At 73.7% G+C, this 55,885-nt stretch carries 52 protein-coding genes and 1 pseudogene (2 of these 53 running past the window's edge); 25 read left to right on the plus strand and 28 right to left on the minus strand.

Annotated elements, in window-relative coordinates; translation table 11 throughout:
* On the plus strand, nucleotides 1-226 hold the 3' portion of the coding sequence (locus ABZ452_RS09930) for a helix-turn-helix transcriptional regulator (RefSeq protein ID WP_357940851.1). Its footprint begins 116 nt before the window's first position; 226 of the gene's 342 nt are visible here — the last part of the coding sequence; its start codon lies beyond the left edge, outside the window; it ends in the stop codon at nucleotides 224-226.
* A 120-nt stretch (nucleotides 227-346) separates the two neighbouring features.
* Here ABZ452_RS09930 and ABZ452_RS09935 read toward each other — a convergent pair whose 3' ends face one another.
* The 10 genes and pseudogenes from ABZ452_RS09935 to deoC form a co-directional block, all read right to left on the minus strand.
* Nucleotides 347-1,036, minus strand: coding sequence for a permease prefix domain 1-containing protein (locus ABZ452_RS09935; protein ID WP_357940853.1), 690 nt, complete (start codon nucleotides 1,034-1,036; stop codon nucleotides 347-349).
* A 59-nt stretch (nucleotides 1,037-1,095) separates the two neighbouring features.
* A pseudogene (gene cydC / locus ABZ452_RS09940) lies at nucleotides 1,096-2,811 on the minus strand (thiol reductant ABC exporter subunit CydC); the annotation flags it as partial.
* A gap of 20 nt (nucleotides 2,812-2,831) precedes the next feature.
* Nucleotides 2,832-4,508, minus strand: coding sequence for a thiol reductant ABC exporter subunit CydD (cydD, locus tag ABZ452_RS09945; RefSeq protein WP_357940855.1), 1,677 nt, complete (start codon nucleotides 4,506-4,508; stop codon nucleotides 2,832-2,834).
* Nucleotides 4,505-5,512: a cytochrome d ubiquinol oxidase subunit II gene (locus tag ABZ452_RS09950; RefSeq protein ID WP_357940857.1), complete on the minus strand. Its 1,008-nt coding sequence runs from the start codon at nucleotides 5,510-5,512 to the stop codon at nucleotides 4,505-4,507. The genes cydD and ABZ452_RS09950 overlap by 4 nt, the downstream gene beginning before the upstream one ends.
* 12 nt (nucleotides 5,513-5,524) lie before the next feature.
* Entirely contained in the window at nucleotides 5,525-6,772 is a 1,248-nt protein-coding gene (locus tag ABZ452_RS09955) for a cytochrome ubiquinol oxidase subunit I (RefSeq protein ID WP_357940859.1), read from the minus strand.
* 100 nt (nucleotides 6,773-6,872) lie between these two features.
* Nucleotides 6,873-7,778: a M56 family metallopeptidase gene (locus ABZ452_RS09960; RefSeq protein ID WP_357940861.1), complete on the minus strand. Its 906-nt coding sequence runs from the start codon at nucleotides 7,776-7,778 to the stop codon at nucleotides 6,873-6,875.
* Between the two features lie 10 nt (nucleotides 7,779-7,788).
* The gene (locus tag ABZ452_RS09965; protein ID WP_357940863.1) at nucleotides 7,789-8,217 is read right to left on the minus strand and encodes a BlaI/MecI/CopY family transcriptional regulator; all 429 of its coding nucleotides are present in this window, start codon (nucleotides 8,215-8,217) and stop codon (nucleotides 7,789-7,791) included.
* A gap of 33 nt (nucleotides 8,218-8,250) precedes the next feature.
* Nucleotides 8,251-9,075 carry an aldehyde dehydrogenase family protein gene (locus ABZ452_RS09970; protein ID WP_357940865.1) on the minus strand — a complete coding sequence of 275 codons (825 nt, stop codon included), beginning with the start codon at nucleotides 9,073-9,075 and terminating at the stop codon, nucleotides 8,251-8,253.
* Nucleotides 9,068-10,498 (minus strand): aldehyde dehydrogenase family protein, encoded by a 1,431-nt coding sequence (locus tag ABZ452_RS09975; protein WP_357940867.1) that lies wholly within the window; start codon nucleotides 10,496-10,498, stop codon nucleotides 9,068-9,070. The genes ABZ452_RS09970 and ABZ452_RS09975 overlap by 8 nt, the downstream gene beginning before the upstream one ends.
* A gap of 5 nt (nucleotides 10,499-10,503) precedes the next feature.
* Nucleotides 10,504-11,463: a deoxyribose-phosphate aldolase gene (gene deoC / locus ABZ452_RS09980; RefSeq protein WP_357940869.1), complete on the minus strand. Its 960-nt coding sequence runs from the start codon at nucleotides 11,461-11,463 to the stop codon at nucleotides 10,504-10,506.
* Between the two features lie 136 nt (nucleotides 11,464-11,599).
* On the opposite strand from deoC, the gene upp reads away from it, so the two are divergent.
* The 4 genes from upp to ABZ452_RS10000 all read left to right on the plus strand — a co-directional run bounded on the left by upp (nucleotide 11,600) and on the right by ABZ452_RS10000 (nucleotide 14,780).
* Nucleotides 11,600-12,232 carry a uracil phosphoribosyltransferase gene (gene upp / locus ABZ452_RS09985; protein ID WP_357940871.1) on the plus strand — a complete coding sequence of 211 codons (633 nt, stop codon included), beginning with the start codon at nucleotides 11,600-11,602 and terminating at the stop codon, nucleotides 12,230-12,232.
* Nucleotides 12,233-12,384: 152 nt separating this feature from the next.
* A complete protein-coding gene (locus ABZ452_RS09990; protein WP_357940873.1) occupies nucleotides 12,385-12,924 on the plus strand; it encodes a sigma-70 family RNA polymerase sigma factor in 540 nt (179 codons plus the stop codon).
* A 10-nt stretch (nucleotides 12,925-12,934) separates the two neighbouring features.
* Nucleotides 12,935-13,984, plus strand: coding sequence for a hypothetical protein (locus tag ABZ452_RS09995; protein ID WP_357940875.1), 1,050 nt, complete (start codon nucleotides 12,935-12,937; stop codon nucleotides 13,982-13,984).
* Between the two features lie 118 nt (nucleotides 13,985-14,102).
* Complete coding sequence (locus tag ABZ452_RS10000; protein WP_357940877.1) at nucleotides 14,103-14,780, plus strand: GPP34 family phosphoprotein; 678 nt, start codon at nucleotides 14,103-14,105, stop codon at nucleotides 14,778-14,780.
* A gap of 98 nt (nucleotides 14,781-14,878) precedes the next feature.
* Here the strand turns inward: ABZ452_RS10000 and ABZ452_RS10005 are convergent, their stop codons facing one another.
* Both ABZ452_RS10005 and ABZ452_RS10010 read right to left on the minus strand, forming a co-directional pair.
* Nucleotides 14,879-16,543: a phospho-sugar mutase gene (locus ABZ452_RS10005; protein WP_357940879.1), complete on the minus strand. Its 1,665-nt coding sequence runs from the start codon at nucleotides 16,541-16,543 to the stop codon at nucleotides 14,879-14,881.
* Between the two features lie 49 nt (nucleotides 16,544-16,592).
* Nucleotides 16,593-18,629 carry a protein kinase gene (locus ABZ452_RS10010; RefSeq protein ID WP_357940881.1) on the minus strand — a complete coding sequence of 679 codons (2,037 nt, stop codon included), beginning with the start codon at nucleotides 18,627-18,629 and terminating at the stop codon, nucleotides 16,593-16,595.
* Nucleotides 18,630-18,833: 204 nt separating this feature from the next.
* Here ABZ452_RS10010 and ABZ452_RS10015 point away from each other — a divergent pair, with 204 nt between their 5' ends.
* Both ABZ452_RS10015 and ABZ452_RS10020 read left to right on the plus strand, forming a co-directional pair.
* Nucleotides 18,834-20,417: a methylmalonyl-CoA mutase family protein gene (locus tag ABZ452_RS10015; RefSeq protein WP_357940883.1), complete on the plus strand. Its 1,584-nt coding sequence runs from the start codon at nucleotides 18,834-18,836 to the stop codon at nucleotides 20,415-20,417.
* A gap of 640 nt (nucleotides 20,418-21,057) precedes the next feature.
* Nucleotides 21,058-22,317, plus strand: coding sequence for an amidohydrolase (locus tag ABZ452_RS10020; RefSeq protein ID WP_091260439.1), 1,260 nt, complete (start codon nucleotides 21,058-21,060; stop codon nucleotides 22,315-22,317).
* On the opposite strand, the gene ABZ452_RS10025 is transcribed toward ABZ452_RS10020, so the two are convergent.
* Nucleotides 22,274-23,233, minus strand: coding sequence for a DUF4349 domain-containing protein (locus tag ABZ452_RS10025; RefSeq protein WP_357940885.1), 960 nt, complete (start codon nucleotides 23,231-23,233; stop codon nucleotides 22,274-22,276). The genes ABZ452_RS10020 and ABZ452_RS10025 overlap by 44 nt on opposite strands.
* Before the next feature lie 122 nt (nucleotides 23,234-23,355).
* On the opposite strand from ABZ452_RS10025, the gene ABZ452_RS10030 reads away from it, so the two are divergent.
* The 4 genes from ABZ452_RS10030 to ABZ452_RS10045 are packed head-to-tail and all read left to right on the plus strand — an operon-like array spanning nucleotide 23,356 to nucleotide 26,719.
* Entirely contained in the window at nucleotides 23,356-23,985 is a 630-nt protein-coding gene (locus ABZ452_RS10030) for an MBL fold metallo-hydrolase (protein ID WP_357940887.1), read from the plus strand.
* A 6-nt stretch (nucleotides 23,986-23,991) separates the two neighbouring features.
* Nucleotides 23,992-24,933 (plus strand): hypothetical protein, encoded by a 942-nt coding sequence (locus ABZ452_RS10035; protein ID WP_357940889.1) that lies wholly within the window; start codon nucleotides 23,992-23,994, stop codon nucleotides 24,931-24,933.
* A gap of 43 nt (nucleotides 24,934-24,976) precedes the next feature.
* Entirely contained in the window at nucleotides 24,977-25,714 is a 738-nt protein-coding gene (locus ABZ452_RS10040; protein ID WP_357940891.1) for a hypothetical protein, read from the plus strand.
* Between the two features lie 42 nt (nucleotides 25,715-25,756).
* Nucleotides 25,757-26,719 (plus strand): GNAT family N-acetyltransferase, encoded by a 963-nt coding sequence (locus ABZ452_RS10045; RefSeq protein WP_357940893.1) that lies wholly within the window; start codon nucleotides 25,757-25,759, stop codon nucleotides 26,717-26,719.
* A 72-nt stretch (nucleotides 26,720-26,791) separates the two neighbouring features.
* On the opposite strand, the gene ABZ452_RS10050 is transcribed toward ABZ452_RS10045, so the two are convergent.
* A complete protein-coding gene (locus tag ABZ452_RS10050) occupies nucleotides 26,792-27,247 on the minus strand; it encodes a gamma-glutamylcyclotransferase (RefSeq protein ID WP_091260426.1) in 456 nt (151 codons plus the stop codon).
* Nucleotides 27,248-27,412: 165 nt separating this feature from the next.
* On the opposite strand from ABZ452_RS10050, the gene ABZ452_RS10055 reads away from it, so the two are divergent.
* Nucleotides 27,413-28,816, plus strand: a complete 1,404-nt coding sequence (locus ABZ452_RS10055) for an NAD(P)H-quinone dehydrogenase (protein WP_357940896.1) — start codon at nucleotides 27,413-27,415, stop codon at nucleotides 28,814-28,816.
* Here the strand turns inward: ABZ452_RS10055 and ABZ452_RS10060 are convergent.
* Together ABZ452_RS10060 and ABZ452_RS10065 are read right to left on the minus strand one after the other, a co-directional pair.
* Nucleotides 28,794-29,471 carry a DUF998 domain-containing protein gene (locus ABZ452_RS10060; protein WP_357940898.1) on the minus strand — a complete coding sequence of 226 codons (678 nt, stop codon included), beginning with the start codon at nucleotides 29,469-29,471 and terminating at the stop codon, nucleotides 28,794-28,796. The genes ABZ452_RS10055 and ABZ452_RS10060 overlap by 23 nt on opposite strands.
* 94 nt (nucleotides 29,472-29,565) lie before the next feature.
* A complete protein-coding gene (locus tag ABZ452_RS10065; RefSeq protein WP_357940900.1) occupies nucleotides 29,566-30,195 on the minus strand; it encodes a VTT domain-containing protein in 630 nt (209 codons plus the stop codon).
* A gap of 508 nt (nucleotides 30,196-30,703) precedes the next feature.
* Here ABZ452_RS10065 and thrS point away from each other — a divergent pair.
* On the plus strand, nucleotides 30,704-31,936 hold the full coding sequence (gene thrS / locus ABZ452_RS10070; RefSeq protein ID WP_357941072.1) for a threonine--tRNA ligase: 1,233 nt from the start codon (nucleotides 30,704-30,706) through the stop codon (nucleotides 31,934-31,936).
* Between the two features lie 46 nt (nucleotides 31,937-31,982).
* Here thrS and ABZ452_RS10075 read toward each other — a convergent pair whose 3' ends face one another.
* The 4 genes from ABZ452_RS10075 to ABZ452_RS10090 all read right to left on the minus strand — a co-directional run bounded on the left by ABZ452_RS10075 (nucleotide 31,983) and on the right by ABZ452_RS10090 (nucleotide 36,835).
* Entirely contained in the window at nucleotides 31,983-33,983 is a 2,001-nt protein-coding gene (locus ABZ452_RS10075) for an ABC transporter ATP-binding protein (RefSeq protein ID WP_357941074.1), read from the minus strand.
* 107 nt (nucleotides 33,984-34,090) lie between these two features.
* Nucleotides 34,091-35,824, minus strand: a complete 1,734-nt coding sequence (locus ABZ452_RS10080; protein ID WP_357940902.1) for an ABC transporter ATP-binding protein — start codon at nucleotides 35,822-35,824, stop codon at nucleotides 34,091-34,093.
* Entirely contained in the window at nucleotides 35,818-36,339 is a 522-nt protein-coding gene (locus ABZ452_RS10085; protein WP_357941076.1) for a MarR family winged helix-turn-helix transcriptional regulator, read from the minus strand. The genes ABZ452_RS10080 and ABZ452_RS10085 overlap by 7 nt, the downstream gene beginning before the upstream one ends.
* Nucleotides 36,340-36,394: 55 nt before the next feature.
* Nucleotides 36,395-36,835, minus strand: coding sequence for a DoxX family membrane protein (locus tag ABZ452_RS10090; protein ID WP_357940904.1), 441 nt, complete (start codon nucleotides 36,833-36,835; stop codon nucleotides 36,395-36,397).
* Between the two features lie 87 nt (nucleotides 36,836-36,922).
* Between ABZ452_RS10090 and ABZ452_RS10095 the strand changes: the two genes are divergently transcribed.
* Complete coding sequence (locus ABZ452_RS10095; protein ID WP_357940906.1) at nucleotides 36,923-37,471, plus strand: TetR/AcrR family transcriptional regulator; 549 nt, start codon at nucleotides 36,923-36,925, stop codon at nucleotides 37,469-37,471.
* A gap of 45 nt (nucleotides 37,472-37,516) precedes the next feature.
* Here the strand turns inward: ABZ452_RS10095 and ABZ452_RS10100 are convergent, their stop codons facing one another.
* Both ABZ452_RS10100 and ABZ452_RS10105 read right to left on the minus strand, forming a co-directional pair.
* Entirely contained in the window at nucleotides 37,517-38,956 is a 1,440-nt protein-coding gene (locus tag ABZ452_RS10100; RefSeq protein WP_357940908.1) for a GuaB1 family IMP dehydrogenase-related protein, read from the minus strand.
* A gap of 81 nt (nucleotides 38,957-39,037) precedes the next feature.
* Nucleotides 39,038-40,789, minus strand: coding sequence for a biotin carboxylase N-terminal domain-containing protein (locus tag ABZ452_RS10105; RefSeq protein ID WP_357940910.1), 1,752 nt, complete (start codon nucleotides 40,787-40,789; stop codon nucleotides 39,038-39,040).
* A 131-nt stretch (nucleotides 40,790-40,920) separates the two neighbouring features.
* On the opposite strand from ABZ452_RS10105, the gene ABZ452_RS10110 reads away from it, so the two are divergent.
* From ABZ452_RS10110 to ABZ452_RS10125, 4 genes are all read left to right on the plus strand, one after another.
* A complete protein-coding gene (locus ABZ452_RS10110) occupies nucleotides 40,921-41,520 on the plus strand; it encodes a PadR family transcriptional regulator (RefSeq protein ID WP_357941078.1) in 600 nt (199 codons plus the stop codon).
* Nucleotides 41,521-41,641: 121 nt separating this feature from the next.
* Nucleotides 41,642-42,601 (plus strand): ATP-binding cassette domain-containing protein, encoded by a 960-nt coding sequence (locus tag ABZ452_RS10115; RefSeq protein WP_357940912.1) that lies wholly within the window; start codon nucleotides 41,642-41,644, stop codon nucleotides 42,599-42,601.
* A gap of 17 nt (nucleotides 42,602-42,618) precedes the next feature.
* Nucleotides 42,619-43,374, plus strand: a complete 756-nt coding sequence (locus tag ABZ452_RS10120) for an ABC transporter permease (protein ID WP_355338996.1) — start codon at nucleotides 42,619-42,621, stop codon at nucleotides 43,372-43,374.
* A 63-nt stretch (nucleotides 43,375-43,437) separates the two neighbouring features.
* Nucleotides 43,438-44,778, plus strand: coding sequence for an MFS transporter (locus tag ABZ452_RS10125; protein WP_357940915.1), 1,341 nt, complete (start codon nucleotides 43,438-43,440; stop codon nucleotides 44,776-44,778).
* A gap of 131 nt (nucleotides 44,779-44,909) precedes the next feature.
* Here ABZ452_RS10125 and ABZ452_RS10130 read toward each other — a convergent pair whose 3' ends face one another.
* From ABZ452_RS10130 to mycP, 3 genes are read right to left on the minus strand one after another with little or no spacing between them, the layout of a single operon-like run.
* Nucleotides 44,910-45,563, minus strand: a complete 654-nt coding sequence (locus tag ABZ452_RS10130) for an O-methyltransferase (protein ID WP_357940917.1) — start codon at nucleotides 45,561-45,563, stop codon at nucleotides 44,910-44,912.
* 9 nt (nucleotides 45,564-45,572) lie between these two features.
* Complete coding sequence (locus ABZ452_RS10135; RefSeq protein ID WP_357940919.1) at nucleotides 45,573-46,229, minus strand: Maf family protein; 657 nt, start codon at nucleotides 46,227-46,229, stop codon at nucleotides 45,573-45,575.
* A gap of 10 nt (nucleotides 46,230-46,239) precedes the next feature.
* Complete coding sequence (gene mycP / locus ABZ452_RS10140) at nucleotides 46,240-47,310, minus strand: type VII secretion-associated serine protease mycosin (RefSeq protein WP_357940921.1); 1,071 nt, start codon at nucleotides 47,308-47,310, stop codon at nucleotides 46,240-46,242.
* Between the two features lie 917 nt (nucleotides 47,311-48,227).
* On the opposite strand from mycP, the gene ABZ452_RS10145 reads away from it, so the two are divergent.
* Nucleotides 48,228-48,602, plus strand: a complete 375-nt coding sequence (locus tag ABZ452_RS10145) for a hypothetical protein (RefSeq protein ID WP_357940923.1) — start codon at nucleotides 48,228-48,230, stop codon at nucleotides 48,600-48,602.
* A gap of 161 nt (nucleotides 48,603-48,763) precedes the next feature.
* Here ABZ452_RS10145 and ABZ452_RS10150 read toward each other — a convergent pair whose 3' ends face one another.
* Both ABZ452_RS10150 and ABZ452_RS10155 read right to left on the minus strand, forming a co-directional pair.
* On the minus strand, nucleotides 48,764-49,216 hold the full coding sequence (locus tag ABZ452_RS10150) for a hypothetical protein (RefSeq protein ID WP_357940925.1): 453 nt from the start codon (nucleotides 49,214-49,216) through the stop codon (nucleotides 48,764-48,766).
* A gap of 100 nt (nucleotides 49,217-49,316) precedes the next feature.
* The gene (locus ABZ452_RS10155) at nucleotides 49,317-49,529 is read right to left on the minus strand and encodes an acyl-CoA carboxylase epsilon subunit (protein WP_357940927.1); all 213 of its coding nucleotides are present in this window, start codon (nucleotides 49,527-49,529) and stop codon (nucleotides 49,317-49,319) included.
* Nucleotides 49,530-49,620: 91 nt separating this feature from the next.
* Here ABZ452_RS10155 and ABZ452_RS10160 point away from each other — a divergent pair, with 91 nt between their 5' ends.
* Together ABZ452_RS10160 and ABZ452_RS10165 are read left to right on the plus strand one after the other, a co-directional pair.
* A complete protein-coding gene (locus ABZ452_RS10160) occupies nucleotides 49,621-51,600 on the plus strand; it encodes a protein kinase (RefSeq protein WP_357940929.1) in 1,980 nt (659 codons plus the stop codon).
* An 88-nt stretch (nucleotides 51,601-51,688) separates the two neighbouring features.
* Nucleotides 51,689-51,919: a hypothetical protein gene (locus tag ABZ452_RS10165; protein ID WP_357940931.1), complete on the plus strand. Its 231-nt coding sequence runs from the start codon at nucleotides 51,689-51,691 to the stop codon at nucleotides 51,917-51,919.
* Between the two features lie 96 nt (nucleotides 51,920-52,015).
* Here the strand turns inward: ABZ452_RS10165 and ABZ452_RS10170 are convergent, their stop codons facing one another.
* On the minus strand, nucleotides 52,016-52,768 hold the full coding sequence (locus ABZ452_RS10170) for a GH25 family lysozyme (RefSeq protein WP_357940933.1): 753 nt from the start codon (nucleotides 52,766-52,768) through the stop codon (nucleotides 52,016-52,018).
* A 166-nt stretch (nucleotides 52,769-52,934) separates the two neighbouring features.
* Between ABZ452_RS10170 and ABZ452_RS10175 the strand changes: the two genes are divergently transcribed.
* The 4 genes from ABZ452_RS10175 to ABZ452_RS10190 form a co-directional block, all read left to right on the plus strand.
* Nucleotides 52,935-53,678, plus strand: a complete 744-nt coding sequence (locus ABZ452_RS10175; protein ID WP_357940935.1) for a M50 family metallopeptidase — start codon at nucleotides 52,935-52,937, stop codon at nucleotides 53,676-53,678.
* Between the two features lie 98 nt (nucleotides 53,679-53,776).
* The gene (locus ABZ452_RS10180; protein ID WP_357940937.1) at nucleotides 53,777-54,760 is read left to right on the plus strand and encodes a 2-dehydropantoate 2-reductase N-terminal domain-containing protein; all 984 of its coding nucleotides are present in this window, start codon (nucleotides 53,777-53,779) and stop codon (nucleotides 54,758-54,760) included.
* Nucleotides 54,761-54,823: 63 nt separating this feature from the next.
* Nucleotides 54,824-55,324: a SigE family RNA polymerase sigma factor gene (locus tag ABZ452_RS10185; RefSeq protein WP_262287334.1), complete on the plus strand. Its 501-nt coding sequence runs from the start codon at nucleotides 54,824-54,826 to the stop codon at nucleotides 55,322-55,324.
* Nucleotides 55,317-55,885, plus strand: partial view of a hypothetical protein gene (locus ABZ452_RS10190; protein WP_357940939.1) — the 5' portion only. The gene runs 358 nt beyond the window's last position; only the first 569 of its 927 coding nucleotides appear in the window; the start codon lies at nucleotides 55,317-55,319; the stop codon falls past the right edge of the window. Before ABZ452_RS10185 ends, ABZ452_RS10190 begins: the two co-directional genes overlap by 8 nt.

The raw sequence follows: 55,885 nt of genomic DNA on the forward strand, positions 1-55,885 counted from the left end.
CCTGGACCTGCCCACCGGCACCATCTATCCGGCGCTGCGCCGCCTGGAGCGGGCCGGCTACGTGGCCAGCGCCTGGAGCACCGTCAACGGCCGGGAGCGGCGCACCTACGAGCTCACCGAGGCCGGCGGCCGGGCGCTCGCCGGGGAACGTGCCGGGTGGCAGGAGTTCAGCGCCACCGTAGGCCGCTTCCTCGGCGCCGGGGCGCCGCCCGCCACCCCAGCCTGACACCGCCAGCCGTCCGCAGGCGCCGGCCGTCCTCAGGCCGCCGGCCGTTCACAGGCCGCCGGCCGTCCGCGGGCCGCCGGCCGTCCGCGGGCCGCCGGCCGTCCGCGGGCCGCCGGCACGTCAGCCGGCGACGCGCGGCCCGAGGGTGGTCCGCAGCCAGCAGCGGGCGGCCCGGGCCAGGGCGAACCAGCCCGCGCTGACCAGCACCGCCCCGATGATCATCGGGGGCCAGGTCAGCGCCGCGTCCCACAGCTGGACCGACCAGCCGAACAGGGCGCTGCCGGCGAGCGCGCCGAGCGCCAGCCCACCGGTCAGCCCGTAACCCACGGCGTGGGCCAGTCGGGGCAACCGGGGCGACCCGCTCCGGGCGGCGAGCAGCCCGAGCAGCAGCCCGGCCAGGGCCAGCGCGGCGACCAGGCCCCAGATCCCGTGCAGCGAGGCGGAGAGCAGCAGGTAACCCTCCGGTGGGCGGGGCCCGTCGCTCCAGCTCGACCCCTGCCAGGTCAGGTCGCCGCCGGCCATCAGCACCACCGCCACCGCCAGCGCCCGCAGCGCCAGCCCGCGCAGCGCTCCGGCCGCCAGCTCGGCCTGGTAGCCGGGAGCGAGCTGGCCCGGAGTGCCGAACTCGGCCACCGCCCGCCGCTCGGCCTCCGCGACCGGCAGGCCGCCCTCCCGGTACGCCTCGACGGCGTCCTCCAGCGCGTGCCGTGCCTCGGTCAGCAGGTCCGCCTTGAGCCGGGCCGGCCCGTGCAGCTGCCCGGCCAGCTCGCGCAGCCGCTCCTCGACGCGGATCTCCTTGTGCCCCCGCATGGCACCACCCTGCCACCCGTGCCGGGCCGGCCGCGTCGGGGAAAACCCCGGAAAGCCGCTCAGGGGGCCAGGGCCAGGTAGCCGCGCTCGGCCGCCTCCTGGAGGAGCCACTGCTCCCGGTACCAGCCCGGCCGGGCCACCAGCTCCTCGTGCCGGCCGCGCTGCACCACCCGGCCGGCGTCGAGCACCACGATCTCGTCCAGCCCCGCCAGGCCGCTGAGCCGGTGGCTGATCAGCAGCACGGAGTGCCCGGCCGGGGTGGCGGCCAGCGCCGAGGCGAGCACGGCGTCCGCGGCCGCCGGGTCGAGCCCTTCGGTCGGCTCGTCGAGCACCAGGACCGGTGGGGCGGCCAGCAGTGCGCGGGCCAGCGCGAGCCGCTGCCGCTGCCCGCCGGAGAGCTGCCCGCCCTGCTCGCCGACAACGGTCTCCCAGCCCTCCGGCTGGGCGCGTACCCAATCCAGCAGGCCGGCGGCCCGGGTGGCGGCGGTCAGCTCCGCCTCGTCGGCGCGGGGCCGCCCGAGCAGCAGGTTCTCGCGGACCGTGGCGTGGAAGACGTACGCCTCGGCGAGCAGGCCGCCGACCACCCGCGGCAGTTCCTCGGCCGGCTGGTCGGCCACGTCCACGCCGCCCACGGTGACCCGGCCGGCGTCGGGGCGTACCGCGCCGGTGAGCGCCGCGGCCAGGGTGCTCTTGCCGGCACCGCTCGGCCCGACCACGGCCACCCGCCGGCCGGCGGGCAGGTCCAGGTCGACCCCGGCCAGCGCGGGCGCCGCCCCCTCCCGGTAGCGGACGGTCACGCCCGCGAACCGGACGTCGTGCCCGCCGGCCGCCGGTCCGGCAGGTGCGGTGGGCGCCGGCTCCCCGGCCTCGGTGAGCAGGTCGGCCACCCGGGCCAGGCCGGCGCGGAGCTGGGTGCGCTGCCGGGCTGCCCCGACCAGCGCGAGGGCCACCTCGACGGCGGCCAGCGTGCCCACGGCCAGGACGCCGACGAGCACCCCGCCGACGCCCGCGCGCAGCGCCACAACCACCGCGGCGGCGGCGGTGAGCCCGCCGACCAGCACCCCGGCCGCGTCCACCGCGAAGCCGGTCGCGGCGAGCCGGCGTTCCAGCCGGGCCAGGCGACCGGCCCGGGTCTCGGCCGCGGCCAGCGCCGTGCCGGTCGCGCCGAAGGCGGCCAGGTCGGCGGCGCCGTGCGTCAGGTCGACCGCGTCCACCGCGAGCGCGCCGCGCAGCGGGGCCACCTCGTCGGCGGCCCGCCGGGTCAGCCCGGCGGCCAGCGCGGGCAGCGCCGCCCCGGCCACCAGCAGCCCGACGGCGAGTACGCCGGCGGCCGGCAGCGAGATCAGCGCGGCGCTCCCGACGGCCAGCACGCTCACCAGCGCGGCCGCCGCGCCCGGCACCAGCACCCGCAGCAGCAGGTCCTGCACCGCCTCGACGTCGGAGACCAGCCGGCTCAGCGCGTCGCCGGTGCGCTGGGCGGCGTCGCGCCGGGCGACGAGGGTGGCGAAGACCCGGGCCCGGACGTCGGTGATCATGCGCAGCACGGCGTCGTGCCCGGCCAGCCGCTCGGTGTAGCGGAACACGCCCCGGCTGACTGCGAGCGCCCGCACCGCGACGATCGCCACGGTCAGCCGGTCCAGCGGCGGCCGGCCGGCGGCGCTCATCAGCAGCCAGGTGGCGGTGGCCATCAGGGCCAGCCCGGCGAACTCGGTGGCCGCGGCGAGCAGCCCGGCGCCCAGCAGGCGGCCCAGGTAGGGCCGGGCCAGCCGCAGCACCGCCCGCTCGGGTCCGTCGGTCACGGCGTCACCTTCCCGGCCGGTACGCGGCTCAGCTCGGTGACGCGGCCGTCCTCGACGCGGAGGATCCGGTCGGCGTCCTCCAGCAGCGCCGGCCGGTGCGCGACCAGCAGCGCGGTACGCCCGGCGACGAGCCGCCGGGTGGCCGCGAGGACGACCGCCTCGCTGGCGCTGTCCAGCCGGGCGGTCGGTTCGTCGAGGAGCACGAGCGGGGCGTCCCGGAGGAACGCCCGGGCCAGCGCGACCCGCTGCCGCTGCCCGCTGGACAGGCCGTGCCCGCGCTCGCCGAGCGTGGTGCCGAGCCCGTCGGGCAGGGCGGCGACCACCTCGTCCAGCGCGGCGTCGGTGACCGCGCCGGCCAGCGCGGCGCCGGTGGTGTCGGGGGCGCCCAGGCGGATGTTGTCGGCCAGCGAGCCGGCGAAGAGGTGGGCCCGCTGCGGCACCCAGGCCAGCTGCCGTCGCCAGGCGTCGAGGTCGACCTCGGCGAGGTCCACCCCGTCGACGGTGACCCGGCCGGCGGTCGGCGTGACGAAGCCGAGCAGCAGGTTGAGCAGCGTGGTCTTGCCCGCCCCGCTGGGCCCGATGACGGCGATCCGCTCGCCGGGACGGATGGTGAGCGTGACGTCCCGCAGCGCCGTGGTCCGCTCGTACGCGACGGTCACGCCCTCGAAGCGGATCTCGCCGCGGCCGTCCGGGGCCGGGCGGGCGGCTCCCGGTGTGGCCGCCTCGGGCGTCGCGGAGAGGGTGAGCGCCTCGTCCAGGGCGGTCAGCCCTTCCATGCTGGCGTGGAACCGGCTGCCCGCCGCGCGCAGCGGCAGGTACGCCTCCGGGGTGAGCAGCAGCACCAGCAGCGCGGTGGAGAGGGTGATCCCGCCGCCGAGCAGCCGGATGCCGACCGGCACGGCGACCAGCGCCACCGAGAGGGTGGCGACCAGTTCGAGGACCAGCGCGGACAGGAAGGCGATCCGCAGGGTCTTCATGGTGGCCTGGCGGTGCCCGTCCGCCATCCGGCGTACGACGTCGACCTGCGCCCGGGCCCGGCCGAACGCGCGCAGCGTGGGCAGCCCGGCCACCATGTCGAGGAAGTGCCCGCCGAGCAGCGACAGGCGCCGCCACTGCCGCTCGGTGGCGGCCTGCGCCTGCCAGCCGAGCAGCGCACCGAAGACCGGGATGAGCGGGATGGTCAGCGCGATGATCAGCGCCGAGCTCCAGTCGGCGAGCACGATCCGGGCCAGCACGGCCAGCGGCACGGTCACGCTCAGCACGAGCTGCGGCAGGTAGCCGGTGAAGTAGGGGTCGAGCGCGTCCAGGCCGCGCCCGGCCAGGGTGGCGAGCTGCCCGGCACGCCGGCCGGCGACCCAGGTGGGGCCGTGCCGGCCGACCGCGCGCAGCAGGTCGGCCCGGAGCGCCGCCTTGACCGTGGCCGCCGCCCGGGCCGCCACGGTGCCCTGCGCCCAGCTGACCAGTGCCCGGGCCGCGACCGCCGCCACGAAGCCGGCCAGCGCCGGACGGTGCAGCCGCCCGTCGATCGCGGTGGCCAGCAGGGTGGCCAGCGCGGTGGCCTGCGCGACCACCAGCAGCGCGGTCAGCCCGCCGAGCACCGCGAGCACGGCGAGGTCGCGCCGGGCCGCGGGGACCCGGCGCAGCAGCCGCGGGTCGAACGGGCGGCGGTTCACCAGTACACCGGTGCCCTGCCGTCGGTCCGTCCCCGGAACACCCACCAGCACATCGCCTGAAAGCCTAGTAGGGCCGGCACGAGCGGCAGCACCAGCCAGCCCAGCAGCGCCAACGTCGGCCGGCTCGCGGCGGCGTCGGCCACGGTCAGCGAGGTTGCCGGGTCGACGGTGGAGACCAGCACCCGGGGCCAGAGCGCCGCGCCGACCAGCGGCGCCGGCAGTGCCAGCGCCGCGCTGGTCGCCGCGAAGGCCAGCCCGGCCCGGCCCCGGCGCAGCGCCGCGCGGGCCACCAGCAGGGCCGCCACCAGCGCCAACGGCAGGAGTACGGCGACCGCCGGGCGGGCCACCGCGGCGCGTACCCGATCGGAGAGCAGGCCCAGGACGGTGGCGGTGGCGACCGCGGTGAGCGCCGCCGGCACCAGGCCACGGGCCAGCCGGGCGACCGACGGCAGGTCGGCGGCCGGCAGCCGCAGCGTGAGGAAGGTCGCACCCTGCACGGCGACCAGCGCGAGCAGCGCCAGCGCGGCGGCGGCCACGAACGGGGTGAACAGGTGGCCGACCCCGGCGGGGTGCCCGTGGTCGGCCGGCGGCACGCCCTGGAGCAGCCCGCCGAGCAGCGCGCCCCAGCCGAGCGCGGCGAGCACGCTGCCGGCGACCACCACCCGGTCCCAGAAGGCGCGGGCCGCCCCGGAGCGCGGCCGGCTGCGGAGCTGCACGCCGGCGGTCACCAGCACCACCCCGGCGAGCGCGCCGAGCACGGCCGGGTAGAGACCGGAGAGCAGCTCGCCCTCCAGGGTGGGGAAGGCGCCGAACAGGATGCCGACGGCGGCCACCAGCCAGACCTCGTTGCCGAGGAAGAACGGCCCCACCGCGTTCAGCGCGGCCCGGCGCGCCTGGGGTGTGGCGCCCCGGGCCAGCAGCAGCCCGACGCCGTAGTCGTAGCCGCCGAGCACGAGGTAGGTGGCGAAGAAGAGGCCGAGCAGGGCGTACCAGGCGAGTTCCACGGCGGGGCTCCCTCAGGCGAACACGGGGTGGGGGTGGTGGTCGGTGTCCGGCGCGGGCGGCCGGCCGAGCGCGGGGTCGTGCGCGCCCCGGGCGGCGTGCCGGACCAGCAGCACCCAGTTGGTGACGGCGAGGGTGCCGAGCAGCAGGGTGAAGCCGATCAGCGAGGTGAGCATGAGCCCGGGGCTCACCGGTGAGACGGCCTGCCCGGTGGGCAGCAGCCCGTACGCGACCCAGGGCTGGCGCCCCACCTCGCGGGCGATCCAGCCGAGGATCACCGCGACGAAGGGCAGCGGCACGGCGAGCAGCACGAGCCAGAGCGGGAACTTGAGCCGGATGATCCAGTCCCGCCAGAGCAGCGGCAGCAGCAACCAGGCGCAGCCCAGCGTGAGGCCGATGAGGATCATGAAGCCCAGGCCGACGTTGGACAGCGCCGGCGGGGTGTAGTCGCCGGGCCCGAACCTCGCCGTCCACTCGGCGACCATCGCGTCGCGGTCGGCCCCGCCGCCGAACTTGGTCGGCTGGAGTTCCCCGACCGGGCCGAACTGCGCGAAACCGAAGCCCTGGAGTGTGGTCACCGCGAGCGCCGCGGTGATGAGACCGATCCGCAGCGACTTCCGGAACAGCAGGAAGTCCGGGGTACGCCGGAGCAGGTGCCAGGCGCTGACCGCGGCCATCAGCATCCCGCCGGTGACCAGACCGGCCGAGACCACGTGGCCGAAGGCGAAGCCGAGGGTGGGGTTGGTGAGCAGCGCGCCGAAGTCGGTGAGGTGGGCGACGCCGTCGCGCACCTCGTAGCCGACCGGGTGCTGGAGCCACGCGTTGGCCACCATGATCCAGAACGCCGAGGCGTACGCGGTGAGCGCGACGCCCCAGAGCAGCGCCAGGTGGACGCCGCGCCGCAGCCGGTGCCAGCCGAAGATCCACATGCCGAGGAACGTGGACTCCAGGAAGAAGGCGACCAGCGTCTCGATGGCCAGCGGCGCCCCGAACACGTTGCCGACGTAGCGCGAGAGGCCGCTCCAGTTCAGCCCGAACTGGAACTCCATGACGATCCCGGTGGCTATCCCGAGCACGTAGTTGATCACGTAGAGCTGACCCCAGAAGCGGGTGAGCCGCTCGTAGACCGGCTTGCCGGTGACGAAGCCGGCCGTCTGCAGGCCGACCAGCAGGGTGACCAGGCCGAGGGTGACCACCACGAAGAGGAAGTGGATCGAGGTGGTCGTGGCGAACTGCAGGCGGGCGAGGAGCAGGGGATCCATGGCCGTCCTCCCACTAGTTGACTCGCTTGTCATAGCGAGCCTACACGTAGCGTGCCTACCTATGCGGTCCGGTGCGGGCCGGGCGTCGGCTTCCCGTCGGTCAGCTCAGGAAAAGGGAGATCGGCAGGGCGACCAGCATGGTCGCGACGGACAACGCGGTGGCGCCGAGCACCCGCGGCGGCCGGTCGGCGACCATGAGCCGCTGCACGCGCACGTCGAGGTCGCGGTCGCCCAGGCCCAGCGTGCCGGCCGGGGTGACCCGGTGCCCGGCGGCGGCGAACCGGCGCAGGGCCCCCGCCAGCGGCGCTCCGGCGTGCAGCTCCCGGGCCTTGTCGTCGGCGCGCATCTCGACCAGCAGCGCCACCCGCTCGTGGGCGTCCCGCACCCAGCGGAACCAGGGCAGCGCCCGGCAGAGCGCCGTGAACGGCAGCAGCACCAGATCGTGCCGCTCCTGGGCGTGCGCCCGCTCGTGGGTGAGCACCGCCGCCAGCTCGCTGCGGTCGAGCAGGCTGAGCGTGCCGGCGCTGACCACCACCCGCGGCTTCACCCCGGGCAGGCAGTACGCCGCCGCGCTCGGGTGGTCGAGCACCAGCGCGCCGGGCACGGTGGGATCGCGCCGGGCCACAAGGCTGAGCAGCTCCCGGTGCCGGCGCTGGGCGCGTACGGTGCCGTGGATGCTGCGCACGGTCGTGGTGAGCAACACCGCGCCGATACCGAAACCGACCCCGACCAGGCCCAGGTGCAGCGCGCCCAGCCCGGCCGGCAGCGTGCCGTGGGCCAGATCGTCGACGAGCGTCAGCAGCGCGCTCCCGGTCGGCAGCTCGTACGCGCTCAGGCCCAGCGCCATGGGCAGCCCCATGGCGGAGAGGCCGAGCGCCAGCCCGACCGCCTGCCAGCAGACGATCGCCACCCGCGGGGCCTGCCAGGTCCACCGCGCGGCGGCCAGGACCTGCGCCGTCAGCCAGCAGGCCAGGATGGTCGCGGCGAAGTGCAGGGCGTACGCCACGGCGGCCGCCCTACCGGTCCGTCGCCTCGTCGAGCGCCGGGCCGCCGGCCCGCGGGTCGTCGACCCGGTCGGTCAGCCCGGCCTCGGCGCTGAGCGCCGCGCGCAGCACGTCCGCCTCGGTGCCGGTCACCGAGCGGGCGAAGCGCACCAGCGCGGCGTCCCGGCTGCCGCCGAGGTCGAGGGCGTCGAGCATGAGCTGGGCGATGTGCGCCTCGCGGGTGGCGGCGGGCCGGTAACGCCAGGCCCGCCCCTCCCGCTCGCGCTGCACCATGCCCTTGCCGGCGAGCCGGTCGAGCACGGTCATCACCGTCGTGTACGCCAGCTCACGCCCGTCGAGGGCGTCGGCGACCTCGCGTACGGTCACGCCGTCCGACGTGGCGGGGACCGAGTCCCACAGCACGTCCATCACCGCACGTTCCAGATCACCGAGCCGAGTCACCCCGTAATCCTACCTCGCGTAGTAGAGGGGAACTCACACGCCCTTGGGGTGCCAGACGGTCTTGGTCTCCAGGAGCGTGGTCATCCGGGCGATGCCGGGGTCCGCGTACCAGTCGTTGTCGGCCGGGGCCGGCCGGAGCACCCGCTTGAGGTTCTCCGCGGCCTTGACCTCCAGCTCGGCGGCCAGGTCGGCGTCGGCGACCCCGGTCAGGTCGATGGCGTTGACGTCCATGTGCGAGGCCAGCGTCGGCACGGTCTCCGACAGCCGGCCGGTGAGGATGTTCACCACCCCGCCCGGCAGGTCGGAGGTCGCCAGCACCTCGGCCAGGGTCACGGCCGCCAGCGGCGCCGCCGGGGAGGCGGCCACCACCACGGTGTTGCCGGTGACGATCGCCGGGGCGACCACGCTCACCAGGCCGAGCAGCGCCGGGGACTCGGGGGCCACCACGGCCACCACGCCGGTCGGCTCGGGCGCGGACAGGTTGAAGTACGGCCCGGCCACCGGGTTCGCCCCGCCGTAGACCTGGGGAAGCTTGTCGGACCAGCCGGCGTACCAGACCCAGCGGTCGATGGCCGCGTCGACCTCGCCGGCGGACGCGCCGAGGGCGACGAACTGGTCCCGCCGGCCCTCCAGCATCTCGGCGACCCGGTAGAGGATCTGACCGCGGTTGTACGCGGTCGCCCCGGCCCAGCCCTTCACGGCGGCCCGGGCGGCGAGGACCGCGTCCCGCGCGTCCTTGCGGGAGGCCAGCGACACGTTGGAGTCCTGCACGAGATACGACCGTCCCGACTCGCTGCGCGGGAACTTCCCGCCGATGAAGAGCTTGTACGTCTTGCGTACCGCGACCCGCTCAGACATTGAGGTACGCCTCCAGCCCGTGCCGGCCGCCCTCGCGACCGTAGCCCGACTCCTTGTAGCCGCCGAACGGCGAGGTGGGGTCGAACTTGTTGAACGTGTTGGCCCAGACCACGCCGGCGCGCAGCCGGTCGGCCATCCACAGGATCCGCGAGCCCTTGTCGGTCCAGATCCCGGCCGACAGCCCGTACGGCGTGTTGTTGGCCTTCTCCACGGCCTCGGCCGGGGTGCGGAAGGTCAGCACGGACAGCACCGGGCCGAAGATCTCCTCGCGGGCGATCCGGTGCGCCTGGGTGACGCCGGTGAAGATGGTCGGCGCGAACCAGAACCCGCGGTCCGGCAGCTCGCACGGCGGCGACCAGCGCTCGGCGCCCTCGGCGGCGCCGGCCTCCGACAGCTCCCGGATGCGGGCCAGCTGCGCGGCCGAGTTGATCGCGCCGATGTCGGTGTTCTTGTCCAGCGGGTCGCCGACGCGGAGCTGGGCCATCCGCCGCTTCAGCGACTCCAGCACCCGGTCGGCGACCGACTCCTGGACCAGCAGCCGGGAGCCGGCGCAGCAGACGTGCCCCTGGTTGAAGAAGATGCCGTTGACGATGCCCTCGACGGCCTGGTCGACCGGGGCGTCGTCGAAGACGATGTTGGCGGCCTTGCCGCCCAGCTCCAGGGTGAGCTTCTTGCGGGTGCCGGCGACCGCCCGGGCGATGGCCTTGCCGACCTCGGTGGAGCCGGTGAAGGCGACCTTGTCCACGCCGGGGTGCTCGACCAGGGCGCGGCCGGTCTCGCCGGCGCCGGTGACGATGTTGACCACGCCGGCCGGCAGGTCGGCCTGCTGGCAGATCTCGGCGAAGAGCAGCGCGGTCAGCGGGGTCGTCTCGGCCGGCTTGAGCACCACCGTGTTGCCGGCCGCGAGCGCCGGAGCGATCTTCCAGGCCAGCATGAGCAGCGGGAAGTTCCACGGGATGACCTGGGCGGCGACGCCGAGCGGCCGGGGGTTCGCACCGAAGCCGGCGTGCTCCAGCTTGTCGGCCCAGCCCGCGTAGTAGAAGAAGTGGGCGGCGACCAGGGGCACGTCGACGTCGCGGGACTCCTTGATCGGCTTGCCGTTGTCCAGCGACTCCAGCACGGCCAGCTCGCGGGAGCGCTCCTGGATGATCCGGGCGATCCGGAACAGGTACTTCGCCCGGTCCCGGCCCGGCATCGGACCCCAGACCCTCTCGTACGCCTCGCGGGCCGCGCGGACCGCGCGGTCCACGTCCTGGCTGCCGGCCTCGGCGATCTCGGCCAGCACCTCCTCGGAGGCCGGGTTGATCGACTTGAAGCTGCCGCCGTCGGTCGGGTCGACGAACTTGCCGTCGACGAAGAGCCCGTACGAGGGCTTGATGTCCACCACCGAGCGCGACTCGGGGGCGGGTGCGTATTCGAACATCGCGCTCAGTCCAGGGTGAAGTAGTCGGGGCCGGCGTAGACGCCGGTCGTCAGCTTGGTGCGCTGCATGAGCAGGTCGTTCAGGAGGCTGGACGCGCCGAACCGGAACCAGTCCGGGTCCAGCCAGTCCGGGCCGACGGTCTCGTTGACCATGACCAGGTACTTGATCGCGTCCTTGGTGGTCTTGATGCCGCCGGCCGGCTTCACGCCGACCTGCCGCCCCGTGGCGGCGCGGAAGTCACGGACGGCCTCCAGCATCACCAGGGTCACCGGCGGGGTGGCCGCGACCGGAACCTTGCCGGTGGAGGTCTTGATGAAGTCGCCGCCCGCCAGCATGGCCAGCCAGGAGGCGCGGCGCACGTTGTCGTAGGTGGCCAGCTCGCCGGTCTCCAGGATCACCTTGAGGTGCGCGTCCCCGCAGGCCTCCTTGGTGGCCACGATCTCGTCGTAGACCTCCTTGTAGCGGCCGGACAGGAAGGCGCCCCGGTTGATCACCATGTCGATCTCGTCCGCGCCGGCCGCGACGGCCGCCCGGGTGTCGGCGAGCTTGACCTCCAGGGGGGCCTGGCCGGACGGGAAGGCGGTCGCCACGCTGGCCAGGTGCACGCCGCTACCGGCCAGCACCTCCGCCACGTACGGGACCATCGCGGGGTAGACGCAGACGGCGCCGACGTGGGGGCAGGACGGGTCGGCCGGGTCGGGGCGCAGCGCCTTGGCGGCGAGCGCCCGCACCTTGCCGGGGGTGTCGGCCCCTTCGAGCGTGGTCAGGTCGACCATCCGGATCGCCAGGTCGATGGCCTGGGCCTTCGCGGTGGTCTTGATGGAGCGGGTGCCGAGCTGTGCCGCCCGCTGCTCCGCGCCGACCTGGTCCACGCCGGGCAGGCCGTGCAGGAAGGTCCGCAGAGCGGTCTCGGATCGTCCCAGCTCGGAGAGGTCCGACCGGGCCGACGTCGCTGTCGCCGTCATGCCCCGAATACTACGCACCCGCGGGCCGAGTGATCTTGGTCACGGCGGGCCGGTGGCGGCGCTCGCACGTGAGCGGCGTCGCTGGTCCGCCCGCACCCGCGATGCGCTCGCCTCCCGACCGGTAGGTTGAGCGATCGTGGACGTACACGTCATTGACCACCCGCTCGCCCAGGCGCGGCTGACCGCCATGCGGGACGCCCGGACCGACTCCGCGTCGTTCCGGGCCGCGCTGCACGAACTCACCACCATGCTGGTGTACGAGGCCGCGCGCTCGTTCCCCGTCGAGAAGTACTCGATCCAGACCCCGGTCACCGCCACCGAGGGCACCCGGCTGGCGAACCCGCCGTTGCTGGTGCCGGTGCTGCGGGCCGGTCTCGGCATGGCCGACGCCGCGCTCGGCCTCCTGCCCGAGTCGTCGATGGGCTTCGTCGGCCTGGCCCGCGACGAGAAGACGTACGAGCCGCGCGCGTACATGGAGTCGCTGCCCCGGGACCTCGCCGGCCTGCCGGTGCTGGTGCTCGACCCGATGCTGGCCACCGGCGGCTCGCTGGAGCACTGCTGCCGGCTGCTCGCCGACCGCGGCTGCACCGACATCACCGTGCTCTGCGTGCTGGCCGCGCCGGTCGGCATCGAGCGACTGGAGCGGTCCGGGCTGCCGTTGCGCCTGGTCACCGCCTCGATCGACGAGGGCCTCAACGACCGGATGTTCATCGTCCCGGGCCTCGGCGACGCCGGGGACCGCCAGTTCGGCGGCATGCCCCGCTTCTGATTCCTTCCCGACGGGCCCACCGCCCCGGCCCGAACCGGGGCGGTGCCCGTACGACGTTCTCCGGCGCGCCGCCGCCCACCGGTAACGATCCGCCCCGCCGCTGACACATACCTGGTGTCCCTGTCAGGAACTCCGGTCGGGAGAGCGATCAGATGACACCCGTGGGTGAGCGGGCTGAGGCCTGGTTCACCAGCCTCTACGCCCGGCACTACCCGGCCATCGTCAGGTACGGGCTGCGGCGACTTCCGGACGCCGACGCGGCCGCCGAACTCGCCCAGGACGTGTTCGTCGTCGCGTGGCGGCGGCGGAGCGAGGTCCCCGAAAACCCCCTCCCGTGGCTCTACTCCGTCGCGCGCCACACGGTGGCGAACCGGTGGCGGCACGGGCGCGCCGCTCCCACCCTGCTCCCGCTCGCCGCGGCGGACCACGTACCGGCAGGGCTCGTCGAGCCCGACGCCGTGGCGCCGGTGCTCGACCTGCGCCGTGCGCTGGCCGAGTTGCCCGAGGCGGACCAGGAGATCCTCCGGCTGATCGGTTGGGAGGACCTCAGCGTCGCGGATGCGGCCATCGCCCTCGGCTGTACCCGGTCCGCCGCCGCGGTCCGGCTGTTCCGAGCCCGGCGTCGACTGCGTTCCGCCCTGGCCTCCCGCCCACCGCTGCGTGACCCCCGGTCGGCGTCCGCCCATGTCTGAGAGGAGCACCATGCACACGCAGCAGGTCCGAAACCTCCTGGGCCCGGCCGACCCGGCGCGTGACGTCGTCGTGCCGCCGGCGCCGGTTTCCGCCCACGACCTGATCGTCCGGGCGGCGACCAGCACACTTCCTCCTGCGGCGTCGGCCCGCCCGCTCACCAGCCGTCGTCTCGTCCTGGCCGGCGCCGTCGTCGCGGCGGGCGCAGTTGCCTCTGCCGGCCTGGTGCCGGTCCTCAGGCGTGGCACGGCGCCCACCGGATCGAGGCCGCCGAAGCCGTTGGACGGGGTGGTGCTCCAACCGGTGGCTTACGAGATCGCCACCGACGCCGAACCGGCCGGGCCGCACCTGCGGGCGCTCGCCCGACAGGTCGCGGACGCCCCCTCCGACCGGGAGGGCGGCCGGTACGCCTACCACCGCGTCAAGTCCTGGGGCGGCGTGATCCAGGAGTCGCCGGAGGGATACCTGGCCAGTTTCGTGGAGGAAAGCCGAAGCTGGGCGACGCCCGACGGTCGTCGGTGGTCGGACACGACGGTGTTGGACATGGAGTTTCCGGACACAGCGTCCCGGGACTACTGGACGAAGCAGCTGTCCGGGCCCGCCATCGGTGGGTCGACCCCGCCGCCCGGAGGGCCCGTCGAGGAACCGCGGGATCCGAACGGGGGCCGGGGGTTGCCCACCGAGCGGGCGGCGCTCGCCCGCCTGCTGCGGACCGACCAGCCGGCGGGCGACGTAGCCAAGGCCGTGTACGACCTGTACGTCCGGCACCTGGTCCCACGGCGGGGCCGCGTCGATGTCCTGACCATCCTGGCCGCCAAGCCCGGTTTCGCATGGCGCGGGCGGGTCGTCGACCGGGCGGGGCGCTGGGGCCTGGCCGTCACCGCCGACCTCACCCCACCGGCGGACCGGCCGCAGAATCCGCAGCGGGCGCAGATGTTGCTGGTCTTCAATCCCACCACCGGCGAGCTGCTCGCCCACGAGTACCTTGAGTTGGCTCCCCGACACCGCGTGCTGCACTACGGGCTGCTGCTCCAGGCCAGCCGCACCGACACGCTCGGCTGACCGGCACTGAGGATGCGGACCGGCGTGGACGGGCGTGAATCCCGCCCACGCCGGCGGCGGCACGCCATCGACGGGGAGTTCGTGCGCGGGGTGCGCGTACCCGCTAGCGTCTGCGGCCATGACTGGTGTTGCGCTCGCGGAAGAGCTGCTGCTCCTCGCCTATGACGACGAAACCGGCAAGGCCACCATGCCGCGGATCAGCCTGGACCTCGGCATGGCCGCCGCGGTGCTGGTGGAGCTGGCCCTGGCCGGCCGGATCGCGTACGCCGACGGGAACCTGGCGGTGCTCGACCCCGCGCCGACCGGGGAGCCGATCGCCGACGAGGTCCTCGCCCGGATCGCCGCCGACACCCCGCACACCCCGTCCTCGTGGGTGCAGCGGCTGCGGCACGGCCTGCGCGACCGGATCCTCGGCGACCTCTGCGGCCGGGGCGTGGTCCGGGACATCGACGAGACCGAGCTGGGCTTCATCCACGTGCACCGCTACCCGGTCGCGGACGCCTCGGTGGAGGCCGACATCCGGCAGCGGCTGGCCGAGGCGCTGACCGTCGGGCAGCTCCCCGACGAGCGGACCGCCGCGCTCGCCACCCTGGTGGCGGTGCTGCGGATGGAGCCGGCGTTGGGCCTGACCGGCGCGGCGGCCGACGACGCCGGCACGCGCCTGGCGGAGATCGCCACGGGTGCCGGCTTCTCCGGCACGGTGAGCCTCGACGACAGCGTCGTCCGCCCCAGCGTCAGCCTGGTGATCGCCGCCCTGGCCCAGGCGGTCGACGCCGCCCTGGGCAAGCGCCCCTGACCCTGACCGCCACTATCGCCCGTTGATCATGAAGTTAGCGGCGCTGGCAACCGCTTTCTCCACCGCTAACTTCATGATCACCGCTGAGCAGGCGCGGGTCAGAGGCCGAGGGCGGCCGCGATCTCGGTGCGGAGGTCGGCCACCGCCAGCCGGGCGCGGTGGCGGGCCGCGGGAACGTCGCCGTCCGTCACCGGCTCCACCACCTCCAGGTACGCCTTGAGCTTCGGCTCGGTGCCGGAGGGGCGGATCACCACCCGGGCGGCGTCGGTGCGCAGGATCACCACGTCCGACTCGGGGAGCAGGTCGGACGCCTCGGTGACCGGGTGCCCGAGCAGCGATGTCGGAGTGGCCGCCCGGATGCGGGTCATCATCTCGGCGATCAGCCGCAGGTCCTCCACCCGGGCCGAGAGCTGGTCGGTGTGGTGCACGCCGAACTCGGCGGCCAGCTCGTCCAGCCGGTCGGCCAGGGTCCGGCCCTCGGCCTTGAGGCCGGCGGCCAGCTCGGCGACGGTCAGCGCGGCCGTGATGCCGTCCTTGTCCCGGACGTGCTCCGGCGCGACGCAGTAGCCGAGCGCCTCCTCGTAGCCGAAGACCAGCGGCTCCCGGCCGCCCCCGGCCCGGACGATCCACTTGAACCCGGTCAGCGTCTCGTCGTAGGGCAGGCCCCGCGCCGCGGCCATGGCCCGGAGCAGGGTGGAGGAGACGATCGTGGTGGCGTACAGGCCGGTCACGCCGCGCCGCATCAGGTGGTCGGCGAGCAGCGCGCCCACCTCGTCGCCGCGCAGCATCCGCCAGCTCCCGTCCGCCGGCACGGCCACCGCGCACCGGTCCGCGTCCGGGTCGTTGGCGATGGCGATGTCCGCGCCGGTGCTGCCGGCCAGCGCGACCAGCTTGTCCACCGCGCCCGGCTCCTCCGGGTTGGGGAAGTTGACCGTCGGGAAGGCCGGATCGGGCTCAGCCTGCTCGGGCACCACGCCGGGCGTCGCGAAACCGGCGCGCGCGAACGCGGCGGTCAGCACCGCGGCGCCCACCCCGTGCAGCGGCGTGTACGCCACCTTGAGGTCCCGCGAGCCGGCCGGGTCGACCACCGCGGCGGCCCGCTCCACGTACGCGGCGACCAGGTCGTCGCCCAGCACCTGGCCGGCCGGGCCGAGCGGCACCCCGGCCAGCGGGCCGACCGCCCGGATGGCCGCCTCGATGCCGGCGTCGGCCGGCGGCACGATCTGCGCGCCCGCGCCCAGCTCCCCGCCGAGCTGCGCGCCCAGGTAGACCTTGTAGCCGTTGTCCTGGGGCGGGTTGTGGCTGGCCGTGACCATCACGCCGGCCACCGCGCCGAGGTGCCGCACCGCGAAGGCCAGCACCGGGGTGGGCAGCGGGCGGGGCAGCAGCAGCGCCGGGCGGCCCGCGCCGGTGGCCACCTGGGCGGTGCGCTCGGCGAAGGCCCGGGAGCCGTGCCGGGCGTCGTACCCGATCACCAGCGGGCCCTCGCCGCCCTGGGCGGCGAGCCAGCCGATCAGCCCGGCGGCGGCCTGGGTGACCACCGCGAGGTTCATCCCGTTCGGGCCGGCGCGCAGCGGGCCGCGCAGCCCGGCGGTGCCGAAGGTCAGCGGGCCGGCGAACCGGTCGGCCAGCTCGGGTGCGCTGCCGGGCAGCCCGGCGAGGACGGCGCGCAGCTCGTCCTGGTCGGCCGGGTCGGGGTCGTCGTCGAGCCAGCGCTCGGCCCGGGCGCGAAGGTCGTCAAGGTCAGTGGTGTCCGCCGCCATTGCCTCATGAAAGCATGGCGGCGGATCACCATCGGCCGTCGGCCTCGACTCAGTTGGCTCCGGTGAGCTGGAACGACCGCGCCATCGCCTCGAAGATCGGCTTGCTCGCCGCGAAGTCGGCCTCGTTCGCGGTCAGGTAGAACGAGTAGACCTTGCCGTCCTGCACCACGCCGCGCCACATGCCGTGTCGCTTCGCGTCGCCGTCACCGCAGGTGTATTCGAACCCGGCGGCGGGCTTGCCGGCCAGCGTCGACTCGCTCATCTCCAGCTGCTCGTAGGGCTTGGCGCACGACTTGCTCTTGTCCCGCAGGTTGCGGGAGGCGAACTCGGCCCAGCTGACCGAGGTGCCGTTCCACTCCTCGGCGAGGACGCGTACCTTGCGGCCCGCGGTCTCCGGGTCGACGAAGTCGACGAAGACGCCACCGGTCTTGCGGTCCCAGCCCTTCGGCACCTGCACGTTGACGCCCTTGACCGACTGCGCCTGCATGTCCACGGGCGGAGCCTCGACCGTCGCCGAGGGCAGCGCGCCCACGATCGGCGGCGGTGCGTCGTCGCCGCCGCTGGTCAGCGCGATCACGCCGACCAGGAGCAGCACGGCCACGCCCGCGGCGGCGGCGAGCTGGACCTTGCGCGGCCAGGCCTTCACCCGGCCGACGAGCTGGCTGCCGACACCCTTGGCGCGGCCGAGCGCGCCGCCGTCGGCCGGCGCGGCGCCCGGGGTCGTCGTCCACGGCTGGCCGGTGCCGGGCACCGACCACTGGTTGCCGCCGTAGACCGGCTGGGTGGCGTCGGCGCCCCGGCCGTAGACCGGCTGGGTGGCGTCCGGGTGGCCGGGCACGCGCTGGGTGGCGTCCGGTCCGGCGGTGTGGCCGAGCCGCTGGGTGGCGTCGGGCGAGATGCGCTGGGTGGCCTCCGGGGCCGCGCCGGCCGAGGACATCGCCCCGGTCGGGGTGTGCAGTGGGCCGGCCAGGGCGTCGGCGCTGGTCTCGTCGAGCGCGGCGCCACCGGCCGCCGCGGAGTCCGGCCGCTCGCCGCGGCGCAGGGCGGCGAGCCGGTCGGTCAGCGACTCGCCGGGGCCGATCATCGCCCGGCCGCCGATCTGGCCGCCCGGCTTCGGTTCGGGCGTGATGATCGCCGGCGGGGTCGACGGCCGCTGCACCGGCACCACCGCGTACGGGTCGGTGACCGAGTTGACCGCCGTGGCGGTGCTGGTCAGCGGGCCGGCGAGCAGCTCGCGCAGCATGCCTCGGGCGGTGTGCACGTCCAGCCGGCGGGCCGGGTCCTTCTCCAGCAGGCCCATCAGCACGCGGGTCAGCGGGCCGCTGCGCTGCGGGGTGGCCGGCGGGTCCTCGACCACGGCGTGCATGGTCTCGATCGGGTCGCCCTTGTCGAACGGGGGACGCCCCTCGACGGCGGTGTAGAGCGTCACGCCGAGCGAGAAGAGGTCGCTGGGCGGGCCGAACTCCTGGCCCATGGCCCGCTCGGGCGAGATGAAGTGCGGCGAGCCGAGCACCATGCCGGGCGTCGTGAGCTGCACGTCGGTGGGCATCCGGGCCACGCCGAAGTCGGTCAGCACGCACCGGCCGTCGGTGCAGATCAGCACGTTGGCCGGCTTGACGTCGCGGTGCAGCACGCCGATCGCGTGCGCCACCTCCAGCGCGCCGAGCAGGGCGATGCCGATCTTGGCGACCGCGCGGGGCGCCACCGGCCCGTCCTCGATCACCATGTCGGCCAGGCTGCGGGCGTCCAGCAGCTCCATCACGATCCACGGCCGGCCACCCTCGGTGACCACGTCGTAGACCTGGACCACGGCGGGGTGCTGGATCGCGGCGGCCGCGCGGGCCTCGCGGAGGGTCCGTTCGTACAGTGCGTCGCGGTCGCTGGGGGCGAGCCCCGGCGGGAGGACGACCTCCTTCACCGCCACGTCGCGGCGCAGCAGGGTGTCTGTCGCGCGCCAGACCGTGCCCATGCCGCCGTTGCCCACCGGGGAGCGCAGCGAGTAGCGGCCACCGATGGTGGTGCCGGATGCTGCGCGTCCAGTGGGGGGACTGGCGGGTCCGCCGCTCCACGTCGGGATCTGAGTCACAGAAAAGCCACCGGGGGATATCGAGGGGGCTGGGACACAACCCCACTATCTTGCTGGTTCCGACGCCCGATGCGAAACCCGACGCGGCGGACGTTTACCTACTCGACGGTATGTGGCCAGCTACTCACCTCCGGTCGATGCGCGCCGTCGCGGTGTGCGGTATCCCTCACCCAACGAACGGCGACCGCGTCCTACCATCCGGTAATGAGCGAAGCGCGGTCAAGCGAGTCGGGTTTCCCGATCAAGGGCGTCTACACGGCGGCCGACCTTCCGGAGGACCTGGACTCCCGGCTGGGCGGCCCGGGTGAATACCCGTACACCCGCGGGGTCTACCCGACGATGTACACCTCCCGGCCGTGGACCATGCGGCAGTACGCCGGCTTCGGCACCGCCACCGAGAGCAACGCCCGCTACCACCAGCTGCTGCGCGCCGGCACCATGGGCCTCTCCGTCGCCTTCGACCTGCCCACCCAGATGGGGTACGACTCGGACGACCCGATCGCGCACGGCGAGGTCGGCAAGGTGGGCGTGGCCATCGACTCCATCGAGGACATGCGGACGCTCTTCGACGGCATCCCGCTGGACAAGGTCTCCACCTCGATGACCATCAACGCGCCCGGCTCGGTGCTGCTCCTGCTCTACCAGCTCGTGGCGGAGGAGTCCGGGGTGCCGGGCGCGGCGCTCAACGGCACCATCCAGAACGACATCCTCAAGGAGTACATCGCCCGGGGGACGTACATCTTCCCGCCGAAGCCCTCGCTGCGGCTGGTCGCCGACACCTTCGCCTACTGCCGGGCCGAGGTGCCGAAGTGGAACACCATCTCCATCTCCGGCTACCACATGGCCGAGGCCGGCGCGTCGCCCGCGCAGGAGATCGCGTTCACCCTGGCCAACGGCGTGGAGTACGTCCGGGCGGCGCTGGCCGCCGGCCTGGCCGTGGACGACTTCGCGCCCCGGCTGTCGTTCTTCTTCGTGGCGCGCACCACGCTGCTGGAGGAGGTCGCCAAGTTCCGGGCGGCCCGGCGCATCTGGGCCCGGCTCATGCGCGACGAGTTCGGGGCGAAGAACCCGAAGTCCATGATGCTGCGGTTCCACACCCAGACCGCCGGCGTGCAGCTCACCGCCCAGCAGCCGGAGGTGAACCTGGTGCGGGTGGCGGTCCAGGGCCTGGGCGCGGTGCTCGGCGGCACCCAGTCGCTGCACACCAACAGCTTCGACGAGGCGATCGCGCTGCCCACCGAGAAGGCGGCCCGGCTGGCGCTGCGCACCCAGCAGGTGCTGGCGTACGAGACGGACCTGACGGCCACCGTGGACCCGTTCGCCGGGTCGTACGTGGTGGAGGCGATGACCGCCGAGCTGGAGACGGCCGCCGACGAGCTGATGCAGCGGGTCTTCGACCACGGTTCGGCGGTGGACGCCATCGAGGCGGGCTTCCAGAAGCGGGAGATCGAGCAGTCCGCGTACCGGATCGCCCAGGAGATCGACTCCGGCGAGCGGGTGGTGGTCGGGCTCAACCGCTTCCGGATCGACGAGGAGGAGCCGTACGAGCCGCTGCGGGTCGACCCGACGATCGAGGTCGGCCAGGCGGAGCGGCTGGCCAAGCTGCGCGCCCAGCGGGACTCCGGTGCGGTCGAGCGCGCGCTGGCCGAGCTGCGGGCGGCGGCCGAGGGTGACGCCAACGTGCTCTACCCGATGCGGGAGGCGCTGCGCGCCCGGGCCACCGTCGGTGAGGTGTGCGGAACGCTGCGCGACGTGTGGGGGATCCACCGGCCGAGCGACCGGTTCTAAGTCGACGAGGGCGGCCCGCCCGGCACCCCGTGCGGTGTCCGGTGCGGGCCGCCGTCGCGTTCCCGATCTCGCGCTGACCTGGGCGAACGCATCGCGGCGGCGTACAGTCGATGGTCTCCCCGCACGCGGCGGGGGCGGTGACGGCTCGGTGCGGATCCTCCCCGGGCGACGCCGCCCGGGCGCCGCTCCCGGGGCCGTCGGGCAGCGTGGCCGGAGCCGGCGCGCGTGTGCGGATCGGGATTGCGGGTAACCCGGTCGGGTGAACCGGACGGACAGCCTGTGCGGTCGCACGCGGGGCCGCCATGTCACCGTGAGGAGTCGTCCGACAGCCGACCGTTGTCGCGCAATTGTCCGAGCGGCAGTTAATTGTCGCGACTAATGCGACAATTCGGAACGACGGCCCGGGTTTTGGTGACCGTTGAATCGGTTACGCGTTGTAGGAGGTGTGGGGCAGATGACGGCGTTCGACCGCGATCTACCTGCTGTCCCGCAGATATTCGGGCCCTCTCACCAGGGCATTCGTGACGCTGCGCGGTCCGACCGCTACGCGAAAGATGTTGCGCAGCGTCACCGCCGGAGGTCTAGGCTGTCTGCTGTTCTCCCCGATGATCCATCCATCTCTAGTGATCGAGAATTCGACGTGACGAGTGCGTTGACGCTGCCGTCCGGCAGCCAGCTGGCGTCGTCCTGGCCGGAGGCGCCGACCGGGTCCCAGCCCCTGCCCCTGGAACTCGACCATCTGCTTGCGCTGCGCGTACCGGGCCTCATCGCCACCCGCCGTCACATCCACTCCCACCCGGAGCTGTCGGGCGAGGAGTTCGAGACGGCCGCCCTGGTGCACCGGGAGCTCTCCCTCGCCGGGCTGAAGCCGCGCCTGCTGCCGAAGGGCAACGGCGTCATCTGCGACATCGACGGGCGCCCGGACGGCCCGGTGATCGCACTCCGCGCCGACATCGACGCGCTGCCGCTCAGCGACCCGAAGGACGTGCCGTACCGGTCCACCGTGGACGGGGTCTGCCACGCCTGCGGGCACGACGTGCACACCACCGTGATGCTCGGCGTGGGCATGCTGCTCGCCCAGCTCGCCGACCTCGGCCAGCTCGACGGCCGCGTGCGGCTCATCTTCCAGCCGGCCGAGGAGATCCTGCCCTGCGGCTCGCTGGAGGTCATCGAGGCCGGCGGCCTGGACGACGTGGTGCAGATCTTCGCGGTCCACTGCGACCCGAACCTGCCGGTCGGCAAGGTCGGCCTGCGGGTCGGCCCGATCACCGCCGCCGCCGACAACGTCACCGTCCGGCTGACCGGCCCCGGCGGGCACACCGCCCGCCCTCACCTGACCGTCGACCTGGTCGACGCGCTGGGCCGGCTGGTCACCGAGGTGCCGACCCTGGTCAGCCGCCGGGTGCCGGCCAACAGCGGGCTGCTGCTGGTGTTCGGCCACGCCTCGGCCGGCACCCGCTACAACGTCATCCCCTCCGAGGCCTGCGCCGCCGGCACCCTGCGGGTGATGGACCGCGACACCTGGGACCAGGCCCCGAAGATCGTGGCTCAGGTGGTGCGGGACGTCCTCGCCCCCACCGGCGCCACCGTCGACCTCGAATACCTGCGCGGCCGGCCCCCGGTCACCAACGACGCCCGGGCCATCGGCGTGCTCACCGCCGCCACCGCGGCCGCGCTCGGGCCCGAGGGCATCGCCGAGACCCCGCAGAGCATGGGCGGCGAGGACTTCTCCTGGTACCTGGAGCACGTGCCCGGCGCGCTCGCCCGCCTCGGCGTCGGCCGGAACGGGCCCAACGTGGACCTGCACCGGGCCTCGTTCGACGTGGACGAGCGCGCCATCCCGGTCGGCGTACGCCTCATGGTCCAGACCGCGCTGCGGGCACTGGCGGCGGCCCGCTAGGCACCGGACCCTCCGGCAGCGCCGGGCCGCCCGGCGGCGTACGCCGACGGCGCCGGCGGGCCAGGGCCAGCACGAGCGCGACCGGAACGCCGATCGCCACCGCGAACGGCAGCACCGCGCCCAGCACGGTGAGCGCCACCCGCAGCGAGCCCAGGAACGCCGACCAGCCGCCCCGCAGCCCGGCCAGGAAGCCGAGGTCCTCCTCGTCCTCGACGGCCGCGGCCTCCGGACCGACGAAGGTCACCGTGATGGTGGAGAGCGCGGTCAGGTCGGCGAGCCGCCGCTTCTTCGCCTCCAGCGAGGCCAGGTCCGCCTCCCGGCGGCCCACCTCGTTCTCCAGCGTGACCAGGTCGGTGATCGAGGTGGCCCGGGCCAGCAGCCGCCGGGCGCTGTCCACCCGGGCCCGCTGGGTGGCGATCCGGGCGTCCAGGTCCACGGTCTCCTCGGTGACGTCCTCGGTGCGGACCTCGCGCCGCTCCTGGTCGCCGAGCTTGACCAGCGCCTCCAGCACGGTCGTGAACCGCTCCGCCGGCACCCGCAGGGTCAGCTCGGCCCGCGCGTCCGCCGAGTCGCTGTTGCGCTGGTCGCCGCCGACGAAGCCGCCCGCCGCCGTCGCCGCCGTGCTCGCCTCGCGGGCCGCCCGCTCCACGTCGTCCACCCGCACCTGGAGCGTTCCGGTGTAGATGATCGCCCGCTGGTCGACCCGCAGGTCCGCGCCGCCCGCGCCGGACTGCGCCTTCTCCGGCGCGGCCTGGTCCCGGTCCGCCGCCCCACCCGCCACCGACTGCGGCTGGGCGGCCGAACCGGCGTTGTCACCCGAGTCACCGCCCGCGCTGCAGGCCCCGACGCCCAACACCACCAGCAGCCCGGCCGCCGCGAGCGCCCGGCCCCGGCGGCGGCTGTCCCGTATCCTCATGTCCCCGCTCCGATCCTTCGACGGCCCCGCTGCGGGACCGATACGTCGGACGCGACGCGACACCGCGCCGGTTCCGGCAGACTGCGCTGAGGACGTCACGATTCGATAATCGAGGAGTCACGATGCAGCTCACCAAGTACGCCCACTCCTGCCTCCGGCTGGAGCACGACGGGGGAGTGCTGGCCGTGGACCCCGGAGTCTTCAGCGATCCGGCGGCGCTGGACGGGGCGGACGCGGTGCTGATCACCCACGAGCACCCGGACCATGTGGACGTCGAGACGCTGACCCGGGCGCTGGACCGGCGGCCCGCCCGGATCTACGGCCCGGCCTCCCTCACCGGGGTGCTCGGGGACGTCGCCGAGGCGCTGACCGTGGTCACGCCCGGCGAGTCGTTCACCGCGGCCGGGGTGGCGGTCCGCGCGTACGGCGGCCAGCACGCGGTCATCCACCCCGACATTCCCGTCGTCCAGAACATCGGCTACCTGTTCAACGACGTCGTCTACCACCCGGGCGACGCGCTCGTCGTCCCCGACGACGTCCAGGTCGACACGCTCTTCGCCCCGATCCACGCGCCCTGGTCGAAGTTCTCCGAGGTGGTCGACTTCATCCGGGCGGTCGCCCCGCGGCGGGCGTTCGCCCTGCACGACGCGCTGCTCAACGCCAACGGCTTCGGCGTGCTCGACCGCCAGTACACCGCGCTGTCGAAGACCGAGTACCGGCGCCTCGAACCGGGCACCCGGATCGACGCCTGAGCGCGCATGGCCGGTCCACCCCCCGACCTGGTCCAGCGGCTCTACGCGACGCCGCCGGACCGGTTCGTCGCGGCCCGGGACGCCGCGGTCGCCGAGGCCCGCCGGGCCGGTGACCCGAAGGGCGCCCGGGAGATCGGCAAGCTGCGCCGGCCCACCGTCGCCGCCTGGCTGGTCAACCTGCTCGCGATCCGCCGCCCCGAGCTGGTCGCCGACCTGGCGCAGCTCGCCGAGTCGCTCCGCTCGGCGCAGCGGGACCTGCGCGGCGGCAAGCTCCGCGAGCTCTCCGCGCAGCGCCGGGCCGTCGTGGGCGCGCTCGTCGCCGAGGTACGCAAGCTGGCCGCCGCCGAGCCGGCCGCCCCGCCGCTCGGGAAGCTGCCGCTCGGCGAGGTCGAGGCGACGTTGAACGCCGCGCTCTCCGACACCGAGGTGGCCGAGCAGGTACGCGCCGGCCGGCTGCTGCGATCCACCCACTACGCCGGGTTCGGCGAGGTGCCCCGGCCGCAGTTGCGGCTGGTCACCGGGGGCGGCGAGGAGGAACCCGCCGTACCCGACCGGGCGGCCGAGCGCGCCGAGAGCCGGCGCACGCGCGACCAGCGGGCCGCTGAACGGGAGGCCCGGGCCGAGCGGGCGAAGCGCCGCCGGGCCGTGGAACGCGAGCTGGCCAAGGCCCGCGACGACCAGGACCGGGCGGAGGCGGAGCTGACCGGGGTCACCGACGCGGAACGGGACGGTGCGGCGACGCTGGACCGGATCGAGACCGAACTGGCCGAGCTGGAGCGCCGCCGGGCCGTCGCCGAGCAGGAGCTGAGCCGGGCCAAGCTGGCCCGTCGCGGCGCGGAACGGTCGCTCACCGCCGCCCGCCGGCGCACCGGTGAGGTGGAGGCCGCCTTGGAGGCGCTGGACGCCGAAGAGGAGGATGCCGCGGAGGGTGGTCACGAGGCAGACTGATCGTGATGGATGACCACGGTGGACGGACGGTGGGGTGCCGCCGATGACCCCGGAGCAGGTCGCCGCCGCCAGCAAGCCGCTGGTGCTGGAGCTCGGGGAGGCGTTCTCCCGCTGCCCGTCGACGCTGCGCCGGGCCCGGCTGCTCGGCATCTCCGGCTGGGCCTTCTACATCACCGGCCGGGCCGGCGCGCTCGGCGACGTACGCGCCGAGACGGTCGCCGCCGCGCTCGGCTTCATCGCACCGGAGGCCGTCGCCGACGGCTGGGACGCCGCCGTGCGCACCGTCCCGCCGCTGGAGGTGGCGGGCGCGAACCTGGCCGAGTGCTGCCGGTGGGGCGCCACCAACCTGGGGGACGCTCCGGAGACGTCCCGCCTCGCCGGGCTGCTGCGGCAGGTGGTCGACGCGGCGGACGGCAGCGGCATGCCGCTCTTCGCCGCCTGGCGGGCCATGCCGGTCGACGACCCCACACCGGGCGCCCGGGCGGCTGTCGCGCTGCTACTGCTCCGCGAGCACTTCGCCGGGGCGTACCTGCTGGCGGTGCGGGCCGCCGGGATGACACCGCTGGAGGCGGTGCTGGCCGGCCCGGAGGGGGACGCCGGGGCCGCGGCGTGCGGCTGGTCGCCGCCGTACCCGCCGGTGGGGCCGCTGGTGCGGCGGCGGCTGTGGGCCGAGGCGGTGACCGACCGGCTGGTGTCCCCGGCGTTCCGGGCGCTCGGCCCCGGCGAGGGCGCGGAACTGCTCAACCTGCTCACCGCCGCGCGACTGCACGTCCGCGGATAAATGGGGAGCGCGGTCGCCGGGGCGGCTGTCAGGATCGGCCGCGTGACGATCCCCGCCGGCTGGACCGCCCGCCGCCCCACCCTCGACGACGTGCCCGCGATCCTGGCCGTCGTGCACGCCGCCGACACCTTCGCCGTCGGCTACCCCGACTTCGACGCCGAGGACGTCCAGGACGCCCTGACCGCGCCCTTCGTCGACATGGCCCGCGACTCGTGGCTGGTCACCGACCCGGACGGCACCGCGGTGGCCTGGGCGATCCTGAGCAACCCCACCGGGGTGGGCCGGGAGTTCGTCGAGGTCTATGTCGACCCGGACCGCGGCGTGGACCTGCGCGCCCCGCTGCTGGCCCGGCTGCTCGACCGGGTCGCCGAGCGGGCCACCGAGCGGGGCCTGCCCGCGCTCGCCGCCCGGACCGCCGTCTTCGCGCCGGAGACCCGCTGGGCGGAGGAGCTGGTCGAGGCCGGCTTCACCCGGCTCAAGCGGTACATCCGGATGACCCGCTCGCTCGCCGACCTGCCCGCCGAGCCGCCGCTCCCGGCCGGCGTGACCGTGCGCCCGCTGCGCGTCGACGACGAGGCCGACCTGCGGCTGTTCTACCGGATCTTCGACACCGCCTTCCGGGACACGCCGGACTACGAGCCCGTCGACTTCGCGGGATGGCGGGAGCAGCTCCCGTCGTACGGCAAGGTCTGGGACGAGTGGTTCCTGGCCGAGGTCGACGGGGAGCCGGCCGGCGCCCTCCAGTCCTCCGACCAGGCGCTCGATCAGGACATGGGCTGGGTGCGGACGCTGTCTGTGCTGCCCGCGTACCGGCGGCGCGGGGTCGGGGCGGCGCTGCTGCGCCGGGCCTTCGCCATCTACGCCGCCAAGGGCCGGTCCGGGGCCGGTCTCGGCGTCGACCTGGCCAACCCGACCGCCCCGGTCACCCTCTACCGCTCGGTCGGGCTGGCCGAGGCGCGCTGGACCGACATGTACGAGCGGAGCGTCCCCGCCGCGGGTGTGTGATACGCGACCCGCCGCGGGGCCGCCGCCCGATCGGGGATCCGGCCGGAGCAGACTGAAGAGGTGGGAGACGCGCTACGCGGACGCGGTGCCGGTGGGGCGGGACCGCAGCTCGGTGACGTAGTCGTCCGGCGCGCCCGCCTTCTCCGCCGCGTTCGCGATCTCCGACAGGTACCACGACGTCGGCAGGCCGCCCTCGTAGCCGTCGAAGACGTAGACCCAGGCGGTCACGTCCCCGTCGAGCGTCGAGACACGCACGGTCAGCTTCCGGTACGTCCCGGAGGTCACACCCTCGATCTCGTCGAGCTGGGCCGCGTCGTAGGGGTGGATGTCGTAGAGCGCCACGAAGACCCGGTCGCCCGGCGACTCGACCACGGTGCTGACCGAGCCCTCCCAGCCGATGACGTCCTCGCCCGCGAAGGTGAGCCGCCACCCCTCCAGCCAGCCGGTGCCCACCATCGGCGAATGCGGACAGTAGGCACGCATGCGGGCGGGGTCCAGGTTTGAGCCGTAGGCGGCGTAAAGACGCACGGCGATGACGATAGCCCGGCCGACGGGTGGGGGAGAATACGACGGTGCGTGTCGAGCGCGACGGGGAGAAGAAAGTCACTGTGAGCATTGATCGGGGGCGAGCGCGGTGAGCGCGAGGAGCGCAGCGGAGCGGAGCCCCGCAGTCGCGAACGAAAGGATGGCTCAGTGAGCCAGATCGTGATCATCGGCGGCGGGCCGGCCGGCTACGAGGCGGCGCTGGTCGCCGCCCAGCTCGACGCCGATGTCACCGTGGTCGAGGCGGAGGGGGCCGGCGGCGCCTGCGTGCTCTCCGACTGCGTGCCGTCCAAGACGTTCATCGCCAGCTCCGGCGTGGTCACCGGCTACCGGGACACCGAGGAGTTCGGGGTGCACTCGGACGGGCTGGAGGCCGTCACGGTCGACGCCCGGGCCGTGCACGAGCGGGTCAAGCGGCTCGCCCTGGCCCAGTCCGTGGACATCCACACCAAGCTGGTCAAGGCCGGCGTCGAGTTCGTCGCCGGCTCCGCCCGGCTCGGCGAGGACACCCTCGGTCACACCCACCGGGTGATCGTCACTCCGGCCGGCGGCGGCGAGGAGTACTCGATGGCCGCCACCACCGTGCTGATCGCCACCGGCGCCACCCCGCGCCAGCTCCCCACCGCCGTGCCCGACGGCGAACGCATCCTGACCTGGCGCCAGGTGTACGACCTGCCCGAGCTGCCCGAGCACCTGATCGTGGTCGGCTCCGGCGTGACCGGCGCCGAGTTCGCCAGCGCCTACCTGGCCATGGGGGTCGACGTCACGCTGGTCTCCAGCCGGGACCGGGTCATGCCGCACGAGGACGCCGACGCCGCCTCCGCGATCGAGCGGGTGTTCCGCAACCGGGGCATGACCATCCTCAACAACTCCCGCGCCGAGGCGGTCCGCCGGATCGGCGACGGCGTCGAGGTGGTGCTCGCCGACGGCCGGGTGGTCGCCGGCTCGCACGCGCTGATCGCGGTCGGCTCGATCCCCAACACCGCCGACCTGGGCCTCGCCGAGTACGGCGTCGAGCTGGCCCGGGGCGGCTACGTCACGGTCGACCGGGTCTCCCGCACCAACGTCCCCGGCATCTACGCGGCCGGCGACTGCACGGGCGTGCTGCCGCTGGCCAGCGTCGCCGCCATGCAGGGCCGGATCGCCATGTGGCACGCGCTCGGCGAGGCGGTCCGGCCGCTGCGGCTGCGTACCGTCGCGGCGAACGTCTTCACCGACCCGGAGCTGGCCACCGTCGGCGTCTCGCAGGACGAGGTCGACGCCGGCAAGGTCCCGGCCCGCCAGGTGATGCTGCCGCTCTCCGGCAACGCCCGGGCGAAGATGGACGACCTGGCCGACGGCTTCGTGAAGCTCTTCTGCCGGCCGGCCAGCGGCCAGGTGATCGGCGGCGTGGTGGTCGCGCCGAAGGCCAGCGAGCTGATCCTCCCGATCACCATGGCGGTGGAGAACAACCTCACCGTCAACGAGCTGGCCCAGACCATCACCATCTACCCGAGCCTGTCCGGCTCGATCACCGAGGCCGCCCGCCAGCTCATGCTCCACGAGCTGGAGTGAGCTCCCGCTCCCGCAGCACCACCTCGGCGAGGTGGCGGTGTTCCCCGCCCCGGGGCGCCGCCGCCCCGCCGGTCCGGCGCCCGGCCAGCGTGGCCGCGACCACCGCGAGCAGGGCGACCTCGGCGAGGATGAGCAGGCGCTCGACCAGGCCGATCAGCAGCCGGTCGCCGGGGTAGGCGGACCAGATCATCGTGGCGGCCAGCACGAGACTGGTCAGGACGAGCCCGCGTACCCACCCGGCGGCCCGCCCACCGAGCCGTCGGGCGAGCAGCCAGCCGCCGACGGGCAGGGCCAGGAAGGCCACCACCGAGGCGTACCGGTGCACGTAGGCGGCGACGTCCATGGGCAGCCCCGGCTCGTTGGTGGGCACCACCGCGGCGGCCATCAGGCCGGCCGACCAGGCCACCAGCAGCGCCCCCGCGAGCCGGCCCGCGCCGGCCCGGAGCAGCGCCGGCAGGAGGACGAGCGTGGCCGCCGCGAGCACGGCCATGGCCGTGTCGATGACGCCGCCCCGGTCGGAGACGGCGAAGTCGCTGACGGTCAGCGACCAGGGACTCAGGTTGTCGTTCACCTCGAGGTGACCGAGGACGGCGAGCACCGCCGCCAGGGCGATCCCGCCGAGGGCCAGCAGACCACTGCTCCGGGTTCCAGGCATGCCTCAGCCTGTCGCCGGAACCGCCCGAAACGGATCCGGGACCGCCACCCACTTCGATCCGGGGGTCGCCCCCTAGAGGCAGCGGGCGCGGTGGTCAGGAGGCCGCCGTCGGTTCCTCGACCGTCACCTCGGCCTCGGGGCGGTGGCGGGCGCTGATCACCGTCATGGCCCAGCCCGCCGCCGCGAACCCGGCCGCCGCCGCCCCGCCGATCAGCAGCAGCCGCCACACCGACTCGGTCAGCGCGGCGCCGCCGAGGTGCCCGACCAGCGTCCCGTACGCGGCCCAGCAGATGGCCGCTGCCGCCTCGTAGAGGACGAAGAGGCGGTACGGGTAGCGGCTGCGCCCGGCCGAGAAGCAGGCCGCCATCCGGCCCCCGGGCACGAACCGGCAGAGCAGGATCACCAGTGGCCCCGGTTCGCGCAGCCCACGGGTGACCCGGGCGGCGGCCCGCCGGGCCCGTCCCGGGGTCGCGTGTCGCGGCTCGCGGCGGGTCGGGGCGGTGCGCCCGAGCAGGTAGCACGCCAGGTCGCCGGCGAAGACACCGAGCGCGCCGACCGCGATGGTCAGCGGCAGGCTGAGTCCGCCGTAGACGGTCAGCGCACCGCTGGTGATCATGACGACCTGGGTCGGCACCACCGGCACGAAGGCGTCGGCGACGAGCAGGGTGAGCAGCACCGCGTACGCCCAGGTGGGCGACGCGACGTCAGAGATGAGTTCGGCCACGACCGCCACCTCGCCGGAGTTCCCCGTTGTACCGCACCGAGCCTGACGGCGTGTCCCGCGTCACCGCGACCAGCCCTGCCCCGCGGTGACGGCCGACACCAGCAGGCCACTCGTGTTCAACGATGCGGCGCCGCCGAATGTGACGATCCGTCGGGGCGTCGCGCCGCGCCGGGGCGGGCGGCGGATCGTCGATCCGCGGCGTACCGTTGTCGGGGCGCGGCTCCGGAGGCGTCGGGTCCCCCGTTCCCGACGGCCGGGCCGCCGCGGGTCGCCGGCAGGTCCCGTGCCGGCGACCCGCCCCCACCGCACCGGGTCCGGGTGCGTCGCGAAATCCAGGTGCGTCCGCCGCGTCGCCGCGCGTACCGTCGCCGCATGCGTAGCGCGGTGGTGACCACGACGCCGGGTATCCCCGGCGCGCCGCACTGACGTTTCCGTCGACGAGGCCCCGGGGCGATCCGCTCCGGGGCCTCGCGGCGTTCCGGGTCAGCTCGCCTCCGGGTCGTACCCGATCAAGGAGAGCGACATGATCGACCACCGCAGGCTCGGCCGGGACCTGGAGCTGTTCGTCTCGGACCCCCTCGCGGGCGCCGGGTTCCCGATCTGGCTGCCGGCCGGGGCCGCCGCCCGGCACGCCGTCGAGGAGTACGTGCGGGAGCTGGAGCGCCGGGCCGGCTACCGGCACGTCTACTCGCCGCCGCTGGGCAAACGGGAGCTGTTCGAGCTCTCCGGCCACCTCGGCTACTTCGCCGACGACATGTTCCCGCCCCTGCGGCTGAGCGCCGACGACGAGTTCGTGCTGCGCCCCGCCCTCTGCCCGCACCACGCGCTGGTCTTCCGCGCCCGGGGCCGCTCCTACCGGGAGCTGCCGCTGCGGGTCGCCGAGATCGGCGGGATGTACCGGCCGGAACGCTCGGGGGTGCTGGGCGGGCTGTCCCGGGTGCGCGCCATCTCGCTCAACGACGCGCACAACTTCTGCGCCCTGGAGCAGGTGGGCGAGGAGGTACGGGCGATCCTGGGGCTGATCCGCGAGGCGCACGCCGCGCTCGGCGTCCGGCCGGCCGGGTTCCGGCTGTCGCTGCGCGGGCCGGGGGAGAAGTACGTGGGCGACGACGCCGACTGGGCGCGGGCCGAGGAGCTGCTCCGCGCCGCGCTCGACGGGGTGGACCACCACGAGGGTCCCGGCGAGGCCGCCTTCTACGGCCCGAAGATCGACATCCAGATCGCGGACGCCGCCGGTCGGGAGTCGACCCTCTCCACCATCCAGCTCGACTTCGACAAGCCGGAGCGGTTCGACCTGTCGTACACCGACGCGGACGGGCGCCGGAAGCGGCCGGTCATGGTGCACCGGAGCCTGGTCGGCAGCATGGAACGGCTCTTCGCGTACCTCATCGAGGTGCACGCGGGCGCCTTCCCGGCCTGGTACGCCCCGGTGCAGCTGGTGTTGCTGCCGGTCGACGACGGGCAGGCCGACGCGGCCGTCGAGCTGGCCCGCCGGGCGGAGGCGGCCGGGCTGCGGGCCGAGGTCGACCTGGCCGGCTCGCTGGGCGCCCGGATCCGCGACGCGGCCCGCCGGAAGGTCCCGTACCTCGGGGTGATCGGCCCCCGGGAAGCGGCCGGCGGTGCGGTCTCGCTGCGCCTGCGCGACGGGCGCGGGCTCGACCCGATGCCGGTGGCCGACGCGCTGGGGCTGGTCGGCGCCGTGGTGGCCACCCGCTCGGCCGACCTGCTCCCGCCGGGCTGACCGCCGCCCCGTCGCTCCGGCCGGGTCGCCGCTCCTGGCGTCCATGTCAGCGCCCGGCCGGCGCGGCCGCCGGCTTCCCGGGCGGTCCGCCGGGCCGTCCGGGCGGTCCACCGCCGGGCCGACCGGGCGGTCCGCCGGCCGGCAGCGGCGCGGCGGCCTCTTCGTCGACCACCGCGCCGGCGAACTGCGACCGGTAGAGCTCGGCGTAGGCGCCGTTCGCGGCGACCAGCTCGTCGTGCGTGCCCTGCTCGACGATCCGGCCCTGGTCCATCATGAGGATCAGGTCGGCGTCGCGGATGGTGGAGAGCCGGTGCGCGATGACGAAGCTGGTCCGCTCGGTGCGCAGCGCCGCCATGGCCCGCTGGAGCAGCACCTCGGTGCGGGTGTCGACCGAGCTGGTCGCCTCGTCGAGGATGAGCAGCGACGGTTCGGCGAGGAACGCCCGGGCAATCGTGATGAGCTGCTTCTCGCCGGCGCTGACGTTGCTGCCCTCCTCGTCGATCACGGTGTCGTAGCCGTCGGGGAGGCTGCGCACGAACCGGTCCACGAAGGTGGCCCGGGCCGCGGCCAGGATCTCCTCCTCGGTGGCGGTCGGCCGCCCGTACGCGATGTTGTCCCGGATGGTGCCGCCGAAGAGCCAGGTGTCCTGGAGCACCATGCCGATCTTGCCGCGCAGCTCGGCTCGCTTCATCGAGCCGATGTCCACCCCGTCCAGGGTGATCCGGCCGGCGTCCAGCTCGTAGAACCGCATGACCAGGTTGACCAGGGTGGTCTTGCCGGCGCCGGTCGGGCCGACGATGGCCACCGTGTGCCCGGGCTCGGCCACCAGCGAGAGGTCGTCGATGAGCGGCTTGTCCGGGTCGTAGCGGAAGGAGACGTGCTCGAACTCGACCCGACCGGTGACCCGGGGCGGCGCGGGCCGGTCCGGGGCCTGCTCCTCGGCGTCGAGCACCTCGAAGACCCGCTCGGCCGAGGCCACCCCGGACTGGAGCAGGTTGGCCATCGAGGCGATCTGGGTGAGCGGCTGGGTGAACTGCCGCGAGTACTGAATGAACGCCTGCACGTCGCCCAGGCTCATCGACCCGGAGGCCACCCGCAGCCCGCCGACCACGGCGATCGCGACGTAGCTGAGGTTCCCCACGAACATCATGGCCGGCATGATGATCCCGGAGATGAACTGGGCCCCGAAGCTGGCCCGGAACAGCTCCTCGTTCTTGGCCGCGAAGGCGGCCTGCGCCTCGCGCTGCCGGCCGAAGACCTTGACCAGCTCGTGGCCGGTGTACGTCTCCTCGATCAGGCCGTTCAACTCACCGGTGTGCCGCCACTGCGCGATGAACCGGCGTTGCGACCGCTTGGCGATCTGCTGGGTGACGACCACCGACAGCGGCACCGCCACGAGGGCGACGAGGGCCAGCAGCGGCGAGATCCAGACCATCATGGCCAGCACGCCGACCACGGTGAGCAGCGCGCTGAGCAGCTGGCTGAGCGTCTGCGACAGGGTCTGCGAGATGTTGTCGATGTCGTTGGTGACCCGGCTCAGCAGCTCGCCGCGGGGCTGCTTGTCGAAGTAGGGCAGCGGCAGCCGGTTGAGCTTCTCCTCCACCTCGGCGCGCAGCCGCAGCACGGTGCGCTGCACCACCCCGTTGAGCAGCCAGCCCTGCCACCACATCAGCAGGCTGGCGCCCAGGTAGAGGGCGAGCGCCAGGGTGATCGTGCGACCCAGCGCCGTGAAGTCGATGCCCGCACCGGGCACCACGTCCATCCGGGCCAGCATGTCGGCGAAGTTCTCGTTGCCGGCGGCCCGGGCCGCCGCCACCGCCTGCTCCTGGGTGGTCCCGGCGGGGATCTGCCGGCCCACCACCCCGGCGAAGATGAGGTCGGTGGCGTGCCCGAGGATCTTCGGGCCGATCACGCTCGCGCCGACGCTGGCCACCGCGAGGGTGATGATCGCGGTGAGCGAGAACCGGTGCGGCCGGAGGCGGCCCAGCAGCCGGCGGGCGGACGGCCCGAAGTTCATCGACTTCTCCGCCGGCATGGCGGCGCCCATCCACGGCGGCCCGCCGCCGCCGCGCCGTGCGGCCGCCGCCGGCAACCGCTGCGGCGACCCCCCGTCGGCCTTCGCCTCCGGCGCCGGCTTCTGCCCCGGTACGGCGGTCACGCGGTCACCTCCGCCGTCTGCTGGGACGCCACGATCTCGGCGTACGTCGGGCAGGTCACCAGCAGGTCGTCATGTCGTCCCATCCCGACGACGCCCCCGTCCTCGAGCACGATGATCTGGTCGGCGTCGATGATCGTGGAGACCCGCTGCGCCACGATCACCACCACCGCGTCCGCGGTGACCGGCTTCAGCGCGGCCCGCAGCCGGGCGTCGGTGCCGAGGTCGAGCGCGGAGAAGGAGTCGTCGAAAAGGTAGATCTCCGGATTGCGGACCAGCGCGCGGGCGATCGCGAGCCGTTGCCGCTGGCCGCCGGAGACGTTCGTGCCGCCCTGCGCGATCGGCGCCTCCAGGCCGCCCGGCATCTCCGCGACGAAGTCCCGGGCCTGGGCGATCTCCAGCGCCGACCACAGCTCGGCGTCGGTCGCGTCCGGGTTGCCGTAGCGGAGGTTGCTGGCGACGGTGCCGCTGAACAGGTACGGCCGCTGCGGCACCAGCCCGATCCGGCGCCACACCTCGTCGGGCTCCAGCAGCCGCACGTCCACCCCGTCGACCAGCACGGCGCCGGCGGTCGGGTCGACCAGCCGGGGGATCAGGGTGAGCAGGGTCGTCTTGCCGGCTCCGGTGGAGCCGATGATGGCCGTGGTCCGGCCGGGGCGCGCCTGGAACGAGATGTCGTGCAGCACCGGCGCGCTCGCACCCGGGTACTGGAAGGAGACCCGGCGGAACTCCAGCTCGGCGCGGCGGGTCATCGCGATCATCGGTTCGACCGGCGGCACCACCGACGACTCGGTGTCCAGCACCTCGACGATCCGCTCGGCGCAGACCGCCGCGCGGGGCACCATCATCAGCATGAAGGTGGCCATCATGACGGCCATCAGGATCTGCATGAGGTACTGCAGGAAGGCGGTGAGCGCGCCGACCTGGATCTGGCCGGAGTCGACCCGTTCCGCGCCGAACCAGAGCACGGCGACGCTGGAGACGTTGAGCACGAGCATGACCACTGGGAAGATCAGCGCCTGGAGCCGGCCGATCCGCAGGGCGGTCTCGGTCAGGTCGGTGTTCGCCACCCGGAAGCGCTCGGTCTCGTACGGCTCGCGGACGAAGGCCCGGACCACCCGGATGCCGGTGATCTGCTCGCGCAGCACCCGGTTGACCGTGTCGATCCGGGTCTGCATGAGCCGGAAGCCCGGGACCATCCGCCGGGTGATCAGGCCGAGCGTGATCGCCAGGACCGGCACGCAGACCAGCATGAGCCAGGAGAGGCCCACGTCCTCCTGGAGCGCCATCACCACGCCGCCGACGCTCATGATCGGCGCCGCGACGAGCATGGTGCAGCTCATCAACACCAGCATTTGCACCTGCTGGACGTCGTTGGTGTTCCGGGTGATCAGCGAGGGCGCCCCGAACCGGGCCACCTCGCGGGCCGAGAAGCTGTTGACGTGCGCGAAGATGCCGGCCCGGACGTCCCGGCCGAAGCCCATGGCGGTCTTCGCGCCGAGGTAGACGGCGACGATCGAGCAGGCGATCTGGAGCAGGCTGACGAGCAGCATCCAGCCGCCCGTACGCATGATCTGGTCGGTGTCGCCGAGGGCCACGCCCCGGTCGATGATGTCGGCGTTGAGGCTCGGCAGGTAGAGCGATGCCATCGTGCCGACGAACTGGAAGGCCACCACCGCGGCCAGCAACCGCCGGTACGGGCGCAGGTGGGTACGGAGCAGGCGGATCAGCACGGACGGCTCCCCGATGGGTCTTCGGTGTCGGACTCGCTGTTCCGGTTCAACCGGCGAAGGTCCCCGTCGGACATGCTCGTGATGATTTCCGTGAGGAACTCCCGGATCACCGCCTGCTTCGCGGGGTCGGCGTCGACCGAGGTGAGCGGCCGGTTGCTGTGGATCAGGTCGATGATGGCGAGGGCGTGTTCCCGGCCCTTGTCGGTCAGGCTGAGCTGCACGCTGCGCCGGTCGTCGGTGTCCCGCCGCCGGGCCACGAAGCCGTCGCGCTCCAGGGTGTCGACGATGCCGGTGAGGGTGGCCGGCCGGACGAAGCACCGCTCCGCCATCTCCCGGTGGGTGCTGTCGCCGGCCCGCAGCAGGACGAGCAGCACCCGCATGCCGGCGGAGGTGAGCCCGTGGTGTTCGGCGAGGTAGCGGCCCCAGTGCTGCTCGACGATGTGCCCGGCGATCGAGATGAGCCGGCCGAGCGGCGCGTGCTGGAGCGCGTCGGGGAAGCGGACGAGCGGTCCCATGTTCACGGGCGTCAGGTTAGCCCCCGAACCATCAGGTCCCAAACTATTTACGCGGTCAGCCGAAAGCCACGGCCAGGGCGGCGGCGACGAACAGCACCTGGAGCGCCGTCCGGGTGCCGACCGGGGTCACCGGCCGGCCGGCCAGGGTGAGTCCGCGGCGCGCGGCCGAGACGTTGGCCGGGAACATGGCCAGCATCAGCAGCGCCAGGCCGGCGGCGGCCGGACGCGCGGTCGCCGGGAGGAGCAGCCCGAGCGCCCCGAGCAGTTCGAGCACGCCGGTGAGGGTGACCAGCAGCTCGGGCCGGGGCAGCCGCGGCGGCACCATGGCGATCAGGTCGGCGCGGCGGGACAGGAAGTGGGCGGAGCCGGTCAGCACGAACATCAGGGCCAGGCCGACCCGCAGGGCGGGGTGCCAGCCGTCGAGGGCGGCGACGCCGGACAGGCCGGCGAGCCGGGCCGCCGCGGTGCCGGCGAGCAGGGCGATCAGGGGTGCCATGGGTACGCCTTCCCCGGAAGGAACTTGTCGACGACAAGATTGCGTCGCGGGAAGCCATCTTGTCAATGGCAAGTTAGAGTGGCGCGCATGAGCCAGTCCCGCGCGTACCACCACGGCGACCTGCGCCGCGCCCTGCTCGACGCGGCGGTGGAGGTGATGGCCGAGTCCGGCCCGGCCGCGCTGAGCCTCCGCGACCTGGCCCGCCGGGCCGGCGTCTCGCACGCCGCACCCGCCCACCACTTCGGCGACAAGGCCGGGCTGCTCACCGCGCTCGCCGCCCAGGGCTTCGAGCTGCTGGCCGAGGCGCTGCGCGACGCCGGCGACGACCTGGTCGACACCGGGGTGGCGTACGTGGGGTTCGCGGTCCGGCACCGGGCGCACTTCGAGGTGATGTTCCGACCCGACCTCTACCGGGCCGACGACCCCGAGGTGGTGGCCGCCCGGACCAGGGCCGGCGAGCTGCTGCGCACCGGCGTGGCCCGGCGCACCGGGCGGGGCCCGGACGTCGACGCCCTGGCGGCCTGGTCGATCGTGCACGGCTTCGCCACGCTCTGGCTCTCCGGCGCCCTGCCGCCGCGGGTCGGCCCCGACCCGGAGGCCGCCGCGCGTACCGTCATCAGCCGGCTCTTCCCCTGACGGCCGGGGCCCCCGCCCGCTGTGGGGAGAGCCCCGGCCGCCGGGTCACCAGCTCGTCGGCAGCGGCATGCCCTCGGTGTAGCCGGCGGTGCTCTGCACGCCGACCAGCGCCCGCTCGTGGAACTCCTCCAGGTTGCGCGCGCCCGCGTAGGTGAACGCGCTGCGCACCCCCGAGATGATCTCGTCGATCAGGTCCTCGACGCCCGGCCGGGTCGGGTCCAGGTACATCCGGGCCGAGGAGATGCCCTCCTCGAAGATCGCCTTCCGGGCCCGGTCGAACGCGCTGTCCTCGGCGGTCCGCGCGCTCACCGCGCGGGCCGAGGCCATGCCGAAGCTCTCCTTGTAACGCCGGCCGTCCGCGTCGGTGTAGAGGTCGCCGGGGGACTCGTAGGTGCCGGCGAACCAGGAGCCGATCATCACGTTCGAGGCGCCCGCCGCGAGCGCCAGCGCCACGTCCCGCGGGTGGCGTACGCCGCCGTCGGCCCACACGTGCCGGCCGAGCGAGCGGGCCGCCGCGGCGCAGTCGAGCACCGCGGAGAACTGCGGGCGGCCCACGCCGGTCATCATCCGGGTGGTGCACATGGCGCCCGGCCCGACGCCGACCTTGATGATGTCGGCGCCCGCCTCGACCAGGTCGCGTACGCCGTCCGCGGTGACCACGTTGCCCGCCGCCACCGGCACACCGGGGTCGAGCTTGCGGACCGCCCGCAGCGCCTGGATCATGCGCTCCTGGTGCCCGTGCGCGGTGTCCACCACGAGGGTGTCCACCCCGGCCTCCAGCAGCGCCGCCGCCTTGCCGGTCACGTCGCCGTTGATGCCCACCGCGGCGGCCACACGCAGCCGGCCCCGGTCGTCGACGGCCGGCTTGTAGAGCGTGGCCCGCAGCGCGCCCGACCGGGTCAGCACCCCGACCAGGCGCCCCTCGGCGTCCACCACGGGGGCGAGCCGCCGCCGGCCCGCCGAGAGCCGGTCGAAGCCGGTACGCGGGTCCGCGTCCGCCGGCACGGTGTGCAGCTCGGTCGACATCACGTGCCGGAGCTGGGCGAAGCGGTCCACCCCGACCGTGTCCGCCTCGGTGACCACGCCGAGCGGGCGGCCTTCCTCGTCGACCACGATCACCGCGCCGTGCGACCGCTTCGGCAGCAGGTGGATGGCGTCGCCGACGGTGTCCGTCGGGCCGAGCGTGATCGCGGTGTCGTGCACCAGGTGCCGCCGCTTGACCCAGGCGACGACGTTCGCCACCACCTCGATGGGGATGTCCTGCGGGATCACCGCGATGGCCCCGCGCCGGGCGACCGTCTCGGCCATCCGCCGGCCGGCCACCGCGGTCATGTTCGACACCACCAGCGGGATGGTGGTGCCGGTGCCGTCGGCCGCAGCCAGGTCGACGTCGAGCCGGGAGCCCACCTCCGAACGGTTGGGCGCCATGAAGACGTCGTTGTAGGTCAGGTCGTGCGCGGGAACCGCGCCATGAAGGAACCGCACCCGGCCATCATTCCTGCTCGCGGTCGGTCCCGCCGCCGCTGGTGGCCCAAACCACCCCGGCCGGCGGGACCGCCGCGGACGTCAGGAGATGGTGCAGATGGCCGCGCCCGCCGTGATCACCGCGCCGACCTCGGCGGACAGGCCGCTGACCGTGCCGGCCTTGTGGGCGTGCAGGGGCTGCTCCATCTTCATGGCCTCCAGGACCACCACGAGGTCGCCCTCGGCGACGGTGTCCCCGTCCGCCACGGCGATCTTGACGATGGTGCCCTGCATGGGCGAGGCGAGCGCGTCGCCGCTGGCCGCCGCGCCGGCCTTGGCGCCGCCGCCCCGGCGGGCCGGCTTCTTCGCGGCGGGCGCGGCGGTCGCCGTACCCGCGCCGAGGCCGGCCGGGAGGGTGACCTCCAGCCGCTTGCCGCCCACCTCGACCACGACGGTCTCGCGCTCGGCCGGGCCCTCGACGGCGCCGGCGGGAGCGGTGAAGGCCGGGACCGTGTTGTTCCACTCCGTCTCGATCCACCGGGTGTGCACGGTGAACGGCTCGGCCGTGAACGCCTCGTCGCGGACCACCAGGCGGTGGAAGGGCAGCGCCGTGGCCATGCCCTCGACGACCATCTCGTCCAGCGCGCGGCGGGCCCGCTCCAGCGCCTCGGTGCGGGTCTCGCCGACGATGATCACCTTGGCGAGCAGCGAGTCGAAGTTCCCGCCGATCACGTCGCCGGCCGAGATGCCGGTGTCCACCCGGACGCCCGGGCCGGTGGGCAGCCGCAGCGCCGTGATGGTGCCCGGGGCGGGCAGGAAGTTGCGGCCCGGGTCCTCGCCGTTGATCCGGAACTCGATCGCGTGCCCGCGCGGCGTCGGGTCCTCGGTGAACCGCAGCTTCTCGCCGTCGGCGATGCGGAACTGCTCGCGGACCAGGTCGATGCCGGCGGTCTCCTCGGTCACCGGGTGCTCGACCTGGAGCCGGGTGTTGACCTCCAGGAAGGAGATGGTGCCGTCCACGCCGACCAGGTATTCGACGGTGCCGGCGCCGTGGTAGCCGGCCTCCCGGCAGATCGCCTTGGCGCTGTCGTGGATCTGCCGGCGCTGGGCCTCGGTGAGGAACGGCGCGGGGGCCTCCTCGACCAGCTTCTGGTGCCGGCGCTGGAGCGAGCAGTCCCGGGTGCCCACCACGATCACGTTGCCGTGCTGGTCGGCCAGGACCTGCGCCTCGACGTGGCGGGGCTGGTCCAGGTAGCGCTCGACGAAGCACTCGCCCCGGCCGAACGCGGCGACCGCCTCGCGGGTGGCCGACTCGAACAGGTGCGGGATCTCCTCCATGGTGCGGGCCACCTTGAGGCCGCGCCCGCCGCCGCCGAAGGCCGCCTTGATGGCCACCGGCAGGCCGTGGTCGACGGCGAAGGCCATCACCTCGTCGGCGTTGCCGACCGGGTCCGGGGTGCCGGGGACCAGCGGCGCGCCGGCCCGCTGGGCGATGTGCCGGGCGGTCACCTTGTCACCGAGGTCGCGGATCGCCTGCGGGGTGGGGCCGATCCAGGTCAGCCCGGCGTCGAGGACGGCCTGGGCGAAGTCGGCGTTCTCGGAGAGGAAGCCGTAGCCGGGGTGCACCGCGTCGGCGCCGGCCTTGGCGGCCACGTCGATCAGCTTGTCGATCCGCAGGTAGCTGTCGGCCGCGGTGTCGCCGCCCAGGGCGTACGCCTCGTCAGCGAGGGTGGCGTGCAGGGCGTCCCGGTCGGAGTCCGCGTAGACGGCGACGCTCGCCAGGCCGGCGTCGCGGCAGGCGCGGATGACGCGGACGGCGATCTCGCCGCGGTTGGCGATGAGTACCTTGCGCACCTTGGTGGCTCCTCCCGAGGTCGTTGCCGGGAGTGTATCGGCCGGGGATTCGGCCCTAACGATCGCTCAGTGTGGGATGCCGCACTGTAGTCAAATTTGGCTATTACGCTTGTCCGGTGTCGGCAACGCGGATGATGATTCTGGGCCTGGTGCGGTGGATGCAGCCGGTGCACGGCTACGACGTACGCCGTGAGCTGCTGAGCTGGAGCGCGGACAAGTGGGCCAACGTGCAGCCCGGTTCGATCTATCACGCCCTGCGCAAGCTCACCGACGAGGGCCTGCTCCGGACGGTCTCCGTCGAGCAGGTCGGCGCCCGCCCCGCCCGCACCACCTACGAGGTGACGCCGAAGGGGGACGAGGAGTTCGAGACCCTGCTGCGGGCGCAGTGGTGGCAGCTCAACGAGCCGCCGGACCCGTTCGTGGCGGCCTTCTCGTTCCTGCCGGCGATGCCGCGCGACGAGGCGGCGGCGGCGCTGCGGAACCGGGCGAACCTCATCCGCGCGGGCGTCGAGTCGATGCGCGCCTCGCTGGACTCGGACTGGGTGCGCAACCGCAAACCGGTGCACGTCGGCTGGATGTTCGAGCTCTGGCTGGCCCGGGCCGAGGCGGAGATGGGCTGGTGCGAGCGGATCGCCGAGCGGATCGAGTCCGGAGTGTCGTACCTGCCTGCTGGGCTGGAGCAGGCCGAGGGATGGTCGGGCTGGACGGCCGGTGCTCCCAACGCGGAATAATCAACGTTGACCACAAGAGTTATATCGCGTTAGTCTCTGCGCGAGCCGTGGGGGAGCCGTGCGTCCTCCTCGCGGACCATCGGCGGCCGGTCGCGTCCGGCCCGGAGGACCAGGAGCAGACATGATCGAGACCAGGGGGCTGCGGAAGTCGTTCCGCTCCCGCGCGGGTCGCGAGACGAAGACCGTGGACGCGGTCCGTGGCGTCAACCTCGAGGTGGCCGAGGGGGAGATCTTCGGCTTCCTCGGCCCCAACGGCGCCGGCAAGACCACCACCCTGCGGATGCTCGCCACCCTCATCGAGCCCGACGGCGGCGAGGCCACCATCGCCGGCGCCGACCTGCGCAAGGACCCGGCCGAGGTGCGCCGGCGCATCGGCTACGTGGCCCAGGGCGGCAGCACCTGGGACGAGTCCACCGCCCGCGAGGAGCTGGTGCTGCACGCCCGGCTCTACGGCATCGGCAAGGTCGACGCGCACCGCCGCGCCACCCGGGCCCTGGACGCCTTCCAGCTCAGCGAGTACGCCGACCGCAAGTGCAAGACCTACTCCGGCGGGCAGCGCCGGCGGGTCGAGATCGCGCTCGGCATCATCCACGAGCCGAAGATCGTCTTCCTGGACGAGCCCACCACCGGCCTCGACCCGCAGAGCCGGGCGCACATGTGGGACGAGATCCGCCGGCTGCGCGCCGAGGGCATGACGGTCTTCATCACCACGCACTACCTCGACGAGGCCGACGCGCTGTGCGACCGGATCGCGATCATGGATCACGGCGAGGTGGTCGCGGAGGGCACCCCGGCCGAGTTGAAGCGCGAGATCTCCGGCGAGGTGGTGCTGGTCGGCCTCGACGCCGCCACCACCCCGCAGGCCGCCGAACTGCTCGACACCGAGGCGTACGTCAGCAAGCTGGAGACCGCCGACGAGGGCGGCCTGCGCCTCTACGTCGACGAGGGCGCCACCGCCATCCCGCAGGTGCTGCGCCGCCTCGACCACGCGGGGCTGGAGCTGCGCTCGATCGAGCTGCACCGCCCCAGCCTCGACGACGTCTTCCTCACCAAGACCGGCCGCTCGCTGCGCGAGTCCTGAGCATCGGGAGCACTGTCATGAAACTCGCCCGCGACACCTGGCTGATCTTCCAGCGCCAGATCCAACTGCTGCTGCGCAACCCCGTGTGGGTCTTCGTCGGCGTCTTCCAGCCGGTGATGTACCTGCTGCTGTTCGCCCCGCTGCTCAAGCCCGCGCTCAACGCGCCGACCCAGGCCGCCGCGTACAAGATCTTCGTGCCCGGCCTGCTCGTGCTGCTGGCCATCTTCGGCGGCCTGTTCCAGGGCTTCGGCCTCATCGCCGAGCTGCGCGCCGGGGTCATCGAGCGGTCCCGGGTCACCCCGGTCAGCCGGCTCGCCCTGCTCCTCGGCCGCTCGCTGCGGGACGTGGTCTCGCTGATCGCGCAGGCGGTCATCATCACCCTGCTGGCGCTCCTGTTCGACCTGCGCGTCTTCATCGGGTACCTGCTGCTCGCGTACCTGATGCTGGCCCTCATCGCGCTCATGACCTCGGCCGTCTCCTACGGCGTCGCGCTCAAGGTCAAGAGCGAGGACGCGCTGGCCCCGCTCATGAACACCGTGGCCCAGCCGGTGCTGCTGCTCTCCGGCATCCTGCTGCCGCTGACCTTCGCCCCCGGCTGGCTCCAGGGCGTCGCCAAGTGGAACCCGTTCTCCTGGTCGGTCGACGGCGTCCGCGCGCTCTTCGCCGGTGACCTGAGCAACGACAAGGTCTGGCAGGGCCTGACGATCGTCGCGGTGCTCGCCGTCGCCGGGGTGGTCTGGGCCGCCCGGCAGTTCGCGCGCAGCGTCCGCTGACCCGACGAGAGCTGCCTCTCATCCAGGGCGGGGTGCCGGCCGTGCGCAAGTAGCGTAAGGCCGGTGCCCCGCCTCACCCGTGACCGGACGACCTGGCTGACCTACGCCCAGCTGGGACTCTGGGGCTTCTTCCTCTACGGGTTCGGTCCCGTCGTCCCGCTGCTCCGCGACGAACAGGGCACCAGCGCCGCCGTCGCCGGCCTGCACAGCACCGGCATCGCGGTCGGCGCGCTGGCCGGCGGCGCGCTCTTCGCACCCGCCGCCCGCCGCCTCGGCCGTGGCCCGGCCATCTGGCTCGGGCTCGCCGGCGTGGCCGCCGGCGTCATCGCGCTGAGCCTGCTCCACCCGCTGCCCGCCACCATCGCGGCCGTCGCGGTGATCGCCACCTTCGGCATGGTGGTGATCAGCGGGGTCAGCGTGGTGCTCACCGCCCACCACGGGCCCGCCGCACCCGCCGCGCTCACCGAGGCCAACGCCGCCTGCGCCGGCATGGGGATCCTCGCGCCGCTGGTCATCGGCGCGACCGTGGACGCCGGCCTCGGCTGGCGGCCGGCGATGGCCGCCGAGGTCGGGCTGATCACCCTGGTCGCCCTCGCCGCCGTGACCCTCCGGGTACGCATCCCGAAGGCTGCCCCCGCTGTCGCGGCTGCCGCCGACCCGCCCACCTCCCCGCCCCCTGCGTCGTCTCCGATCTTGGACACTTACCGATCGCCTCGAACGGAAATTGTCCAAGATCCCCCTCGTCCGGCAGCGATGGAGGCGGCGGCGAGGGCAGGCGTCGACCCTGTCGGCCGCGCGGTTCCGGGGCGGCTGCCGCGGGCTTACTGGATCGCCTGGGTGCTGATGTCGGTCACCGGGTCGATCGAGGTCTGCCTGTCGCTCTGGACCGCGGACGTGCTCCGTACCCATGCCGGCCTCACCGCCGGCGGGGCGTCGGCCGCCGTCGCGGCGATCGTCTGCGGCATGTTCGCCGGCCGGCTGGCCGGCGGCCGGCTCGCGCTGCGCTGGCCGCCCGTGCCGCTGCTCCTCGCCGCGCTGACCGTCTCCCTGACCGGGTTCGCGCTGTTCTGGTCCGCCCCGGTGGACTGGCTGGCCGTCACCGGCCTGGTCGTGCTCGGGCTGGGCAACGCCCTGCACTACCCCCTGGCGATCTCCATCGCCCTCGCCGCCGCCGGGCCGGCCGCGGACAAGGCGGCCGGCTGGGCGTCGTACTCGATGGGGGTGGGCTTCGGGATCGCGCCCGTCGCGCTCGGCTGGGTGGCCGACGGCGTCGGCCCGCACCTGGCCTTCCTGCTCCTGCCCGGCTTCATCGCCGCGGCCATGCTGCTCACCGTGCGCCTCGGCCGCGCCCTGCGCCTGCCCTCACCCACCGACGACCGCACCCCGGTCTCCGCCGCCGCGTAACCGGCGACCGCTCGCCAGCTCGATCGACTCCGGCTCGGCGAGGTGGCGGTGCCCGGTGGGTGCGGATATCGCCACCTCGGCGTAGTGGCGGTGTCCGGTGGGTGCGGATACCGCCACCTCGGCGTAGTGGTTCAAAGCACGCGGGCCAGGGTCACGCCGTCGGCGATGGGCAGCATGACAACCTCGACGCGGACGTCGGCGAGGATCTCGTCGTTGAAGGCGGCGATCGCCCGGTCGTCGGCGTTCTGCGGGGCGAGCACCCGCCCGCCGCGCAGCGTGTTGTCCACGGCGATCACCGCGCCCGGACGCATCCGGGGCACCAGCTCGTCCCAGTAGACCGGGTAGCCGACCTTGTCGGCGTCGATGAACGCGAAGTCCAGGTAGCGCTCCTGCGGCAACTCCCGGAGCGTGTCCCGGGCCGGGCCGATGCGCAGCTCGATCCGGTCCTGCACGCCCGCGCGGGTCCAGTACCGCCGGGCCACGCCGGTGTACTCCTCGGAGATGTCGAAGCAGGTCAGGCGGCCACCCTCGGCGAGGCCCCGGGCGATGGCCAGCGAGGAGAGCCCGGTGAACGTGCCCACCTCCACCGCCTGCCGGACACCGAGCAGCCGGGTCAGGAAGGTCAGGAACGCCGCCTGCTCCGGCGCGACCTGCATGTCCGCCTGGGCGGGAAGGGCGGCGCGGGTCTCCTCGGCCAGCTCCCGGACGATCTCGTCGGGGGCGGATCCGTGCGCCACGAGGTACGCGTGCAGTTCCGGGGTCAGCGGCAACGGCTTCGTGCTCATGATCGGACGTTAGCCGAGATGTTCGATTTCCTGGCCCCCCGGCGCGACCTTCGTCCACAGGTCGGTGATGTTCAGCTCCAATTCGGCGAGGAGACCACGCAGCAGAGGCAGGGAGAGCCCCACCACCGTGCCCGGGTCGCCCTCGATGCCGGTCAGGAACGCCCCGCCCAGCCCGTCGATGGTGAACGCCCCGGCCACCGCCAGCGGCTCACCCGTCGCCACGTACGCGGCGATCTCCGCGTCGCTGATGTCGGCGAAGTGCACAGTGGTCGAGGCGACCGCCTCGGCGCGCGACTCGTGCACCACGTCGAGCAGGCAGTGACCGGTGTGCAGCACACCGCTGCGCCCGCGCATCCGCTCCCAGCGCCGGGTGGCGTCCGCCGCGTCCGCCGGCTTGCCGAGAATCTCCCCGTCGAACGCCAGCACCGAGTCGCAACCGAGCACCAGCGTCCGCTCGTCCGGGTTGGGACGCAGCCGGCCCAGCACCGCCTGCGCCTTCAGCCGGGCCAGCTCCAGGCTCAGCTCCTCGGCGCGGTCGCTGACCACCTGCGACTCGTCGACACCGCTGACCAGCACGTCGGGTTCGATCCCGGCGGCCTGGAGCAGCTTGCGGCGGGCGGGACTCTGCGAGGCGAGCACGAGGCGCAGCGGCACGGAGGTCGACATCCCACCGACGCTACCGGCTGATCCGCGGCGGCGGGTCGTCGCCACGTCGACGCCGGCGCCAGGCCAGATAAAGGCCGCCCGCTGCCAGCAGCACGCCCAGCGTCACCAGGCCGCGCGCGGTGGAGTTGTCATCGTTCCCGTTCCCGTTCCCGTTCCCGTTCCCGGCTGCGGGAGGCGCGGTGACGGACGGCGTTTCGAACCCGAGTGGCGGGACGTCGGCGGTGAGGGCGGCGACCAGGTCGATGACGCCGTAGCCGTACTCGTCGTCGCGGCCGGGTGGGCCCTTGTCGATCGCGGTGGCAGTAAGGCGGTGAGCGACCTCCTGCGCGGGGAGGTTGGGGTATCTGGATCGGATCAGCGCAGCGGCACCTGCCACGATCGCGGTGGCATCGGAGGTGCCAGTGCCGACGCGATAACCGCCGTTGATCCCAGTGCTGTAGATGTCCACCGCCGGCGCCACGACGTCGATCTCCGGGCCGCTGACGGATATCGCCGCGTGGTCACCGTTTCTGTCGATACCACCTACTGCGATGACGTCAGTGTCGCTAGCGGGATACTCGACAGTAGAAGATGCGGTCGTATTGCCGGCTGCCGCAACAATCACTACGTCCGCCTGGAGCGCAGTTCGGATCGCCTGCTGAAGTTCTACATCCGCCCCTGCTGCGGCGGAGATACTAATTACGTCAGCGCCGTGACTGACAGCGAAGTCTATGCCAGCTGCGAGATCTTTAGTGTCGCCGCCTTCGCTCTTTTCTTTGCCCCTGATCGGAAGCAGTTTCGCCTCTGGGGCGATGCCGAGGACGCCTCTACTGGAAGGTCTTCCATGGGCGGCAATGAGGCCTGCCATGCCAGTCCCGTGACCATCGACATCATGTCGGCCGTCGCCGTCATCTTCGTCGGTCGTATCTAGGCCTGGAAGCACGTTGTTCCGCAAGTCGGGGTGCAGAGAAATGCCAGTATCAGGTAGTGCCACGATCACGCCTGCACCCTTTGAGTACGTCTGCGCCTGATCCGCCTTGAGGTAGCTCAGGTGCCATTCAGCGCTTCGAATTGGGTCAGATCTAAGGGAGGGTGGCACCACGATGGCGAGTGCAGGCGACGCGCAAAGCGTTGCTCCTGCGATTCCAATCTTCAGAGCGGCAAAAAGCAATGCTCGTCTCACCTATCAAGCCCGATTGCTGGTCCCGGGTCAGTGGGACCCTTGTCCTCGGGCGGGTGAACGACGGGCGGGACGCCTTCATCAACTTCCCACGGATGGTCCGGATTCCACGCTCGCTGATCCTGCTCATTTTGGTTCGTCCGGGTTCCCCGAGGTGGCCATCCTTGCGAGCCGACTGGGCCAGGGCTTGGTCCGCCGCCAATTGGGGAGGTGCCATGAGGCCCGTTACCCTGCGAGATCCTCCCAGCGCCGGGCCTTGACCCAGCCGCGCCGGTCGGTGCCGTGCCCGCTCCGCCACCCCCAATTACGCCACCGATCGGGTTGACCCGACGCGTCGGGGCTGACGAACCCGACTGGCCCATTCCCATCCCGGGCGCACCACCGATCATTCCCCCCAGGGGAGGAGTCCTCGGTGGATTCGGATGCGGAATGTCACCCGTTGGTGAGGGCCCGGCCGGCCTCCATGGCTCTCCGAGGCGGCCAGGAGGTACTGAACGGCTTGAGGAACTTGGGAATCCGGTGATCGGAGGTGGCGTCGGGGTACTCGGCTGGGGCATCGGCTGCAGCTGGGGCGTTTGGGCGCTGGCGCTAACGGCCGGCGGTGCAAGCCCCGCCCCTGCCCCGCCGAGAATTGGCCCCACGCCCGATGCCGTGGGAGCAGACGCCACTGACCCCGCCCTTGCCTGCCGATCGACGCGAGTGCTGGAGCCCTGCGAAGGTAATGGCACAGGAACGATAGGTGGGATAACGGGCGTCACTGGCTGATCGTTGGCCCCGACGGTACCCTCATCGCGGCCCGGCCACTTTCTCGGTGGGGGTTGGCGGAGCATGACTTGGGCTTGTTGGAGTTCGCCGCTCAGCCCCGTCATCAACCCGCGCGCCCGCACGTTCAACTCTTCAAGCTCCGCGTCCGTCACCGGCGGCTTCTCCGGCAGCCGGCTTCCCGCCACCGCCTTCGGGTCGGCGAGCACCGTCTCGTACGCCTGCTTCTGCCGCACCTTCTCCGCGTACTCGTCGAAGAGGGGCTTGAGGTCGGCGCGGGTGCTGCCGATGGCGCGGGTGGCGGCGGCGAGTGCGTCGTAGTTCGCGGCGGCGGCGTCGTGGGTGCGCTGGACCTGGTCGATGAGCTGGTCGAGTTCGCCGAGGTACGCGCGGGCGGCGGCGTTGGTCTCCGGCGGCCACGCCTCGGCGAGCCCGCGCCGGTATTCGCGTAGCCGGCTCACGTGGGCCAGGGCGAGGTCGCAGACCTTGCGCCAGCCGGCGACCTGCTTCCACTGGCCGGTGGTGTCCTGGTCCTGGAGGCAGGCCCACATGCTGGACACGTCCATGAGGTGCCAGTCGGTGAGCCCGGAGGTGCGGCCGCTGCCCCGTTCGATCACGGCAGGACCACCCGCCCCTGCTCGGGTGCCGTGGGATCGGTCAGCGGCGGCACCGGGCGGGCGGTCGCCGCGGACGGCGTGGCCAGCGCCCGTTCCACGTCGGTGACCCGGGCCGAGGAGAAGGCGTCGGAGTCGCCGTAGGCGGTGGCGATGTGGCCGGCGGCCCCGGCCAGCCGGCCGGTGGCCGGGGCCAGGTCCCAGACCGTGGTGACGGTGGCCTTCTGGGTCTCGTGGTGGGCCTGGAGGAACTGGACCAGCTCGATGAACGCCTCGGCCGGGTTGGGGACCGGGGCCTTCATGTCGTCGGCGATGTACGACAGGTGGGGGGCGTAGTTGCGGGTGACCTCGTCCTGGAGCCGGTCGGCGAACTCCCGCATCCGTCGGATGTCGGCCTCGATGCCGCCGTAGTCACGCAGCCAGCCGGCCGGCTGGTTGTCCTCCGGGATCATCGACCCTCCCTGCCCGTCACCGCACGGTTTCCCTGAGTGAGGTTAATGGCTCGGCGCGGATCCCGGCAGTCCTGATGCGGGGGTGCGTACCGGGGATGGGTCAGCGGGGGAGGCCGGAGGCGCGCCACGCGCCGGGGCCGGCGGCGGGCGCCGCGCCGGCCGGACGGGCGCTGCGCGCCCACTGCGACACGGCGGCCGGCGCGGTGGCCGCGGCCGGCCGGGTCCGCACCACGATCGCGCCGACCAGGGCGGCCAGTTCCTCGGCGGTGGGCACGCCGCGGACGATCCGGAACAGCGGCTCTTCGGCAGACATGACGACAGGGTACGCGTCCAGAACTTGACCTTCACCGCACAGTGGCGTGCCGCCGGTGTAGCCGTCGGTGCTGCCGGGTACGGTTTCCGGGATGTCTGACGCGCTTCCCCAACTCGTTGCCGACCGGTACCGGCTCATCTCGCCGCTCGGCCAGGGCGGCATGGGTCGGGTGTGGAAGGCGCGCGACGAGGTGCTGCACCGCGACGTGGCGATCAAGGAACTCGTTCCGCCGCCCAGCCTCACCCCGGAGGAGCGCCGCGAGATGCGGGAACGCTCGTTGCGGGAGGCCCGGGCCATCGCCCGGCTCAACAACGTCAACGTGGTCCGCATCTTCGACGTGCTGCGCACCGACGGCGATCCGTGGATCGTCATGGAATACGTGCCGTCGAAGTCCCTGCAGGACACGATCGCCGAGGACGGCCCCGTCACGTCCGCGAAGGCCGTGGAGATCGGTCTGGGCGTGCTGGGCGCGTTGAAGGCCGCGCACAAGGCCGGCATCATGCACCGCGACGTGAAGCCCGGCAACGTGCTGCTCGGCAACGACGGGCGCGTGGTGCTCACCGACTTCGGCCTGGCCACCATCCCGGGTGACCCCAACGTCACCCGCACCGGCATGGTGCTCGGGTCGCCCGCGTACATCGCGCCGGAGCGGGCCAAGGACGGCACGGCGGGGCCGGAGGCCGACCTCTGGTCGCTGGGCGCCACGCTCTATGCGGCCGTGGAGGGCAAGTCGCCGTACGCGCGGCCGTCGGCGATCGCCACCCTGGCCGCGCTCGCCACCGAGCCGCTGCCGCCGCCGAAGAACGCCGGGCCGTTGAAGCCCGTGCTCCAGGGCCTGCTGCGCAAGGACCCGGAGGAGCGGATCACCGCCGAGATCGCGGAGCGCATGCTGCGCAAGGCGGTGGGGCGGCGGGCCAAGGGCATCTCGCTGCTGGACGGCGTACGCCGGCCGGGGCCGAACGGTCCGCGCGGGCCGCGCCCGCCGCTGGTGCCGGCCCCGCGCCCGGCCGACGGCCAGGCCGAGCGGCCGGTGAGCCCGGCGCCGCGCAATCCCGACGGCGGTACGTCCGCGGCCGCCGTCGCCGGTGCGGCGGCGGCCGCCGCCACCGCGAAGGTGCCGGCCGGCTCGGACGCCGCGCCCACCGCCAAGGTCGCTCCGCCGGTCGCCGAGCCGACCACCAGGCTCGACGCCGCGCCGGCCGTGGACGAGACCCGGGTGGACGGTCCCGATCCGGCGCTCGACGAGACGCGGCTGGACGGCGAACCCGTGGTGGAGCCGCCGGCGCCGCCGAAGAATCCGACCTCCGTGCTGGTCGAGCCGGTCAGCCCGGCGCCGTCGACGGGCCGGGCCGCGGTGATCCCGGGCACGAAGCCGGAGCGCAGTCGGCGCAACCTGCTGATCGGCGCGCTGGTGCTGGTGCTGCTGGTCGGCCTTGCGGTGGCTGTGCCACTGCTCAACAGCGGTGACGACGGCGGGAAGGGTGGGCAGAAGGCCGCCGCCACCTCGGCGGCGCCGGTCCCGCCCGCACCGGGCACCAGCGGCGCGCCCTCCTCGGCCGCGCCGACCAGTGCGTCGCCCAGCCCGACCCCGTCGGTGACGCCCTCGGCGTCCGCCGGCACCCTGCCCGCCGGCTGGCACTACTACAAGGGCCCGAACGGCTTCCAGGTGCCGATCCCCGACGGCTGGCAGGCCCGGGTCCGCTCCGACAACGTCGTGCTCTATGAGACGGGCGGGGCGCGGCGGGTGCTGTTCATCCAGTGGACCTCCACGCCGAAGAAGGACGCGTACGCCGACTGGCAGGCGCAGGAGTCGAGCCGCCGGAACTACGTCGACAACTACAAGCTGGTCGGGATCACCCGCTGCGACGGCTACTACCGCACGTGTGCCGACTGGGACTGGTTGGAGACGCGCAACGGAGGCACCCGCTTCCACGTGCGCAACCGGGGCGTGGCCACCGCCAGCAACCGCGGCTTCGCCCTGCGCTGGGAGGTCCCGGCGGACGCCTGGCAGGCCAACCTCCCCAACTGGGAGATCATCACCAGGGGCTTCAAGCCCGACCGCAAGAACTGACCCGGCAATCCCGCCGTTGCGAAACTGACTCGCATGGCCTTCCGTCCTCGGGGGTATTGAGACCCGCGACGACGGAAGGAGGAACGACATGGGTTACCGACACAAGGACACCGGCCCCCGGCTGGCACTGTGGATGCTCGTCGCGCTCGGGGACGTGGTGCTGCTGCTGGTGAGCGCCGGCCTCTCCGCGCCGGTCGCGCTGCTCGGTGTCGTCGCCCTCACCGTCGCGGGGGTGGCGGTGTGGCGGCTGGCCCGCCGGACCACCCTGGCCGGGCGGGGCGCGGTCCCCGTGCCGGTCGGCTCGCGACGCAGGGCGTGACCCGCGCGGTCAGGACGGCAGTGGCGGCAGCCGGACCAGCTACGGACCTCTCGGTCGTAGCCGATCCCGCTGCCGCCGACTGGCACCGGGGGATGGTCAGGTGTTGTTGGCCAGGGCGATCAGCCGGGTCCGGTCACCGTTCCAGTAGTTGCGGTCGACGTTGCCGCTGATGCCGGAGACGCTGCCGGTGCTGGTGTACTGCCAGAAGCTCCAGAAGGGGGCGCCGGCCGGCAGGGTGCCGGGCGCGCTCGCCCAGCGGGCGAGCCAGAGCGGGTGGTTGGCCCACGGGCCGGTCCAGCTGCCGGTGCACTGGTTCCACCAGCTGGTGGTGGTGTAGATGACCGCGTACCGGCCGGTGCGGGAGCGGTAGGTGTTCAGGAAGTCCTGGACCCAGTTGCGCATGCCCGTGGTGCTCAGGCCGTAGCAGTAGCCGCCGGCGTACGGGTTGCCCTCGATGTCCAGGGCGGCGGGCAGCGTGCGGCTGTCGGCGGACCAGGCGCCGCCGTTGCTGGCCAGGTAGTTGGCCTGGGTCGCACCGGAGGAGATGTTCGGCCGGGCGAAGTGGTATGCCCCACGGATCACCCCGGCGTTGTACGCGTTGACGTAGTTCGCGTTGAAGTTCGGGTCCTTGTAGCTCGTGCCCTCGGTGGCCTTGATGAAGGCGAACTGGATGCCGGCGTTCCGCACGCTGGTCCAGTTGATGCTGCCCTGGTAGCGCGACACGTCGATGCCCGGGGTGGTGGCCGCGGCGGCCGGTCCGGCGGTCGCGAAGAGGGCCGCCGCGGCGGTGGCGGCGACGGTCAGGCCGGCGGCGAGCAACCGGCGCACGGAGAGTCTGGTACGAGCCATCGATGCCTCCCAGGGACGTCAAGTGATTGACGCTTATCTTTGGAGGTAAGTGCCCTAGATCGCAAGAGGGCTTAAAGAATTTTTCATTGACGGTCGTCGTCGCCTGGACGGCCTTCACGAGTCGGTGCCTCGAACGACACAGCTCAGCCCGGTAGGCTCCCCGCCCATGCCCCTGATCGACGGCCTCACCACCCTCTGGGACAAGCTGCTCGGCGCCCAGCCGGACCCGCCGCCGCTGCTGGTGCTGCTCACCGCCGTCGTCGCGGTGGTGGCGGTCGCCACCCGGCTGCCCTGGCGGATCGCCCGCAACGCGGTCACCATCGCGCACGAGGGCGGCCACGCGCTCGTGGCACTGCTGACCGGCCGGAAACTGCGCGGCATCCGGCTGCACTCGGACACCTCCGGGCTCACCCTCTCCGCCGGCCGCCCCTCCGGCCCGGGAATGATCCTCACCCTGCTCGCCGGGTACGTGGCACCATCCCTGATCGGCCTCGCCGGGGCGTGGCTGCTCGCCGGCAACCGGATCACCCTGCTGCTCTGGATCGCGGTGGTGCTGCTGCTGGCCATGCTCGTGATGATCCGCAACGTCTTCGGCGTGCTGTCGCTGCTGGTCACCGGCGGCGTGGTGCTGGCCGTCTCCTGGTACACCTCGCCGCAGGTGCAGGCGGCGTTCGCCTGGACGTCGGTCTGGTTCCTGCTCTTCGGCGGCGTGCGCCCGGTGATCGAGCTGCAACGCATGCGCAGCCGGGGGCGGATGCCCGAGTCCGACGCGGACCAGCTCGCCCGGCTCACCCCGTTCCCGCCGCTGTTCTGGGTGACCGTGTTCCTGCTGGTCAGCCTGGCCGCGCTGGGCGCCGGAGCGCTGCTGCTCGCCGGCCCGATCCTCACCGACGCCGGACTGACCAGCTGAGCTGCACCCCGCCCGAGGAGGCCCACGGACACCGCCGGCCGCCTGATGTGGAGTGGATCACCGGGCGGGCCGGGCCCGGGCGGGGCAGAATCGGACGGGTGCGATACGTGATCATCGGGGCGGGCGCGGTCGGCGGCACCATCGGCGTACGGCTGGGGGAGGCCGGCCGCGACGTGACGCTGGTGGCCCGCGGCGCGCATCTGGACGCGCTCCGGGAGCGGGGTCTGACCCTGCGGACGCCCGACGGCACCGTCACCAGTCGGCTGCCCGCGGTCGCCGGGCCGGACGACCGCCCGCTGCCGGCGGACACGGTGCTGGTGCTCACGGTCAAGTCCCAGGACACCGCGGCGGCCCTGGCGACCTGGGTGGACACCCCGGTCGAGGGCGGCGGCACGGCGGGCGAGCGGCTGCCGATCGTGCTGGCCCAGAACGGCGTCGCCAACGAGCCGGCGGCGCTGCGGCTGTTCGCCCGGGTGCACCCGGTCTGCGTCTGGCTGCCCGCCACCCACCTGGAACCCGGTGTGGTGGTGGCGAACGGGTACCCGCACCCGGGGATGCTGCACCTCGGCCGCTACCCGTCCGGCGCGGACGACACGAGCCGCGCGGTCGCCGCCGACCTGACGGCTGCCGGGTTCGTGGCGCCAGTCCGCGACGACGTGATGCGCTGGAAGTACGGCAAGCTTCTCGGCAACCTGGGCAACGGCCTCCAGGCGCTGCTCGGCCCGGAGGCGCCCGAGTCGCTGGCCGCCCGGGTACGCGCCGAGGGGGAGGCGGCTCTGGCCGCCGCCGGCATCCCGCACACCACCCGCGCCGAGGAAGCCGCCGAGCGGGGCGACCGGGTAGGGCACCGGCCGGTCGACGGCGAGGAGCGGGCCGGCGGCTCCACCTGGCAGAGCCTGGCCCGGGGCGCCGGCTCCGCGGAGGCGGACCACCTCAACGGCGAGATCGTGCTGCTCGGCCGGCTGCACGGGGTGCCAACGCCGGCCAACGCGGCGGTCCAGGCCGCCGTACGCCGGGCGGTCCGGGAGGGCATCCCGGCCGGCGGGTTCCCCCTGGCCGAGCTGGAGAAAATGGTCGGCTGACCGGGCAACCGCGGCCCGGGTGCCAGGCGTCTCCCCTGCGACCGCCACGGGGGAGGTAGCAGGGTGCCGGACGTCGACGGGTTCGACGAGTTCTACCGGGGCAGCCGACAACGGCTGCTCGGCTTCGTCTACGTGCTCACCGGCAACCTCGCCGAGGCCCAGGACGCCGTGCAGGAGGCGTACATCCGGGCCTGGCAGCGCTGGTCGACCGTGCGCGGATACGACGACCCGGAGGCGTGGGTGCGGGTGGTGGCCAGCCGGATCGCGGTGAGCCGGTGGCGCAGCCTGCGGAGCCGGGCGCGGGCGTACCTGCGGCACGGCGCGGAGGAGAGCATCCCGGGGCCGAGCACCGACACCGTCGAGGTGGTGGCCGCGCTGCGCCGGCTGCCCGAGGAGCAGCGCACCGCCATCGCGCTCTACTACCTGTGCGGCATGCCGGTGGCCGAGGTGGCCCGGGAGACCGAGGCGCCGGTCGGCACGGTCAAGGCGCGGCTCTCCCGGGGGCGCGCCGCGCTGGCCGGGCTGCTCGCGGTCGTGGATCTGGAGGAGGCCGCCGATGCGTGACGATGACCTGACCTTCGTCGAGCTGGTGCAGCGGGACCTGCACAGCGTCCGTTGGCCGGAGCCGGCCGAGATCCGGGCCCGCGCCCGGCGGCGCAGCCGGCGCACGGTGGTGGCGGCGGCGCTCGCCGTGCTGGCGGTGGCCTCGGGCACCGCGCTCGTGGAGGCCGGGCGGGCCGCCGGTCCGACCAGCGCCGTGGGGGACGGCGGTCCGACGGGCACGGTGGCGGCGTCGCCGGTCGCCCCCGCGCCGTCCGGCCGCGCCGACATTCCCGAGGCGGTGCTGCTCGAGCCGCGCGACCTCACGGTCAAGACGGGGGTACGGCTCGGCGACACGGGCCTGGCCGAGCCGGTGCGGGTCGACAGGCAGTTGGAGTCCTGCGCCCGCGAGCAGGGGATCTATCTGCAGCCGACCGTCTCCCGCTACTCCCGTTCGCGGATACTGCTGCGGCCCGTGGCCGGGGCGTCGGGTGATGTCCCGGTGTTGAGCCAGGACGTGTACCGGGTCGACCCTCCGTGGGGTCTGGGGCTCTTCGGCGACATCGATCGGATGCTGGCGGCCTG

Source organism: Micromonospora sp. NPDC005707 (assembly GCF_040631005.1).
In the GTDB taxonomy this organism is placed as follows: domain Bacteria; phylum Actinomycetota; class Actinomycetes; order Mycobacteriales; family Micromonosporaceae; genus Micromonospora.

Coding starts and splice junctions, on each gene's coding strand:
- ABZ452_RS10160 (WP_357940929.1), top strand. CDS start 49,621: ATGTCTGACGCGCTTCCCCAACTCGTTGCCGACCGGTACCGGCTCATC.
- ABZ452_RS10115 (WP_357940912.1), top strand. CDS start 41,642: ATGATCGAGACCAGGGGGCTGCGGAAGTCGTTCCGCTCCCGCGCGGGT.
- ABZ452_RS10015 (WP_357940883.1), top strand. CDS start 18,834: ATGAGCGAAGCGCGGTCAAGCGAGTCGGGTTTCCCGATCAAGGGCGTC.
- ABZ452_RS10005 (WP_357940879.1), bottom strand. CDS start 16,543: ATGGCGGCGGACACCACTGACCTTGACGACCTTCGCGCCCGGGCCGAG.
- ABZ452_RS10030 (WP_357940887.1), top strand. CDS start 23,356: ATGCAGCTCACCAAGTACGCCCACTCCTGCCTCCGGCTGGAGCACGAC.
- ABZ452_RS10090 (WP_357940904.1), bottom strand. CDS start 36,835: ATGGCACCCCTGATCGCCCTGCTCGCCGGCACCGCGGCGGCCCGGCTC.
- ABZ452_RS10155 (WP_357940927.1), bottom strand. CDS start 49,529: ATGTCTGCCGAAGAGCCGCTGTTCCGGATCGTCCGCGGCGTGCCCACC.
- ABZ452_RS09975 (WP_357940867.1), bottom strand. CDS start 10,498: ATGTTCGAATACGCACCCGCCCCCGAGTCGCGCTCGGTGGTGGACATC.
- ABZ452_RS10025 (WP_357940885.1), bottom strand. CDS start 23,233: ATGAGGATACGGGACAGCCGCCGCCGGGGCCGGGCGCTCGCGGCGGCC.
- ABZ452_RS09955 (WP_357940859.1), bottom strand. CDS start 6,772: ATGGATCCCCTGCTCCTCGCCCGCCTGCAGTTCGCCACGACCACCTCG.
- ABZ452_RS10130 (WP_357940917.1), bottom strand. CDS start 45,563: ATGAGCACGAAGCCGTTGCCGCTGACCCCGGAACTGCACGCGTACCTC.
- ABZ452_RS10075 (WP_357941074.1), bottom strand. CDS start 33,983: ATGGGCGCCGCCATGCCGGCGGAGAAGTCGATGAACTTCGGGCCGTCC.
- ABZ452_RS09995 (WP_357940875.1), top strand. CDS start 12,935: ATGCACACGCAGCAGGTCCGAAACCTCCTGGGCCCGGCCGACCCGGCG.
- ABZ452_RS09935 (WP_357940853.1), bottom strand. CDS start 1,036: ATGCGGGGGCACAAGGAGATCCGCGTCGAGGAGCGGCTGCGCGAGCTG.
- ABZ452_RS10165 (WP_357940931.1), top strand. CDS start 51,689: ATGGGTTACCGACACAAGGACACCGGCCCCCGGCTGGCACTGTGGATG.
- ABZ452_RS10040 (WP_357940891.1), top strand. CDS start 24,977: ATGACCCCGGAGCAGGTCGCCGCCGCCAGCAAGCCGCTGGTGCTGGAG.
- ABZ452_RS10120 (WP_355338996.1), top strand. CDS start 42,619: ATGAAACTCGCCCGCGACACCTGGCTGATCTTCCAGCGCCAGATCCAA.
- ABZ452_RS09970 (WP_357940865.1), bottom strand. CDS start 9,075: ATGTCTGAGCGGGTCGCGGTACGCAAGACGTACAAGCTCTTCATCGGC.
- ABZ452_RS10175 (WP_357940935.1), top strand. CDS start 52,935: ATGCCCCTGATCGACGGCCTCACCACCCTCTGGGACAAGCTGCTCGGC.
- ABZ452_RS10035 (WP_357940889.1), top strand. CDS start 23,992: ATGGCCGGTCCACCCCCCGACCTGGTCCAGCGGCTCTACGCGACGCCG.
- ABZ452_RS10150 (WP_357940925.1), bottom strand. CDS start 49,216: ATGATCCCGGAGGACAACCAGCCGGCCGGCTGGCTGCGTGACTACGGC.
- ABZ452_RS10110 (WP_357941078.1), top strand. CDS start 40,921: ATGATGATTCTGGGCCTGGTGCGGTGGATGCAGCCGGTGCACGGCTAC.
- ABZ452_RS10085 (WP_357941076.1), bottom strand. CDS start 36,339: ATGGGACCGCTCGTCCGCTTCCCCGACGCGCTCCAGCACGCGCCGCTC.
- ABZ452_RS10000 (WP_357940877.1), top strand. CDS start 14,103: ATGACTGGTGTTGCGCTCGCGGAAGAGCTGCTGCTCCTCGCCTATGAC.
- deoC (WP_357940869.1), bottom strand. CDS start 11,463: ATGACGGCGACAGCGACGTCGGCCCGGTCGGACCTCTCCGAGCTGGGA.
- ABZ452_RS10095 (WP_357940906.1), top strand. CDS start 36,923: ATGAGCCAGTCCCGCGCGTACCACCACGGCGACCTGCGCCGCGCCCTG.
- ABZ452_RS10060 (WP_357940898.1), bottom strand. CDS start 29,471: ATGCCTGGAACCCGGAGCAGTGGTCTGCTGGCCCTCGGCGGGATCGCC.
- ABZ452_RS10170 (WP_357940933.1), bottom strand. CDS start 52,768: ATGGCTCGTACCAGACTCTCCGTGCGCCGGTTGCTCGCCGCCGGCCTG.
- ABZ452_RS09990 (WP_357940873.1), top strand. CDS start 12,385: ATGACACCCGTGGGTGAGCGGGCTGAGGCCTGGTTCACCAGCCTCTAC.
- ABZ452_RS10135 (WP_357940919.1), bottom strand. CDS start 46,229: ATGTCGACCTCCGTGCCGCTGCGCCTCGTGCTCGCCTCGCAGAGTCCC.